The sequence below is a fragment of the Dietzia sp. Die43 genome, from assembly GCF_024519835.1.
In the GTDB taxonomy this organism is placed as follows: Bacteria; Actinomycetota; Actinomycetes; order Mycobacteriales; family Mycobacteriaceae; genus Dietzia; species Dietzia kunjamensis.
Genome location: NZ_JALJRF010000003.1, coordinates 57,539 through 114,307, shown reverse-complemented (window position 1 = coordinate 114,307; position 56,769 = coordinate 57,539). Strand labels below are relative to the sequence as shown.

The 56,769-nt window shown below is 71.2% G+C and carries 55 protein-coding genes and 1 riboswitch (2 of these 56 only partly in view); of the genes, 24 read left to right on the top strand and 31 right to left on the bottom strand.

Translation table 11 applies throughout. The features are described from left to right. The 6 genes from trpS to NR111_RS03380 all read right to left on the bottom strand — a co-directional run. A protein-coding gene (trpS, locus tag NR111_RS03405) for a tryptophan--tRNA ligase (RefSeq protein WP_182608798.1) crosses the window boundary here: on the bottom strand, positions 1 to 973 show its 5' portion. It extends 107 nt beyond the left edge of the window; only the first 973 of its 1,080 coding nucleotides appear in the window; the start codon lies at positions 971 to 973; its stop codon lies beyond the left edge, outside the window. A gap of 67 nt (positions 974 to 1,040) precedes the next feature. Next, positions 1,041 to 1,514, bottom strand: a complete 474-nt coding sequence (locus tag NR111_RS03400; RefSeq protein ID WP_256819881.1) for a PPOX class F420-dependent oxidoreductase — start codon at positions 1,512 to 1,514, stop codon at positions 1,041 to 1,043. Between the two features lie 96 nt (positions 1,515 to 1,610). After that, entirely contained in the window at positions 1,611 to 2,456 is an 846-nt protein-coding gene (locus tag NR111_RS03395; RefSeq protein WP_067712513.1) for an exodeoxyribonuclease III, read from the bottom strand. Positions 2,457 to 2,496: 40 nt separating this feature from the next. Further along, complete coding sequence (locus tag NR111_RS03390) at positions 2,497 to 3,717, bottom strand: MFS transporter (protein ID WP_067712515.1); 1,221 nt, start codon at positions 3,715 to 3,717, stop codon at positions 2,497 to 2,499. Positions 3,718 to 3,767: 50 nt separating this feature from the next. Then, a complete protein-coding gene (locus tag NR111_RS03385) occupies positions 3,768 to 4,640 on the bottom strand; it encodes a bile acid:sodium symporter family protein (RefSeq protein WP_067712517.1) in 873 nt (290 codons plus the stop codon). Positions 4,641 to 4,780: 140 nt separating this feature from the next. Next, the gene (locus tag NR111_RS03380; RefSeq protein WP_067712520.1) at positions 4,781 to 6,004 is read right to left on the bottom strand and encodes an NADP-dependent isocitrate dehydrogenase; all 1,224 of its coding nucleotides are present in this window, start codon (positions 6,002 to 6,004) and stop codon (positions 4,781 to 4,783) included. Positions 6,005 to 6,133: 129 nt separating this feature from the next. Then, positions 6,134 to 6,249: riboswitch (SAM riboswitch) on the top strand. A gap of 52 nt (positions 6,250 to 6,301) precedes the next feature. On the opposite strand from NR111_RS03380, the gene NR111_RS03375 reads away from it, so the two are divergent. From NR111_RS03375 to NR111_RS03365, 3 genes are read left to right on the top strand one after another with little or no spacing between them, the layout of a single operon-like run. Beyond that, positions 6,302 to 7,636: an O-acetylhomoserine aminocarboxypropyltransferase/cysteine synthase family protein gene (locus NR111_RS03375; RefSeq protein WP_067712522.1), complete on the top strand. Its 1,335-nt coding sequence runs from the start codon at positions 6,302 to 6,304 to the stop codon at positions 7,634 to 7,636. 12 nt (positions 7,637 to 7,648) lie between these two features. Continuing rightward, positions 7,649 to 8,818, top strand: a complete 1,170-nt coding sequence (locus NR111_RS03370) for a homoserine O-acetyltransferase (protein WP_067712524.1) — start codon at positions 7,649 to 7,651, stop codon at positions 8,816 to 8,818. Continuing rightward, the gene (locus NR111_RS03365; RefSeq protein WP_067712526.1) at positions 8,815 to 9,252 is read left to right on the top strand and encodes a hypothetical protein; all 438 of its coding nucleotides are present in this window, start codon (positions 8,815 to 8,817) and stop codon (positions 9,250 to 9,252) included. The genes NR111_RS03370 and NR111_RS03365 overlap by 4 nt, the downstream gene beginning before the upstream one ends. A gap of 47 nt (positions 9,253 to 9,299) precedes the next feature. On the opposite strand, the gene NR111_RS18665 is transcribed toward NR111_RS03365, so the two are convergent. Next, a complete protein-coding gene (locus NR111_RS18665) occupies positions 9,300 to 9,692 on the bottom strand; it encodes a DUF3017 domain-containing protein (protein WP_082923698.1) in 393 nt (130 codons plus the stop codon). Positions 9,693 to 9,699: 7 nt separating this feature from the next. Next, the gene (locus NR111_RS03355) at positions 9,700 to 10,557 is read right to left on the bottom strand and encodes a bifunctional methylenetetrahydrofolate dehydrogenase/methenyltetrahydrofolate cyclohydrolase (RefSeq protein ID WP_067712529.1); all 858 of its coding nucleotides are present in this window, start codon (positions 10,555 to 10,557) and stop codon (positions 9,700 to 9,702) included. A 59-nt stretch (positions 10,558 to 10,616) separates the two neighbouring features. On the opposite strand from NR111_RS03355, the gene NR111_RS03350 reads away from it, so the two are divergent. From NR111_RS03350 to NR111_RS03330, 5 genes are all read left to right on the top strand, one after another. Further along, positions 10,617 to 11,108 (top strand): tRNA (cytidine(34)-2'-O)-methyltransferase, encoded by a 492-nt coding sequence (locus NR111_RS03350; protein ID WP_067712531.1) that lies wholly within the window; start codon positions 10,617 to 10,619, stop codon positions 11,106 to 11,108. Between the two features lie 161 nt (positions 11,109 to 11,269). Further along, a complete protein-coding gene (locus tag NR111_RS03345) occupies positions 11,270 to 12,127 on the top strand; it encodes a metal ABC transporter solute-binding protein, Zn/Mn family (protein WP_253695953.1) in 858 nt (285 codons plus the stop codon). Then, positions 12,124 to 12,924: a metal ABC transporter ATP-binding protein gene (locus NR111_RS03340; protein ID WP_067712533.1), complete on the top strand. Its 801-nt coding sequence runs from the start codon at positions 12,124 to 12,126 to the stop codon at positions 12,922 to 12,924. Before NR111_RS03345 ends, NR111_RS03340 begins: the two co-directional genes overlap by 4 nt. Beyond that, a complete protein-coding gene (locus NR111_RS03335) occupies positions 12,921 to 13,790 on the top strand; it encodes a metal ABC transporter permease (protein WP_067712535.1) in 870 nt (289 codons plus the stop codon). Before NR111_RS03340 ends, NR111_RS03335 begins: the two co-directional genes overlap by 4 nt. Beyond that, positions 13,787 to 14,506 (top strand): metal-dependent transcriptional regulator, encoded by a 720-nt coding sequence (locus tag NR111_RS03330; RefSeq protein WP_067712537.1) that lies wholly within the window; start codon positions 13,787 to 13,789, stop codon positions 14,504 to 14,506. Before NR111_RS03335 ends, NR111_RS03330 begins: the two co-directional genes overlap by 4 nt. 40 nt (positions 14,507 to 14,546) lie before the next feature. On the opposite strand, the gene NR111_RS03325 is transcribed toward NR111_RS03330, so the two are convergent. Then, positions 14,547 to 15,905, bottom strand: a complete 1,359-nt coding sequence (locus NR111_RS03325; RefSeq protein WP_067712544.1) for an FAD-binding oxidoreductase — start codon at positions 15,903 to 15,905, stop codon at positions 14,547 to 14,549. Between the two features lie 40 nt (positions 15,906 to 15,945). Further along, positions 15,946 to 18,069 (bottom strand): MMPL family transporter, encoded by a 2,124-nt coding sequence (locus NR111_RS03320; RefSeq protein WP_096905911.1) that lies wholly within the window; start codon positions 18,067 to 18,069, stop codon positions 15,946 to 15,948. 157 nt (positions 18,070 to 18,226) lie between these two features. Here NR111_RS03320 and NR111_RS03315 point away from each other — a divergent pair, with 157 nt between their 5' ends. The 5 genes from NR111_RS03315 (at position 18,227) to NR111_RS03295 (ending at position 22,681) form a co-directional block, all read left to right on the top strand. After that, positions 18,227 to 18,751: an aminotransferase class I/II-fold pyridoxal phosphate-dependent enzyme gene (locus NR111_RS03315; protein WP_254050503.1), complete on the top strand. Its 525-nt coding sequence runs from the start codon at positions 18,227 to 18,229 to the stop codon at positions 18,749 to 18,751. Continuing rightward, the gene (locus NR111_RS03310) at positions 18,672 to 19,460 is read left to right on the top strand and encodes a pyridoxal phosphate-dependent aminotransferase family protein (protein ID WP_254050504.1); all 789 of its coding nucleotides are present in this window, start codon (positions 18,672 to 18,674) and stop codon (positions 19,458 to 19,460) included. The genes NR111_RS03315 and NR111_RS03310 overlap by 80 nt, the downstream gene beginning before the upstream one ends. Further along, entirely contained in the window at positions 19,457 to 20,383 is a 927-nt protein-coding gene (locus NR111_RS03305; RefSeq protein ID WP_159981087.1) for an NAD-dependent epimerase/dehydratase family protein, read from the top strand. Before NR111_RS03310 ends, NR111_RS03305 begins: the two co-directional genes overlap by 4 nt. A 73-nt stretch (positions 20,384 to 20,456) precedes the next feature. Continuing rightward, positions 20,457 to 21,566, top strand: a complete 1,110-nt coding sequence (locus NR111_RS03300; RefSeq protein WP_067712556.1) for an acyl-CoA dehydrogenase family protein — start codon at positions 20,457 to 20,459, stop codon at positions 21,564 to 21,566. 83 nt (positions 21,567 to 21,649) lie between these two features. Beyond that, positions 21,650 to 22,681 (top strand): C4-dicarboxylate ABC transporter, encoded by a 1,032-nt coding sequence (locus NR111_RS03295; RefSeq protein ID WP_205475868.1) that lies wholly within the window; start codon positions 21,650 to 21,652, stop codon positions 22,679 to 22,681. A 5-nt stretch (positions 22,682 to 22,686) separates the two neighbouring features. Here NR111_RS03295 and NR111_RS03290 read toward each other — a convergent pair whose 3' ends face one another. Further along, on the bottom strand, positions 22,687 to 26,010 hold the full coding sequence (locus tag NR111_RS03290; RefSeq protein WP_173674778.1) for an error-prone DNA polymerase: 3,324 nt from the start codon (positions 26,008 to 26,010) through the stop codon (positions 22,687 to 22,689). Positions 26,011 to 26,043: 33 nt separating this feature from the next. Then, positions 26,044 to 26,967 (bottom strand): sucrase ferredoxin, encoded by a 924-nt coding sequence (locus NR111_RS03285; RefSeq protein ID WP_256819880.1) that lies wholly within the window; start codon positions 26,965 to 26,967, stop codon positions 26,044 to 26,046. 86 nt (positions 26,968 to 27,053) lie between these two features. On the opposite strand from NR111_RS03285, the gene NR111_RS03280 reads away from it, so the two are divergent. Continuing rightward, positions 27,054 to 27,695 carry a hypothetical protein gene (locus tag NR111_RS03280; RefSeq protein WP_067712563.1) on the top strand — a complete coding sequence of 214 codons (642 nt, stop codon included), beginning with the start codon at positions 27,054 to 27,056 and terminating at the stop codon, positions 27,693 to 27,695. A 32-nt stretch (positions 27,696 to 27,727) separates the two neighbouring features. Here NR111_RS03280 and NR111_RS03275 read toward each other — a convergent pair whose 3' ends face one another. Together NR111_RS03275 and NR111_RS03270 are read right to left on the bottom strand one after the other, a co-directional pair. Then, positions 27,728 to 29,380, bottom strand: coding sequence for a DNA polymerase Y family protein (locus NR111_RS03275; protein ID WP_067712735.1), 1,653 nt, complete (start codon positions 29,378 to 29,380; stop codon positions 27,728 to 27,730). Further along, positions 29,377 to 29,916: a hypothetical protein gene (locus NR111_RS03270; RefSeq protein ID WP_253701770.1), complete on the bottom strand. Its 540-nt coding sequence runs from the start codon at positions 29,914 to 29,916 to the stop codon at positions 29,377 to 29,379. Before NR111_RS03270 ends, NR111_RS03275 begins: the two co-directional genes overlap by 4 nt. 403 nt (positions 29,917 to 30,319) lie before the next feature. Between NR111_RS03270 and NR111_RS03265 the strand changes: the two genes are divergently transcribed. Continuing rightward, the gene (locus NR111_RS03265) at positions 30,320 to 31,600 is read left to right on the top strand and encodes a DUF2254 domain-containing protein (RefSeq protein ID WP_096905914.1); all 1,281 of its coding nucleotides are present in this window, start codon (positions 30,320 to 30,322) and stop codon (positions 31,598 to 31,600) included. An 83-nt stretch (positions 31,601 to 31,683) separates the two neighbouring features. After that, positions 31,684 to 32,637 carry an L-lactate dehydrogenase gene (locus NR111_RS03260; protein WP_096905915.1) on the top strand — a complete coding sequence of 318 codons (954 nt, stop codon included), beginning with the start codon at positions 31,684 to 31,686 and terminating at the stop codon, positions 32,635 to 32,637. Position 32,638: 1 nt separating this feature from the next. Here NR111_RS03260 and NR111_RS03255 read toward each other — a convergent pair whose 3' ends face one another. Continuing rightward, positions 32,639 to 32,782 (bottom strand): hypothetical protein, encoded by a 144-nt coding sequence (locus tag NR111_RS03255; protein ID WP_167457923.1) that lies wholly within the window; start codon positions 32,780 to 32,782, stop codon positions 32,639 to 32,641. Between the two features lie 116 nt (positions 32,783 to 32,898). On the opposite strand from NR111_RS03255, the gene NR111_RS03250 reads away from it, so the two are divergent. Then, a complete protein-coding gene (locus NR111_RS03250; RefSeq protein ID WP_096905916.1) occupies positions 32,899 to 33,300 on the top strand; it encodes a DUF6157 family protein in 402 nt (133 codons plus the stop codon). On the opposite strand, the gene NR111_RS03245 is transcribed toward NR111_RS03250, so the two are convergent. From NR111_RS03245 to NR111_RS03230, 4 genes are all read right to left on the bottom strand, one after another. Further along, on the bottom strand, positions 33,297 to 33,917 hold the full coding sequence (locus tag NR111_RS03245) for a GDSL-type esterase/lipase family protein (RefSeq protein ID WP_096907330.1): 621 nt from the start codon (positions 33,915 to 33,917) through the stop codon (positions 33,297 to 33,299). The genes NR111_RS03250 and NR111_RS03245 overlap by 4 nt on opposite strands. A gap of 79 nt (positions 33,918 to 33,996) precedes the next feature. Further along, a complete protein-coding gene (locus tag NR111_RS03240; RefSeq protein WP_096905917.1) occupies positions 33,997 to 34,722 on the bottom strand; it encodes a response regulator transcription factor in 726 nt (241 codons plus the stop codon). Then, a complete protein-coding gene (locus tag NR111_RS03235) occupies positions 34,719 to 35,987 on the bottom strand; it encodes an ATP-binding protein (RefSeq protein WP_082923711.1) in 1,269 nt (422 codons plus the stop codon). Before NR111_RS03235 ends, NR111_RS03240 begins: the two co-directional genes overlap by 4 nt. 11 nt (positions 35,988 to 35,998) lie before the next feature. Continuing rightward, the gene (locus NR111_RS03230; protein WP_096905918.1) at positions 35,999 to 36,979 is read right to left on the bottom strand and encodes a mechanosensitive ion channel family protein; all 981 of its coding nucleotides are present in this window, start codon (positions 36,977 to 36,979) and stop codon (positions 35,999 to 36,001) included. Between the two features lie 90 nt (positions 36,980 to 37,069). Between NR111_RS03230 and NR111_RS03225 the strand changes: the two genes are divergently transcribed. Then, positions 37,070 to 38,314 carry a PspC domain-containing protein gene (locus NR111_RS03225; RefSeq protein WP_256819878.1) on the top strand — a complete coding sequence of 415 codons (1,245 nt, stop codon included), beginning with the start codon at positions 37,070 to 37,072 and terminating at the stop codon, positions 38,312 to 38,314. Next, positions 38,311 to 38,670, top strand: a complete 360-nt coding sequence (locus tag NR111_RS03220) for a hypothetical protein (RefSeq protein WP_256819877.1) — start codon at positions 38,311 to 38,313, stop codon at positions 38,668 to 38,670. The genes NR111_RS03225 and NR111_RS03220 overlap by 4 nt, the downstream gene beginning before the upstream one ends. A 12-nt stretch (positions 38,671 to 38,682) precedes the next feature. Here NR111_RS03220 and guaA read toward each other — a convergent pair whose 3' ends face one another. Next, positions 38,683 to 40,296 (bottom strand): glutamine-hydrolyzing GMP synthase, encoded by a 1,614-nt coding sequence (guaA, locus tag NR111_RS03215; RefSeq protein ID WP_279630214.1) that lies wholly within the window; start codon positions 40,294 to 40,296, stop codon positions 38,683 to 38,685. 122 nt (positions 40,297 to 40,418) lie between these two features. Between guaA and NR111_RS03210 the strand changes: the two genes are divergently transcribed. Continuing rightward, positions 40,419 to 41,912 (top strand): wax ester/triacylglycerol synthase family O-acyltransferase, encoded by a 1,494-nt coding sequence (locus NR111_RS03210; protein WP_256819876.1) that lies wholly within the window; start codon positions 40,419 to 40,421, stop codon positions 41,910 to 41,912. A gap of 12 nt (positions 41,913 to 41,924) precedes the next feature. Next, positions 41,925 to 43,319 (top strand): wax ester/triacylglycerol synthase family O-acyltransferase, encoded by a 1,395-nt coding sequence (locus tag NR111_RS03205; RefSeq protein ID WP_256819979.1) that lies wholly within the window; start codon positions 41,925 to 41,927, stop codon positions 43,317 to 43,319. Between the two features lie 29 nt (positions 43,320 to 43,348). Here NR111_RS03205 and NR111_RS03200 read toward each other — a convergent pair whose 3' ends face one another. The 3 genes from NR111_RS03200 to guaB all read right to left on the bottom strand — a co-directional run bounded on the left by NR111_RS03200 (position 43,349) and on the right by guaB (position 47,914). Beyond that, positions 43,349 to 45,112, bottom strand: a complete 1,764-nt coding sequence (locus tag NR111_RS03200; RefSeq protein WP_154830342.1) for an FAD-dependent oxidoreductase — start codon at positions 45,110 to 45,112, stop codon at positions 43,349 to 43,351. Between the two features lie 120 nt (positions 45,113 to 45,232). Beyond that, entirely contained in the window at positions 45,233 to 46,372 is a 1,140-nt protein-coding gene (locus tag NR111_RS03195) for a GuaB3 family IMP dehydrogenase-related protein (protein WP_067712592.1), read from the bottom strand. Between the two features lie 6 nt (positions 46,373 to 46,378). Continuing rightward, positions 46,379 to 47,914: an IMP dehydrogenase gene (gene guaB, locus NR111_RS03190; protein ID WP_256819875.1), complete on the bottom strand. Its 1,536-nt coding sequence runs from the start codon at positions 47,912 to 47,914 to the stop codon at positions 46,379 to 46,381. A 112-nt stretch (positions 47,915 to 48,026) separates the two neighbouring features. On the opposite strand from guaB, the gene NR111_RS03185 reads away from it, so the two are divergent. Further along, positions 48,027 to 48,449 (top strand): DUF5319 domain-containing protein, encoded by a 423-nt coding sequence (locus NR111_RS03185; protein WP_067712753.1) that lies wholly within the window; start codon positions 48,027 to 48,029, stop codon positions 48,447 to 48,449. Between the two features lie 110 nt (positions 48,450 to 48,559). Here the strand turns inward: NR111_RS03185 and NR111_RS03180 are convergent, their stop codons facing one another. The 4 genes from NR111_RS03180 to groES all read right to left on the bottom strand — a co-directional run bounded on the left by NR111_RS03180 (position 48,560) and on the right by groES (position 52,473). Next, the gene (locus NR111_RS03180) at positions 48,560 to 49,582 is read right to left on the bottom strand and encodes a hypothetical protein (protein ID WP_241729158.1); all 1,023 of its coding nucleotides are present in this window, start codon (positions 49,580 to 49,582) and stop codon (positions 48,560 to 48,562) included. Next, positions 49,579 to 50,160: a sigma-70 family RNA polymerase sigma factor gene (locus tag NR111_RS03175; protein ID WP_132063545.1), complete on the bottom strand. Its 582-nt coding sequence runs from the start codon at positions 50,158 to 50,160 to the stop codon at positions 49,579 to 49,581. The genes NR111_RS03180 and NR111_RS03175 overlap by 4 nt, the downstream gene beginning before the upstream one ends. Before the next feature lie 274 nt (positions 50,161 to 50,434). Then, positions 50,435 to 52,057: a chaperonin GroEL gene (gene groL / locus NR111_RS03170; protein WP_256819874.1), complete on the bottom strand. Its 1,623-nt coding sequence runs from the start codon at positions 52,055 to 52,057 to the stop codon at positions 50,435 to 50,437. Between the two features lie 122 nt (positions 52,058 to 52,179). After that, entirely contained in the window at positions 52,180 to 52,473 is a 294-nt protein-coding gene (gene groES, locus NR111_RS03165) for a co-chaperone GroES (protein ID WP_181694306.1), read from the bottom strand. A gap of 343 nt (positions 52,474 to 52,816) precedes the next feature. Between groES and NR111_RS03160 the strand changes: the two genes are divergently transcribed. After that, entirely contained in the window at positions 52,817 to 53,656 is an 840-nt protein-coding gene (locus NR111_RS03160) for a formate/nitrite transporter family protein (RefSeq protein WP_256819873.1), read from the top strand. Between the two features lie 9 nt (positions 53,657 to 53,665). Next, a complete protein-coding gene (locus NR111_RS03155; RefSeq protein WP_256819872.1) occupies positions 53,666 to 54,040 on the top strand; it encodes a DUF4190 domain-containing protein in 375 nt (124 codons plus the stop codon). A gap of 48 nt (positions 54,041 to 54,088) precedes the next feature. Here NR111_RS03155 and tsaD read toward each other — a convergent pair whose 3' ends face one another. The 4 genes in view from tsaD to NR111_RS03135 are tightly spaced (at most 53 nt apart) and all read right to left on the bottom strand, a layout consistent with a single transcriptional unit that may run on beyond the window. Further along, complete coding sequence (gene tsaD, locus NR111_RS03150) at positions 54,089 to 55,114, bottom strand: tRNA (adenosine(37)-N6)-threonylcarbamoyltransferase complex transferase subunit TsaD (RefSeq protein ID WP_256819976.1); 1,026 nt, start codon at positions 55,112 to 55,114, stop codon at positions 54,089 to 54,091. 8 nt (positions 55,115 to 55,122) lie between these two features. Then, positions 55,123 to 55,581 (bottom strand): ribosomal protein S18-alanine N-acetyltransferase, encoded by a 459-nt coding sequence (gene rimI, locus NR111_RS03145; RefSeq protein WP_185951475.1) that lies wholly within the window; start codon positions 55,579 to 55,581, stop codon positions 55,123 to 55,125. Positions 55,582 to 55,634: 53 nt separating this feature from the next. After that, a complete protein-coding gene (gene tsaB, locus NR111_RS03140) occupies positions 55,635 to 56,351 on the bottom strand; it encodes a tRNA (adenosine(37)-N6)-threonylcarbamoyltransferase complex dimerization subunit type 1 TsaB (RefSeq protein WP_256819871.1) in 717 nt (238 codons plus the stop codon). Positions 56,352 to 56,355: 4 nt separating this feature from the next. Continuing rightward, positions 56,356 to 56,769 carry the 3' portion of a tRNA (adenosine(37)-N6)-threonylcarbamoyltransferase complex ATPase subunit type 1 TsaE gene (locus NR111_RS03135; protein WP_256819870.1) on the bottom strand. It continues 108 nt past the right edge of the window, so the window shows 414 of its 522 coding nt (coding positions 109-522); its start codon lies off the right edge, out of view; the stop codon is at positions 56,356 to 56,358.

The following is a 56,769-nucleotide window of genomic DNA, read 5'->3' as shown; positions in this document are numbered from 1 at the left end:
GCTCGGCACGGTCGGACATGTACTCGTCGAACCGGCCCCGCAGTGGGGTCACGAACGCCTCGAGCGCGTCGGCCGTGTCGGTTTTCAGGGCCCCGTAGCCGGCGCCGGCACTCTGGTAATCGGCCACGATGTCGGCGATCGGTCGCCCGGAGAACGCCGACTGGATCGCCAACAGGTTGGACACCCCCGGCTTCATCTCACGGTCGTAGCGGATGGTGCCGTCGGAGTCGGTGACCGCGCTGCGGATGCGCTTGGCGGAGACCTTGGGGTCGTCGAGCAGGTTGACGATGCCCTTCGGGTTCTCACCGGACTTGCTCATCTTGGCGGTGGGATCCTGGAGGTCGTAGATCTTGGCGGACCCCTCGAGGATCTTGCCCTCCGGCACCACGAAGGTCTTCTTGTAGCGGGAGTTGAACCGCATCGCCAGGTCGCGGGTCAACTCGAGGTGCTGACGCTGATCCTCCCCCACCGGCACCAGGTGCGGGCGGTAGAGCAGGATGTCGGCGGCCATGAGCACCGGGTAGGTGAACAGGCCCACCGTTGTGCCGTCGGTGCCCTGCTTGGCGGCCTTGTCCTTGAACTGCGTCATCCGGGCGGCCTCGCCGTAACCAGTGATGCAGCCCAGCACCCACGCCAGCTCGGCGTGCTCGGGCACGTGCGACTGCACGAACAGCACCGACCGGGCGGGGTCCACCCCCAGCGCGAGCAGCTGCGCACAGCCGCGGAAGACACGCTCGCGCAGCTCCTTGGGGTCCTGCTTGACGGTGATCGCGTGCAGATCGGGGATGAAGTAGTACGCGTCGTAGTCGTCCTGCAGCTCGACCCACTGCCGCACCGCGCCCAGGTAGTTGCCGAGGTGGTACGAGTCGGCGGTCGGCTGGATGCCGGACAGGACGCGCTGGCGCTTCGCGGGCGCCTGCGACCCGGTCGGCTCTGCGGGCGTGGGAGCTGCGGAGGAGGACTGCTCAGACATGGCGTTCATCTTCCCACGTCCCCGACAACCCACCGCCCACGCCCTCGCGCGGGCGGTCGCCGCACTGTCAGCGGTCGGCGGGCGGCGCCATCTCCGGCGGGAAGCCGCCCGTGGCTATCGGGCCCCAGTCATCGATGGCCACCCGGATGAGGCACTTGCCCTGCCGCACCATCGCCGCCCGGTACTCGTCCCAGTCGTCGTGCTCCCCGGCGATGCTGCGGAAGTACTCCACCAGCGGCTCCACCGCCTCGGGCAGGTCGACGATCTCCGCGGTGCCGTCGAGGTGGACGTACGGGCCGCTGAAGTCGTCGGACAGTACGCACACGCTCACGGCCGGGTCGCGGCGGATGTTGGTCACCTTCGCCCGCTGCGGATAGGTGGCCACGACGAGCCTGCCCTCGGAGTCGACGCCGCAGGTCACCGGCGAGGTCTGCAGCCCGCCGGACGACCGACGGGTGATGAGGACGGCGCGGTGTCGGGGGCGGACGAAATCGTCGAGGCCGGCTCGATCGGGGCGTTCGGCGGTCGCATACTTCGGCATGGTGCCGAGGTTACGGACCCGTCCCCCGCGTGACATCCGCGACCGCGGGCCCGATCTCAGAAGTCGCCTTCGTCGTCGTCACCACTCGTCTCGGACCTACTCGTAGACGACGGTGACCGGCGCATGGTCGGACCACCGCATGTCGTACGCGCTCGCCCGGTCCACTCGATCAGACACCGCCCGGTCGACCAGTCCGTCGGACACCACGTGGTAGTCGATCCGCCAGCCCGCGTCGTTGTCGAAGGCCTTACCGCGCTGGCTCCACCACGAGTACGGGCCGATCTGGTCGGGGCGGCGATACCGCACGATGTCGGTCCAGCCGCTGCCGTCGGCGAAGACGTCGGTCATCCACTCCCGCTCGTGCGGCAGGAAACCGGAGCTCTTGTGGTTGCCCTTGTGATTCTTCAGGTCGGCCTCACGGTGGGCGATATTCCAATCGCCACAGATGACCATCTCGTGACCCTCACGGGTCTTCAGATGCCCGGCCCGCTCGGCGAGGTACTCGCGGAAGGTCCCCAGGAAACGGTCCTTCTCGTCCTGCTTGGGGGTGTCGGCAGACCCCGAGGGCAGGTAGAGACTGGCGACGGTGACGGTCTCACCGTCGACAGCCCCGGGGTAGACGGCCTCGATGTACCGGCCGGACTCCTCGAACTCCTCGTCGCCGTACCCGACGCGCACGTCGGTCGGCTCGGCGCGGGACAGGATCGCCACACCGGCTCGACCCTTGAGCGAGGACGGAGCGCCCACCAGATGCCACCCGGCGTCGAGGGCGGGCGCGAGCGCCTTACGGGTCTGGTCCTCATCGGCGCGCACCTCCTGGAGGGCGACGACGTCCGCCCCGCTGCCCTCCAGCCAGGGCAGGAATCCGAGGTTGGTCTCCGACCGCTGCTTGACGGCGGCGCGGATCCCGTTGACGTTGACGGTGCTCACGGTGAGGCTCACGGCCCACAGGCTACCGATCGCCGGGAACGTGACGGTTCGGCTACCCCGTCGCCGTCCGCCGCGCCGCCCAGACCGCGCCCACCAGGATCGCGAGACCCGCCGCCGCCAGGGCCGCCCCGGCGAGCGCCGGGGACGTGTAGCCGAAGCCCAGCGCGATCACGGCCCCGCCGAGCCACGCGCCCAGCGCGTTGGCGGCGTTGAGGGCCGAGTGGTTGAGCGAGGCGGCGAGCGTCTGTCCCCTGCCCGCGTATGTCATCAGTCGGGACTGCAGCCCCGGCACCAACGCGGATCCGGTCGTGCCCACCAGGAACAGACCCACCAGCGCCGTGACGGGATGGTGCGCGGCGACGGCGAACAGCGCCAGCACCACGGTCATCACCGCGGCGATCGCGACCAGCCCGCGGTCGAGGTCCCGGTCCGCAACCACACCGCCGAGCAGGTTGCCGGCCACCATGCCGAGTCCGTAGACGGCGAGCACCGCGGGCATCCAGCCGGGATCGATCCCGGCGACGTCGACCATCGTCCACTGGATGTAGGTGTAGACGGCGAACATGCCGCCGAACCCGACGGACCCCACGGCGAGCGTCGCCAGGATCTGTGGCCTCGCCAACGCGGCGAGCTCCTCGCGCGCCCTGACGACCACCGTCCCCGTGGGTTCGGGGACGACGACGAAGATGGCCGCCACGGTCAGCGCGCCGATCACCCCGACCGCGAGGAAGGCGGACTGCCACCCGATCGTCTCCCCGAGCCAGGTCGCCGCCGGGACACCGATCACGTTCGCGACCGACAGTCCGAGCAGCACCTGGGACACCGCCCGCGCCTGCCGTCCGGGACCCGCGAGGGAGGCCGCCACCAGGGAGGCGACCCCGAAGTACGCCCCGTGCGGGATTCCGGCGACGAACCGGGCCGCCACCAGGATCTCGGCGGTCGGGGCGAAGGCCGCCGCGACGTTGCCCGCGGTGAACATCGCCATGAGGACGAGCAGCAGGGTGCGGCGCCGCCACCGTGAGGTCCACACGGTCAGCAGCGGGGCACCCACGACCACGCCGAGCGCGTAGGCGCTGATGACGTTGCCGGCCTGTGGTTCGGTGAGCCCGAAGCCCTCGGCGATCGACCGCAGCAGTCCCATCGCCGCGAACTCGGTGACGCCGATGCCGAACCCGCCCAGCGCGAGCGCGAGGATCGCCAGCGCCACACGGCGAGGGGTGGGTGCGGCGGGCTCGGTGTCCGGCGCCGGGGCGGCTGCGGGGCTCGTGGTCACCGACGAAGGCTACGCCCACCACCCCGGCCGGGCCTGCCACGTCAGCCCGATCAGGGGGCGGTGCGCATGAGGCGTCGGCCACCGTAGACCAGCGCGAACGCCGTGACGTACATGACGATGCTGTAGACGGCGGCCGCGAGCCCGACCTCCTCGTCACCGATCACGGTGAAGGCGATCAACAGCGTCAGGGTGGTGTTCTTGATGCCGAACTCCACGGCGATCGCGATCTGCTCCGCCCGCCTCAGCCTGCTCACCCATGCCAGGAGGCCGCCGAGAACGATCAGTGCGAGGTTGAGGACGATCACGGCGGGGCCGACGGTCACGACGAGGTCGACGATCCGGTCCCGTTCGCCGAGGACGATCCCCACGATGAGCAGGACCAGCACGACGAGGCCCACGATCCCGACGTAGCGCTCGATGCGGGAGGCGAGCGCGGGCCTCCTGGCACGGAGGATCATCCCGATCGCGACCGGGATGAGGATGACGCCCAGCAGGAGCCCGAAGGTCTGGCCGAGAGGGACGGTCACCTCCTCGTCCGCGGCTCCGGGGATGAGGCGCGCGCCGATGCCGAACCACATCGGCAGGGTGAGGATGACGGCGACGGAGGTGAGGGCGGTGAGGATGACCGAGAGGGCGACGTTGCCGCGGGAGAGATAAGTGATGAGGTTCGACGTCGCCCCGCCCGGCGTCGCGGCCACGAGCACCACCCCGAGCGCCAGCATCGGCGTGAGGCCGAAGAGCAGGGCCACACCGACACCGACCAGCGGAACCAGGACCAGTTGGCCGAACAGTCCGACGATCGTGGCCCTGGGCGATCTGGCCTGGACCGCGAAGTCCTCCCTGGTCAGACTCAACCCGATGCCGACCATGATGATGGCCAGGGCGATCGGCAGGCCGATATCGACCAAGGGGCTCTGATCCACGGACGTCTCCTGGGCTCACGACGGAACGGCTGGCCACGCCTGTGACGTGGACCACTGTCCGACTACGGTAACCGATCGGGCGCCGCCGCGACCCCACACCGGCGGGCGCGGGGTCGTCGCCGAACGGTGGGCGCGCGGGATCAGGCCTCTGCTCGGGTGCGCTTGAGATTCTCATCCAGCGCCGCGAGGAACTCCTCCGTCGTGAGGTGTTCCTGGCCATCGCCGACGAGCAGCGCGAGGTCCTTGGTCATCTGCCCCTCCTCGACGGTCTTGATGACCACGTCCTCGAGTTGGTGGGCGAACTCGATGACCTCCGGGGTGCCGTCGAGCTTGCCGCGGTGCTCGAGACCCCGGGTCCACGCGAAGATCGAGGCTATCGGGTTGGTGGAGGTCGCCTTGCCCTCCTGGTGCTGCCGGAAATGTCGCGTGACGGTGCCGTGGGCGGCCTCCGCCTCGCAGGTCTTCCCGTCCGGGGTGAGCAGCACGGAGGTCATGAGGCCGAGCGAGCCGAAGCCCTGGGCCACGGTGTCGGACTGCACGTCGCCGTCGTAGTTCTTACAGGCCCACACGTACCCGCCCTCCCACTTGAGCGCGGAGGCCACCATGTCGTCGATGAGCCGGTGCTCGTAGGTCAGGCCGGCCTTGTCGAACTCGGCCTTGAACTCGCGCTCGAACACGTCCTGGAAGATGTCCTTGAAGGCGCCGTCGTAGGCCTTGAGGATCGTGTTCTTGGTGGACAGGTACACCGGGTACTCGTGCTGCAGCCCGTAGTTGAAGGAGGCGCGCGCGAAGTCCTCGATGGACGTGGTGAAGTTGTACATGCCCATCACCACGCCGCCGTCTTCCGGGAACGTCACCATCTCGTGTTCGATCGGCTCCGAGCCGTCGTCCGGCGTGAAGGTGATGGTGACCGTGCCGGCTCCGGGAACCGTGAAGTCGGTGGCCCGGTACTGATCGCCGAAGGCGTGGCGGCCGACGATGATCGGCTTGGTCCAGCCCGGAACCAGGCGCGGCACGTTGGAGATAATGATCGGGGCGCGGAAGATCGTCCCGCCGAGGATGTTGCGGATCGTGCCGTTGGGCGAGCGGTACATCCGCTTGAGGCCGAACTCCTCCACCCGCGCCTCGTCCGGGGTGATGGTCGCGCACTTGACGCCGACGCCGTGCTTCTTGATGGCGTTGGCGGCGTCGACGGTGATCTGGTCGTCCGTGGCGTCCCGACTCTCGATGCCCAGGTCGTAGTACTCGAGGTCCACGTCGAGGTAGGGGTGGATCAGCTCGTCCTTGATGAACTTCCAGATGATGCGGGTCATCTCGTCGCCGTCGAGCTCGACGACCGTCCCCTCGACCTTGATCTTGGACATCGGGCCCTCTTTCTCCGGTACCGATCGTGACGTGGGCCTCATCTTACCGGCGTGGCCTGCTCAGAGGCGGCCTGTCCAGCCGTTTCCGCTCGTTGCAGGCGAGCGGCGGCTTAGGCTAGCCTGTCCCCAGGTCATGAGTCCCAGCATCGAGCCCCGGCTTGCTGGGCGGCAACCCTCCACCGCGGTGGGGTGCCCCGGGAGACGACCTGGCCCTCACCCGTTCGGGTGGCAGGCAAGCGCGGGTCCGCTGTCGTCAAGCGGTCGGACCCTTCTGACGAGAGGAGGGGCTCCGCCCCTATGACCTACGACAACACCAACCCCGACTGGGCCTTCGAGACCCGCCAGGTCCACGCCGGTCAGCCCGTGGACTCCGACACCGGGGCACGCAACCTGCCGATCTACCAGACCACCTCGTTCGTCTTCGCCGACGCCAAGCAGGCCGCCGACCGGTTCGCCCTCGCCGAGATGGGTCCCATCTACACCCGGATCACCAACCCGACGGTCGCCGCGGCCGAGGACCGGATCGCCTCCCTCGAGGGTGGCGTCGCCGGGCTGCTGTTCGCCTCCGGCCAGGCGGCCGAGACCGCCGCCATCCAGGCGATCGCCCAGTCGGGCGGGCACGTGGTGGCCTCCCCCCGCCTCTACGGCGGCACCGACACGCTGCTCCGGCACACGCTGCCCAAGTACGGCATCGAGACCACGTTCGTGGAGAACCCGGACGACCCCGCCTCCTGGCAGGCGGCGGTCCGGCCCAACACCAAGCTGTTCTACGGCGAGTCCATCTCCAACCCGCTCAACGACATCCTGGACATCCCGGCCATCGCCGAGGTCGCGCACCGCAACCAGGTGCCGCTCGTTATCGACAACACCGTGGCCACCCCGTACCTCATCCGCCCGCTCGAGCTGGGTGCGGACGTCGTGGTCTCCTCCGCCACCAAGTACCTCGGCGGCCACGGGTCCTCGCTCGGCGGCGTCCTGGTCGACGGCGGCAAGTTCGACTGGCGCGTCCAGCGCGACGGTCAGGACGTCTTCCCGTCCTTCACGACGCCCGACCCGGCCTACCACGGCCTGGTCTACGCCGACCTCGGTGCACCCGCCCTCGCGCTCAAGGCCCGCGTCACGCTCCTGCGCGACACCGGCGCCGCGGCCTCGCCGTTCAACGCGTGGACCCTGGTCCAGGGCATCGACACCCTCAGCCTCCGGGTCGAGCGGCACGTGTCCAACGCGCAGCGGATCGCCGAGTGGCTCGAGGCTCGCCAGGACGTGTCCAAGGTGCAGTACGCGGGCCTGGCCTCGTCACCGTACAAGGAGCTGCAGAAGAAGCTGTCGCCCAAGGGTGCCGGCGCGATCGTCACCTTCGACCTCGCGGTCCCGGAGGGCGCGTCCGACGAGGACGTCAAGGCGCAGTCGTGGAAGTTCATCGACGCGCTCAAGCTGCACTCCTGCCTGGTCAACATCGGCGACGTCCGCTCGCTGGTCTCCCACCCCGCCACCACCACCCACTCCCAGGGCACCGCAGAGGGCAACGCGATCGCCGGGGTCACCCTGGCGACCGTCCGCCTGTCGGTGGGCATCGAGGCCGTCGAGGACATCCTCGCCGACCTCGTGCTCGGTTTCGCCGCGCTCGACTGAGGGACCGTCCGCATGATCCGGTCCTCCGATCCACTCGCGCTGCTGCCCCCGGGCGACGGCACCCTCGGCCACCTCGCCATCGGCGATCTGACCCTGGTCACGGGTGTCGTCATCCCGGGGGTGACGCTCGCCGTGCAGCGGTGGGGCAGGATCGCGGACGACCTGTCCAACATCGTCCTGGTCGAGCACGCGCTCACCGGGGACTCCCACCTCGTGGGTTCGGTCGACTCCCTGCACCCCACCCCAGGGTGGTGGAACGGGCTCGTCGGGCCCGGGTTGCCGCTGGACACCGACCGCTACTGCGTCCTGTCCGTCAACGTGCTGGGCGGCTGCCGCGGCTCGACGGGCCCGAGCTCGCTCCACCCCGACGGTCACTACTGGGGTGCCCGGTTCCCGGCCGTCTCCGTACGCGACATGGTCGAGGCGGAGCGGGTGATGGCCGACCTGCTGGGCGTCGAACGGTGGGCCGCCGTGATCGGCGGGTCCATGGGCGGCGCCCGGACCCTGGAGTGGATGGTCTCCTACCCTGACCGCGTGCGCGCGGCGTGCGTGCTGGCCGTCGGCGCCCGCGCCTCCGCGGACCAGATCGGGGTGCAGACCGCGCAGATCATGGCCGTCACCTCCGACCCGCACTGGCAGCAGGGCGGCTATCACGGCACCGGCCGCACCCCGGTCACCGGGCTGGGCATCGCCCGGCGCATCGCTCACCTGTCCTACCGGGGCGAGCAGGAACTGGACGAGCGGTTCTCCAACCGCCCGCAGCCCGGGGAGGATCCCCGCGGTGAGGACCTGTCGATGTCCGGAAGGTTCGCCGTCCAGTCCTACCTCGACCATCAGGCCGGCAAGCTCGTCTCACGGTTCGACGCCTGCTCGTACGTCCTGCTCACCGACGCCCTGAACCGGCACGACGTGGGCCTGGGCCGCGGTGGCGTCGAGGAAGCGCTGCGGTCGTGCCCGGTCCCGTGCGTGATCGGCGGGGTCACCACCGACCGGCTCTACCCCCTACGGCAGCAGCGAGAGTTGGCGGCGCTGCTCCCGGCTGCCGACCCACTCGTGGTGATCGACAGCCCGGCCGGCCACGACGGGTTCCTCACCGAATCCGACGTGGTGGGACCGATGCTTCAGCGGACCCTGGAACTCGCCGAGCAGGGATCCACGGACCGGACACGAGGACACGTATGACCGAATTCGATCGCACCCCCCGGCCTGCCGCCCTCGGACTTGCGGGTCTCGCCGTGGGATTCGGGGCCATCGGGGTGGCCGTCGGGTTCGCCACCCTCCTGGGTATCACCGCAACCGCCAGCGGCGGCAACGACATCACCCGGTACCGGCCGATGGCTGTGACCGCCGTGTCCTCATCTGCCCTGGGCATACTGCTGATCGTCGGCGGCGTGCTCCTGTGGCGGGCCCACCGTTGGTCCCGGGTGGTCCTCGGGGCGGCGGTGGCGCTCCTGGCTGCGAACTCACTGGCACGAGTCGTGCTGGACAGCCTCACGTTCATCTCCGTGGTGGGAAGCATCTTCTCCCTGCTGGTCCTGGTGACGATGGGCTATCTGCTCGCGTCGGACAGCATTCGGGAGCACGTCCGCGAGGGCGTTCCTCTGGGGCTTCGCTGACCCAGCGGGGCCCCGCGCGACGAGCCCGATCGAGCGCGGATTCGCCCTCAGCCAGTCCCGAGGGCGTCGATCGAGATCGACAGCCACAGCACGACCACGCCGATCGCCGAGTAGAACGCCACGTCGAAGCCCTTCCCACGGACCCCGAGCAAGCGGGCGCGGTGCTCCGGGACCACGCCGCGCAGGACCGCCGCGGCCAGCGCCACAAGCCCCAGCAGGAAGGCCCCGCGGCGCCACCGCTCGAACATCACGAACCCCAGCGCCACCGCGAGCCCGACCACGACCAGGGCGAGTGGCCACTGGGCCCGGAGCTGCGACCACCTCAGGCGCGCCGGGCGGGCCCGGCGCGGACGGGCGTCGGTCGCTTGGGTGTCGGTGGCCTCGTTGCCGGCGGGCTGGCTACCGGAGGGCCGGGACCAGCCGGGGGCGGGATGGGTCACGGGCGTCTCAGGCGTCGGCGGCGAGCCGCTCGCAGCGCTCGACCACGTTGGTCAGAAGAAACGCTCTGGTCAGCGGGCCGACTCCGCCCGGGTTCGGCGACACGGCACCCGCCACGTCCCACACGTCGGGGTGGACGTCGCCGGCGAGTTTGCCGTCGAGCCGGGACACGCCCACGTCAAGGATCGCCGAACCGGGCTTGACCATGTCGGCGGTGAGCATGTGCGCCACGCCGGCGGCGGCCACGATCACGTCGGCGCGCCGGGTCTCGGCGGCCAGGTCGCGGGTGCCGGTGTGGCACAGGGTGACGGTGGCGTTCTCGCTGCGCCGGGTGAGCATGAGCCCGATCGGCCGACCGACGGTGACGCCGCGGCCGATCACCACGACGTGCGCACCGTTCAACTCGACCCCGAACCGGCGGAGCAGGGCGATGCACCCGTTGGGGGTACACGGCAGCGGCGCCGGCTCGCCCAGGACCAGCCGGCCGAGGTTGACCGGGTGGAGTCCGTCCGCGTCCTTGGCCGGGTCGATCCGCTCGAGGACCGCGTTCTCGTCCAGGTGCTCGGGAAGCGGCAGCTGCACGATGTAGCCGGTGCACGCGGGGTCGGCATTGAGTTCGTCGATCACGGCCTCGAGTTCCGCCTGCGTGGTCTCTACGGGCAGATCACGCCGGATGGAGGAGATGCCCACCTGTTCGCAGTCGCGGTGCTTCATCTTGACGTAGGAGCGGCTGCCCGGGTCGTCGCCGACGAGGACGGTACCCAGTCCTGGGGTGACACCCTTGTCCCGCAGCGCAGCAACGCGGGTGGTGAGGTCGGCGACGATCTCGTCGCGGGTGAGCTTGCCGTCCAGCTTGATCGCGGTCACGGGTGCCAGTATCCCACTCGGCGTCGCCGCGGCCGCAGCGCACTGCGAGAATGTCCGCTATGACCGGAGCGGGCGTACGCGTGTTGTTCGACCGGCCCCGCATCCCGCCCAACACCGGAAACGCGATCCGGATGGCGGCGGGCGCGGGCTGTGAACTGCATCTGGCCGGCCCCCTGGGCTTCGACCTGTCCGAGCCGCAACTGCGCCGAGCGGGTCTCGACTACCACGACCTCGCCCACGTGGAGGTCCACGAGGACCTGGAGGCCGCATATGCGCGACTCCTCCCCGCCCGGGTGTGGGCGTTCACCGCTCATGCCGAACTCTCGCTGTCCGAGGTGCGGTTCACGCCCGGTGACGTGGTGCTCTTCGGTCCCGAGCCCACCGGCTTGGCCGACGACGTCCTGGCCGACGCGCGGGTGACGGCGAGGGTGCGCATCCCCATGCTGGCGGGCCGGCGCTCGATGAATCTCTCCAACGCGGCCGCGGTGGTGGTCTACGAGGCGTGGCGGCAACAGGATTACGTCGACAGTGTGGTATTTCCGGCGCCATGATTTAAGATTTCGCCATGCTTAACTTTTGTCCAGCAGTGAACCGTAAAGAGGGCGGCCCGCGCACATGCCGCACCGCCGTCGTTCCCGTCTTCACTCTCGCCCTGCTGGTCGTCCTCGCGACGTCCGCGTGTACGTCCGTGAGGACCGACACCAGTGACGAAGTGGCATTCACGGACGACGGCCGACGGTCCGCAGGTCCGGGGGACCGGGTGGTCGTGGCCACGACCTTCACGATCCTCGCCGACATGGCGCGCCGTATCGGAGGCGATCGGGTCCGCGTGGAGTCCGTGACGACCGCCGGTGCGAACGTGCACTTGTACGAGCCGGGAGTCAACGACCTCAAGCGGGTCGAGGACGCCGACCTCATCGTGAGCAACGGGCTTGGCATGGACGACTGGCTGTTGCGGTTCATCGACGGGACCGACGCCCGGCACGTGATCACCTCGAGCGAAGTCGATCCCCTGCCCGTCCGCTCCGGCAAGTACACCGGACGCCCCAATCCCCACGCGTGGATGTCGCCCGTCGAGGGCGCGAAATACATCCGGGCGATCGCCCGGGCACTCGCTGACCTCGACCCGGACGGTGCCGCCGCCTACACGGCCCGCGCCGAGGACTACGTGGCCGACCTCGTCGACCTGGCCAGCCGCGCCCGGACGGCCGTGGTTTCCGTGCCCGAGCAACGCCGGGTGTTGACGACCTGTGAGGGCGCGTTCTCGTATCTGACCAGAGACATAGGCCTGGACGAGCTATATCTGTGGTCGGTCAACAGCGAGAACCAGGGGCTGCCGCGGCAGGTCACGAGCATGATCGAGGAGGTGCGCGGGCGTGATATCCCCGCCGTCTTCTGCGAGTCGACGGTCTCCGGCGCAGCCATGGAACAGGTTGCGGCAGAGACCGGCAGCCGACTAGCCGGGATGCTCTACGTCGATTCCCTCTCCACCCCCTCCGGTCCGGTGCCCACCTACCTGGACCTGCTCGACCACAACCTCGAGACGATCACCCGGGAGTTGGCGTCGTGACCGTACAGCCGCAGCCCTCGGCCACGTCCGCGGGCCCGCCGGCCATCGAGGTCACGGACCTCACCGTCGATCGCGGCCAGGTCCGCGCACTCGACTCGGTCTCGTTGTCCGTCCCCCGCGGGGAGATCACCGTGTTGCTCGGCCCGAACGGGTCGGGAAAATCAACCCTGATCCAGGCGATCCTGGGCCTGGTCACTCCGAGCAGCGGGACGGTCCGCATCCTGGACGCCCCCGTGGCGCTCGCCCTGCGCACGGGGCGGGTGGCGGCCGTCCCCCAGTCCGACGGCATCGACGAGCGTTTCCCCGTGACCGGGGCAGAAGTGGTCATGCAGGGCCGCCGACGCTTCACCGGTCCGTGGCGCCGCCCGTCCACCGTCGACCGCCTGGCCGTCGACGACGCGCTGGACCGGGTCGGACTGTCCGCGATCGCCGGTCGGCGAATCGGCGAACTCTCGGGCGGCCAGAGACGCAGGGTGCTGCTCGCGCGCTGCCTGGCCCAGGAGGCCGAACTCCTCCTGCTCGACGAGCCGTTCAACGGCATGGACGCCGGCAGCGAGTCGGTGTACATCGACGTGCTGCGCCAACTCGCCGCCTCAGGGCGGGCAGCACTGGTCTCCACGCACCACCTGGGTACCATCGCACAACTCGCCGACTCGGTCGCACTGCTCAACGTCCGGCTCGTGGCGCACGGCCCGGTCGACGAGACCACCACTCCGCAGATACTGACCACCCTGCTCGGCGCCCGCGTGCCGGATCCCACCGAGCGCGTCGCGACCACTGAGGGGGCCCTACCGTGATCGACCTGATCGTCGAACCAATGACGTACGAGTTCATGCGCCGCGCGCTCCTGGTGGTGACGGCGTCAGGGATCGCCGGGGCGTTGCTGAGCTGCTGGCTGGTGCACATGGGCTGGTCTCTCATGGGCGACGCGGTCTCACACGCCGTTCTCCCGGGTGTGGTGATCGCCGGCATGACGGGCATCCCGTTCGCCGCCGGAGCGCTCATCGCGGCGCTGGTGGCGGTCACGCTCATCGGAGCGGTGCGCGGGAGCGGGACGGTCCGGGAGGACGCCGCGATGGGCATCGTCTTCACGGCCCTGTTCTCCCTCGGCCTGGTCCTGATCGCCCGCTTCCCCAGTCAGCGTGATCTCCACTCGATCCTGTTCGGCAGCGTGCTCGGAGTCCGTGACTCCGACCTCTACCAGGTGCTGGCGGTGTCGGTGTTCACCGTGATCGTGCTGCTGGCATTCCGTCGCGACCTCATCATGGTGGCGTTCGACCGCCTCCACGCCCACACCCTGGGACTGCGGACCGGCGCGCTCACCGCACTCCTCCTGGCCACCCTCGCCACGGCTACCGTGGCGGGAGTCCAGTCGGTCGGTGTGATCCTGGTGGTGGCGACCCTCATCATCCCGGGCGCGACCGCACAATTGCTGGCCGACACCATGCGGGGGACCATGATCCTCTCCGTCGTCGTCGCACTTCTCGGTGGCGTGGTCGGCCTGTACGTCGGTTACTACGCCGACCTCCCGCCCGGTCCCGTCGTGGTCCTCACCCAGGCGGTGATCTTCGCGGCAGCACAGTTGTTCGCGCCCGGTCGCGGGGTGATCCCCCGGGCCGCGGCGAGCGCGCGGTCACGACGATCAGGGATGATGCCCGCATGACCGTCGATCCCCCCCGAGACCTCGCAGATCTCACCCCGACAACCCAGTCCTACCTCATGGCCGCGCACGCACTGGGAGCCGGCGGCGACCCCGTGACCTCCGGGGCGTTGGCCGAGCGCCTCGGAGCGTCTCCCTCCTCGGTCACAGAGGGCGTCCGTAGACTCGTCGCGCTGGGCCTGGCCGAGCACCGCCCGTACGCACCTGTAGAGCTCACCGACACCGGGCGGGACTTCGCAGTGGCGATGATCCGGCGGCACCGGATCCTGGAGACGTTCCTCGCCCGGTGCCTGGACTACCCGTGGGACGAGGTGCACGCGGAGGCCGACGCGCTCGAGCACGTGGTGTCCGACCGGTTCGTCGACGCCCTCGACGCCTTCCTCGACCACCCGCGGCGCGACCCGCACGGCGACCCCATCCCCACCCGGGACGGCCACCTCGACAAGCTGGGCGACATCCCCCTGGACCGGGTCCCCGAGGGCGCCGCCGGCGTGGTGACGCGGGTGTCCGACCGGGACAACACCGTGTTGCGCCACCTGGCCGAGATCGGCCTGTGGCCCGACTCACCGGTCGAGGTGGTCTCCCGTCAGGTCGAGCTGGGGATCATCACCGTGTCCCTGGACGGGCGGGTGGTGCCGGTCGGCACGCCGGTCGCCGCGGCGGTGCGGGTCCGGGTCCTGACGGGCGACGACGACGAGGTCGGGCCCGACCAGCGGTGAGCACACCTCACGGCCCGCTCACCACACCGCCTCGCGCCCCTCACAACATCGCGCCCGGGTTGAGGAGCCCCTGCGGGTCCAGGGCGTCCTTGATGCGGCGGGTGAGCGCCATGACGTCCTCACCGAGTTGATCAGGCAGCCAGTCCTTCTTCAGCCTGCCCACCCCGTGCTCGCCGGTGATGGTGCCGTCCAGGTCGATGGCCAGGTCCATCACCTCACCGAACGCGAGCTGGGCGCGGGCGGCCCGGTCCGGGTCGTCGTCTTCCAGCACGATGATCGGGTGGGTGTTGCCGTCCCCGGCGTGGGCGACCAGCGCGATGGGCACGTCCCGCCGGGCGGAGATCTCCTCGATCCCCGCCACCAGGGCAGGCAGCGCGGGCAGCGGGACACCCACGTCCTCCAACAGCAGCGTGCCGGTCCTGCCCAGGCTCGTGAACGCGGCCCGGCGGGCGATGGTGAACTGCTCGCCCTCGTCGGGGTCGTCGGTGGCGAACACCTCGGTGGCGCCGTGGGTGCGGAACGCCTCGGCCATGAACTCTGCCTCGGCCGCCCGGTCGGGACCGGTCAGGTCGGACTGGGCCAGCAGCATCGCCCCGGCCGAGGTGTCCAGCCCCATCCGCAGGTCCGCCTCCACCGCCCGGATCGAGGTGTTGTCCATGAACTCGAGCATCGCGGGGCGGATCCGGCGGGTGATGGCCAGGACCGCCTCGCTGCACGCCACGACGTCGGGGAACACGCCCACGACGGTTGAGCGGGGAGGTTGCTCGGGGAGCAGTCTGACGATGATCTCGGTGACGATTCCCAGCGTGCCCTCGCTGCCCACGAAGAGCTTGGTCAGGCTGAGCCCGGCGGTGTCCTTGAGCCGCGGGCCGCCCAGCCGGACCGCGGTGCCGTCGGCCAGGACCACCGTGAGCCCCAGCACGTAGTCCGTGGTCACGCCGTACTTGACGCAACACAGCCCACCGGCGTTGGTCGCGACGTTGCCGCCGATCGAGCAGATCTCGTACGACGACGGATCCGGCGGGTACCAGAGCCCGTGCTCGGCGGCGGCCCGCTTGACCTCCGCGTTGAGCAGGCCGGGCTGGACCGTCGCGGTGCGGGTGACGGGGTCCACGTGGATCTCCCGCATGAGCTCGCTGGTCAACACGATCCCGCCCTCCACCGCCGTGGCCCCGCCGGACAGGCCCGAGCCGGCCCCGCGGGGGACCACCGGCACGTCGAACTCGGCGGCCCAGCGCATCACCTGTTGTACGTCCTCGGTCGACCGCGCCCGCACCACCGCCAGCGGCATCCCCGGGTCGGGGGCCTGGGCCCAGTCCTGGCGGTAGGACTGCACGACGTCGGGGTCGGTGAGGATCGTGGCGCCGGAGAGGCGGCTGCGGAGGGCGTCGATCGACATGCCCCGAACCTACGGCCGTATTGCCGCGGGCGTATCGCGATCAGCTCTCCCGGATCCGCAGTCGGTCGAAGACCACCCGGAGGGGCCGGGGCGCCCACCAGTTGGCGTCCCCGAGGATGAGCATCGCGCTCGGTACGAGCAACAGTCTGATGACGAACGCGTCCACCAGCACGGCGAGCGCCATCCCGAACCCGAGCATCCGGACCACGCTGATCCCCGATGTTCCGATGGCCAGGAACACCACGGCGACGAGCACCGCCGCGGCACCCACCACAGGGGCGGTCCGCCCGACACCGTCGACCACGGCCCGGGTGGTGTCTCCGTGGCGGTCGTACTCCTCACGGACTCGCGAGAGCAGGAACAACTGGTAGTCCATCGACAGGCCAAAGGCCAGGCACGCCATGAGCAGGGGCGAGGAGGAATCCACCACCCCGGTGGCCGTGACCCCCACCAGGTCGGCGAGGTGCCCCTCCTGAAAGACCAGGACCATCACACCGAACGTCGCGGTGAGGCTCAGCGCCGCCATGAGCAGCGTCTTGAGGGTGACCACCACGCCACCGGTCAGCAGGAAGACCAGGGGCAGGACCACCGCCATGACGAGCAGGGCGACCGGAACCGCACGGTCGGTGACCGCCTGCCGGGTGTCGACATCGTCGGAGTAGGTTCCCGCCACCGGGGCGGGGGCCACCGAGTCGCGGACCCGCTCGGCGAGGTCCTGTTGCTCCGGCTGCGAGAGCCCCGGGTCCGTCACCACCTCCACCGCGGCCACGGCGCGCTGTCTCAGGGCGGGTTCCCCGGGCCCCACCGCCAGCCCGTCGGACACCCTGCCGTCAGGGCCCCGTGCCGCCGTCACTCCGTCGATGCGCGACACCCGCTCCGCCAACGCGCCGGGGTCGACCCGGTCCGCCAGGATGATCAGGGGATCGGACCCGAGGTCCGGACGCTCGTCACGCAGACGCTCGGCCGCCACCCTGGACGGGGCATCCGGCGGCAGGACCCTGTCGTCGAGAGTGCCCAGCCGGAGGCCGAAGGCGGGCGTCAACAGGATCAACAACAGTGCCGACACTCCCAGCGCCACCGCGACCGGGTGCCGACGCGACACCCCGAGCAGTGCGGTGACCGAGCGCCCTGGCCGGGTCGGGTCGACCCGCCGCACGGACCACGCGTCGATCCTCCGACCGAGGACCCGCAGGACCGGGGGCAGCACCACCAGGGTGAGGGTGGCGACGAGCGCGACCACAGCGACACCGGTGATCGCCATGGACCTCAGGAAGGGCATGTCGACCGCCGTGAGCGCGGCCAGACACAATCCGACCGTCACCGCCGAGACGACGATGGTCCTTCGGCAGCGCCTCATCGTGCGGTCGACTGCCTCGGGCGGGTCCGCCCCGGCCGCCAACTCCTCGCGGAACCGGGTCACCACGAGGAGGCTGTAGTCGATCGCCAGCCCCAGTGCGAGACCGATCACCAGGTTGAGGGCGAAGACGGAGACGTCGATCAGGTGGACCAGTCCGGACAGGACGACAAAGGTCGAGAGCATGGCGAGCACGCCGATCGCGACCGGGACCGCGGCGGCCACCACGGATCCGAAGAACAGCACCAGCAGGACGAGGGTGACGGGGACGGCGATGAGTTCGGCGCGGGCCAGATCCTCTCGCCCGAGTAGGTCGTCCTCGCGGAGCACCTCGGCCCGGCCCGTCAGCTGCCTCTCGACACCCTCTCCGGGCGGGGGCAGGGTCTCGCGGACCGTGTCCAGGGTGCGCCTCGACTCGGACTCGTCGCCGGACAGCACCGCGGTCACCACCGTGGGCCCGTCCCCCGGCGCCGGCGAGACGGCCACGCCGCCCACTCCCCCGGCGCCGGTGAGGAAGGACGCGACCGCCTCGCTGTCTCGGGCGACCGCGGCGGGCTCCGAGCCCGAGACCAGGACGATCAGGTCGGGGGTGCCCACCCCCAGCTCCGCGTTGAGCCGACTCTCGGCGACGGCGGACGGTGTGGAATCGGCGCGGAACCCCCCGGGAGTCAGCGCTTCCTCCACTCCCCCGGCGGAGAGCGCCCCGAGCACCGCGAGGACCAGGGCCGCGGCGAGCGGCCACCCTCTCGCCAGGACCGACCGCCATCGGTGCGCCCGCCGCCGCGTCCGGACGTCGCTTCTATGGCTCATAGGTCTCCCTGCGGTCGGTGTGCCCCACTCATTCGTCGCCCGCCCGTGCGCGGATGGCCGACCCGGACATCGGCGCGTTCAGGAAAGGTCGACGTCGGACCCATCCGACCGCACCCACGACACGAATACCCGGGGTAGCCCACCGGAAGGACCACCCGTGAACCATCCCCTCATCGACCGCCTCGCCGCTGACGACCGGGTCCGGCTGTTCTCGTCCCTCCAGGACGCCGGCCAGAGCCCCTACTACCGGACAATGCACTCCAGCTCCGGTGCCACGAGCAACGTCCAGGGCGTCGACCGGATCATGCTCGGCTCCAACAACTACCTCGGCCTGGCCAACCACCCCCAGGTCATCGAGGCCACCACGGAGGCGGTCCGCCGGTTCGGGTCGGCCAGCACCGGGAGCCGGCTGCTGAACGGCACGATGTCGCTGCACGAGGAGCTGGAGGCGGAGATCGCCGACTGGTTCGGCACCGAGGACGCGCTGTGCTTCTCGACCGGGTACCAGACCAATCTCGGCACCCTGGCGGCCCTGGTCGGCGGGCGGGACGCGGTCGTCATCGACGAGTTCGCACAACGCCTCGCTCCGGGACGGGCTCCGCATGGCGCGGACCTCCGTCCACCCGTTCCGCCACAACGACCTGAGTGCGCTCGAGGAAGCCCTGGTAGCGGCCCGCGGTGAGTCGCCGGACCAGATCCTCGTCGTCGTCGACTCTCTCTACTCGATGGAGGGCAGCCTCGCGCCCCTGACCGGGGTCGCCGACCTGGCCCGCGAGTTCGGGGCCGCGCTCATGGTCGACGAGGCCCACGCGATGGGCCTCTACGGACCGACCCGGCGGGGGCGGGTCGACGAGACCGGGACCGTCGACGCCGTGGACGTGACCATGGCGTCGTTCTCCAAGTCCTCGGCCTCCTGCGGCGGGTTCATCACCGGCAGCGCCGAGCTGGTGACCGGACTCAGGGTCACCGCACGGCCAATGATCTTCAGCACCTCCTCGGTGCCCGCCGCGACCGCGTCCTCCCTCGCCTCGATCCGGCTGATGCGCACCGACGAGGGCGCCCGGCGCACCGACGCGGTCCGCCGGAACTCAATCCTCCTGCGCACCGAACTGCGCGGGAAGGGGATCGAGTGCGACTCCGGGCTGCCCGACGACTCCTGGTCGCCCATCGTGCCCGTCCCCGTCGGGGACGACCTCCGCGCCGTCCACACGTGGAACCTGCTGCTCGAGGCCGGCGTGTACACGGGTGTCGCGGTCCACCCGGCCGTCCCGGCGGCCGGCGCGATCCTGCGCCTGTGCGTGACCGCGGACCACACCGAGGAACAGCTGGTCGGGGCGGCGGTGTCCATCGCCCACGCCCTCGCCGCCACCCGCCTGGACGCGGCGTCGTGAGGGTGGTCCTCACCGGGGCGTCCGGCGACGTCGGCACAGCTCTCCTGCGCGGACTGGTCGGCCGCGACCACGTCGAGCGCGTGGTCGCACTGGCCCGGTCGCCGCTACGGGTCCTGGACCCGAAGATCGAACAGCATCAGATCGACCTCGCCACCGACGACCTCGACGAGGTCTTCGCCGGCGCCGACGCGGTGATCCACTGCGCCTTCATGGTCGAGGAGCCGCGCGACAAGGACTCGGCGCGCATCGTCAACGTCGACGGGTCGCGGCGGGTGCTCCTCGCGGCCGACGCCGCCGGCGCCCGGGTGTGCGTGATGACCTCGAGCATCAACGCCTACGGCCCCCGCGGCGGCGCCGAGGTCATCGACGAGATGGCCGCCATCGGCGCCGGCGAGGAGCACTACTACTTCCACCACAAGGCGCTCATGGAGGAGGATGTGCGCCGGTGGCGACGGGAATCCGGCGGCCGGATGGCGGTGGCGGTCCTGCGCCCCACCTACGTGGTGGGGCCGGACATGGCCAACTCCGGGCTGGAGACCATGCGCTCGCGCGTCGTCCTCTACCCGAGCCCCGGGCGGTCCTACTTCCAGTTCCTGCACCAGGACGACCTCGTCGACGCCTACCTGCGGGTGGTCCTGGCCGGGGTCGAAGGTCGGGTCGACGGCGAGTTCAACCTCGGCCCCGAGGGCGCGGTGACCGTCGCCGACCTGTGCCGGATGAACCGCTCGATCTGCGTCCCCGTGCCGCTCGGTCCCGCCCGACTCCTGGCCGACCTCGGCTTCCGACTGCGCCTTCTCCCCTACTCCTCCCACTGGGTGACCCGCGGGGAACCGGTCACCACCTCGCGCCGACTCCGGGACGCCACCGGGTGGCAGCCGCGGTACGACTGCACCGAGGCCGCCCGCCTCATGCTCGCCGGCTGAACCGCCCCCGCCGACTCTGCCCGCCATCCCTGCCCGCTGACCCCCTCCGCCGACCCCTCACCGAAAGGGCCCCATGCTCCTCACCACCGAGAACCAGACCCTCGACCACTACGCCCCCCGGCTGCGTGAGCGCTTGTACCAGAACGGGCTCCTCGCCAACGAGAGCTCCGCGAGCACCGCCGTGTCCGACTGGTCCGCCACCGGCGGGACCGGACTCATCGTCCCCACCTCTCTGGGGGGCGCGGGGGCGAGCGCGGTGGACGCTGTGCGCTTCCAGACCGCGATCGGGGCCGTCGCCCCCTCGCTGGCCGCCGCCACCACGATGCACCACTTGTCGTGCGCGACCCTGTTCGAGGCGGCCGAGGACGCCTCCCAGGACGAGCGCGACCTCATCAAGGCGCTGGTCGAGGACGGCACTGTGATGGCCTCCGGCTTCTCCGAGGGCTCCCCCGGGGGCTCTGTGTTCCGCCCGACCATGACCGCTCGCCGCGACGGCGACGGCTACCTGCTCTCCGGCCGCAAGGCCCCCTGCAGCCTCGCCCGGTCCATGACCCTCCTGGTGGCGAGCGCCCTGGTGGACGACTCGGAGCGGGCCGTCGTCCTGGTCTTCGACGGGGCCGAGGGTCTGCGTCGGGAGCCGTTCTGGAACAGCCCCGTCCTCGCGGCGGCCGAGAGCGACGCCCTGGTCCTCGACGACGTCCGGGTCGGCGCCGACATGGTCTTTCTCACCTCCGAGAACGACCCCGACGACGTCCACGAGATGACCGGCTACCTGTGGTTCGGGCTGCTGATCAGCGGCTGCTACCTCGGGGTGGCGACGCGACTGGTCGAGCGGCTGGCCGACCGGCACCGGCTCGACCCCAAGGTGTTCTCCTCCGCGCTCGCCGAGGTCGAGACCATGCGGACAGCCCTGCACGCCGTGGCCCGCGAGTTCGACGAGGGCGCCCGCGGCGGCGACGTCTCCGCGCGACTCGCGCTGGTCCGGTGGTCGATGCGCGACGCCCTGGTCCGGGTGCAGTCCCTGGTCCGCGAGGCAGTAGGGGGCTTCGCGTACATGCAGGACCCGGAGCTCGCGTACGCCTTCGAGGCCGTCCAGGTGTTCGGCTACCACCCCCCGTCGCGCCGGGACACCGCCGACCGGTTGGTGCAGTGGGCGCGCGGCGAGGACTTCCGCTACGTCTGAGCCCTCTGTGGCGCCCGAGCCCCTTCCGGGCGCCGTGAGGGGCCGGGGATCCGACGACGACGAGGCCCCGGCATAGTGTCCTGGTGACTTCGGCCCCAGCGACAGGACCCGGCCCCGGGGCGCCCGCCGTACCCGGCCCCGGACCTGCCTGGTTCGGGGCCGTCATGGGGACGGGCGGCCTCTCCGCCCTCCTGCAGATCCACGCCGAGCGCGTGCCCGGCTTCGGGCCGCTCGCGCTCGTCATGCTGGCCCTGGGCTGGCTGCTGCTGGTCGGTCTGGGCGCCGGGTTCGCGCGGTCGATCGTCCGGGACCCTGACGTCTGGACCCGGTCGGTGCGGGACGCGGCGATGCTGCCGTTGTGGGGCATGGTCTCGATGGGTCTGTTGGCGGTGGGGTCGGCGAGCTTCGTCGTGGTCGACGCGCGTGCCCCGTCCCTGTCCACGGTCGCGTTCGGCGTGGACGCGGCGCTGTGGGGGGCGGGCACCGTCCTGGGCCTGGCCACCGCGACGGGGTTCGCCGTCTGGCTGTTCACCACCCGTCCCGCCCATCCGCTGCCCACGTGGGCGCTGCCGATGGTGCCGCCGATGGTCTCGGCGACCACCGGCGGTGTCCTGGCCGGGCAGATCGACTCCCCCACCGTGCGCACGGCGGTGGTGGCGGTGTGCACCTTCGGCTTCATCGCGGCCCTCGGGTTGGGCGGCGCCGTCATCACGATGGCCTATCACCACGCGTGGTTCCGCACCCCCGTTCCGGTGGCGTTGTCGCCCTCCACCTGGATCCCGCTGGGCATCGTCGGCCAGTCGGCGGCCGCCGCGCAGGTGCTGGCCGGGCCGGGTCAGGCGGGGATCGCCCGACTGTACGGCGCTGTCGTCCTGATCGCCGGTGCCGGCCTGGGGGCGTTCGCGGTGGTGTCGACCATCCGGGGTTTCCTCGCCCGGATGCCGTTCAATCCGGGTTGGTGGGCGATGGCCTACCCGCTGGGCACCTGCGCGCTGGGCGCCCATCACCTCGGCTGGGCGGCCGCGAGCCTGGTGACCGTGGTCGCCCTGTGTGGCATCTGGCTGCTCTGTGCGGTCGCGAGCGTCCGCGCCGTGCTGTGGGCGCGGACATCGTAGGGCGGTCATCGGAAGTCCCGGCTGCGGCCGATCGCCATGCCCAGGTGCAGGCGTTCGATCTTGTCCGCCACCACGCTGACCGCGCCGGAGCGGTTCTCCACGGTGCCGCGGACGATGAGCGCCGGGGACGCGGAGACGATCGGCCGGTATCGCGCCCACAGGCCGACCGAGCACACGATGTTGGTCATGCCCGTCTCGTCCTCGAGGCTGAGGAAGGTCACGCCCTCCGCTGTGGCGGGGCGCTGCCGGTGGGTGACGGCTCCGGCGACCTCGACGCGGCTGCCGTCGGGGACGTGGGCGAGCCCGGCGGTGGTGCATACGCCGCGGGAGTCGAGCCACGGCCGGGCGTGGACGGTCGGGTATTCCTCGGGGCTGATCCCGGTGGCCGACAGGTCGGCGGAGGTGAGTTCGAGGACGCTCATGCCGGGCAGGGCCGGGGCGTCGACCTGGCTGAGCCCGGGCAGCATGCCGGGCTTCTCGCGGGCCGCGGTGGCCGCCGACCACAGGGCGGACCGACGGCCCCCGGTGCCGAGCGAGTCGAGCGCCCCGGCGGTGGCGAGTGCCTCCATCTGCCGGACGGACAGGCCGGTGCGGCCGGCGACGTCGGCGGCGGAGGTGTACGGGCCGTGGGTGTCGCGTTCATCGGCGATCGCGGTGGCCAGGTCCTCACCGATCGCCCGGACCGACTCCAGTCCGAGGCGCACCTCGGCACCATCGTTCTCGCAGGTGGCCCCACCGAGTGAGCGGTTGACGCACGGGCGGTGCACGGTGACACCGTGCCGGCGGGCGTCGGCGACGAGCGACTGCGGCGAGTAGAAGCCCATGGGCTGGCTGCGCAGCAGCGCCGCGCAGAAGATCGCCGGGTGGTGGCACTTGAACCATGCGGAGTAGTAGACGATGGCGGCGAAGGACTGGGAGTGGCTCTCGGGGAAGCCGTAGTTGGCGAAGGCGCACATCTTCTCCCAGATCCGCTCCCCCACCTCCGGCCCGGTGACCGGGGTCCCGGGCGGGCTGGTGCCGATCCCGTGCAGGTCGCGCATCCCGTCGAAGAACCGTTCCTTCAGTCGGGCCATCCGTTCGGGTGACCGCTTGGACCCCATCGCGCGGCGCAACTGGTCGGCTTCCGCTCCGGTGAAGCCCGCGATGACGGTGGCGATCTGCATGAGCTGCTCCTGGAACAGCGGGATCCCCAGCGTGCGTCCCAGCACCTCCTCCAGCGCGGGGTGGTCGAACACCACCTTCTCCCGGCCGTTGCGGCGACGGATGTAGGGGTGCACGGACCCGCCCTGGATGGGGCCGGGACGGATGAGCGCCACCTCGACCACCAGGTCGTAGAACGTCCGCGGTCGGAGCCGGGGCAGGGTGGCCATCTGTGCGCGGGACTCCACCTGGAACACACCCACCGAGTCGCCCAGGCACAGCATCTCGTAGACCTTCGGGTCCGCGAGGTCCAACCGGGCCAGGTCCACGTCGAGATCCTTGTGTTCCGCCGCGAGGTCGATGGCGTGATGCAGTGCGGTGAGCATGCCCAGGCCCAGCATGTCGAACTTGACCAGCCCGACCGCCGCGCAGTCGTCCTTGTCCCACTGCAGGACCGTCCGTCCCGGCATGCGTGCCCACTCGACGGGTACCACGTCCGCCACCGGGCGGTCGCAGATCACCATGCCTCCCGAGTGGATCCCCAGGTGGCGGGGCAGTCCGACGAGCCGCCGTGCCAGCGCGAGCACATCGGGCGGGACGGTGTGCTCGGTGGCCTCCCTCTCGTGGTTCTTCAACCCCGACCACCGGTCGACGCTCTTCGACCACGCGTCCTGTTGCCCCGGGGAGTAGCCCAGGGCCCGGGCCACGTCCCGCACGGCCGATCGTCCGCGGTAGGTGATGACGTTGGCGACCTGGGCGGCGTGGTTCCGGCCGTACCGGGAGTAGACGTACTGGATGGCCTCCTCCCGACGGCCCGACTCGATGTCCACGTCGATGTCCGGCGGACCGTCTCGCTCCGGCGCCAGGAACCGCTCGAACAACAGCTGGGCGCCCACCGGGTCGACGTTGGTGATCCCCAGCGAGTAGCAGACCGCCGAGTTGGCGGCCGAGCCGCGGCCCTGGCAGAGGATGCCCTCGCGGTGGCAGAACTCGACGATGTCGTGGACGACGAGGAAGTACCCGGGAAAGCCCAGTTCGGCGATCACCTGTAGTTCGCGGTCGATCTGCGCATACGCCTCCGGGGCCTCTTCGCGTGTCCCGTAGCGACGGGCGGCGCCGGCGTAGGCGAGCTCGGCGAGCATCGTGTCCTCGGTGTAACCCTCGGGGACGTCGAACGGAGGTAGCTGCGGGGCGATGAGCCGGAGGTCGAACGCGCACTCCCGGCCCAGCCTGTCCGCCCCGGCCACGGCATCGGGCCAGCGGTCGAACAGTTCCGTCATCTCCTCGCCCGAGCGCAGGTGCGCCCCGCCCGCGGCGGGCAGGTGCGCTGCGTGGGTCTCCAGTGCGTCGCGCGCACCGAGCGCCGCCATGACCGAGGCCAGTCGCGCGTCCTCCGGCCCGGCGCAGTGGGCAGCGGTGGTCGCGACGACGGGCAGGCCCGCCTGCGCGGCGAGACCCGCCAACGCGTCGCATCGTTCCGTGTCCTCGGGAACCCCGTGACAGGTCAGCTCCACGACCACCCTGTCCTGACCGAACAGCTCGACGAGCTGGTCCAGGGCCGCACCGGCAGCGGGGATGTCGAAGTCGGACGCCCCCGTCCCGCCGCGCTCCAGGGACCGACGGACCCGGCCTCGACGACAGCCGGTGAGCACATACCAGTGACCGCCGGCCGCCTCCGCGAGCTCGGTCATCTCGTACCGCGGTTCGCCCTTTGCCCCACCCCGCAGGTGGGCGTGGGCGATCGAGCGCGACAACCGCCGGTAGCCCTCCTCACCCCTGGCCAGGACCAGCAGGTGCTCGCCGCCCGGTAGCGAGAGTTCCGCCCCGAACACCGTGGCCAGTCCCAGCTCGGAGGCGGCCTCGGCGAAGCGCACGACCCCGTACAACCCGTCGTGGTCGGTGATCGCGAGCGCCGTGAGCCCCAGTTCCGCCGCCGCCTCGGCCATGGCCTCGGGAGAGGAGGCCCCGTCGAGGAAGCTGAACGCGGTGTGGGCGTGCAGCTCCGCGTACGGCACTCGCCCCCGGGCGCGGGCCCGCGGAGGGGCCGTGTACCCACCACGCTTGCGTGACCAGGCGGGGGCGTCGCTGCCGTCGCCGGGGTGCGGGTTCTCGGCCCCTCGCGGGCCCGGTCGTCCGGAGAGCACCCGTTCGAGTTCCGACCACGTCCTGGGTCCGTGGTACCAGTTCACCGGTGCTCACCCGCCCGGTGTCGGTGGGTCGATTCAGAGCAGGGTGAGGGACTCCACGACCCACGCCGAGGCCTCGCCGGCGGGCTTGCGGCAACTCTGCTGGCGTGGCGGGGGCGGTCGCTTCCCTGCCTCGACCCGCCAGGCGCGTCCGTCGGTGTGCCGGACGACGACCACGAGCGGGTCATCCGGGTCGACGTCGACGATGAGATCGTCGATCCCCGCCTCCACGCCGGACTCCCGGACGGCGACCTCTGCCACCTGCCCGGCCGGCGCCCACGTGCTGCGACCCCGCAGGTGCTCGGTGACGACCCGACCGTCCAGTTCGGCCTCGACGATGCGGGCCGCGAGATCCGCCTCCGCGGGTCCGTAGGTGTAGCCGGTGCCGGGGAGCAGCAGGACCGGGGCGAAGCGGTGCCCGCCGGTGTGGGAGCACTCCCACACCGCGGCGTCCGGATCGAGCGCGGACAGGCGGGCTCCGACCAGCTCATCCAGTTCGGCCACGACCGGACGCCCCCGGACCGCACAGCACTGGTCACGCTTGGCGTGGGTGCACACCAGCGGCACCGGGGCCGAGATCTCGCGGGTACCCGCCACGTGCCCACCGGGCGAGAGGTCCAGGTCGAGCATGTCCGCGGGACGGTCGACACGGCCGACCCGGATACTCCGCCGGCCGGGCCTGGTGTCGCACAGGTAGAAACGGTGACGGTCGATGCGTTGGCCCTCGCGGCCCGGGCGCCGGATGAAGAGCATCCGGGATCCGCAGGCCGAGACATGTTCCTTGAGTCGCTCGGACAGCTCCTCGCCCAGGGCTTCGCCGTCGAAGATATCGCGTCCCCAGCGCGCGGGAACCTCCAACAGGACCCACGATTCCTCGTGGGCCGCGGTACCGGCGGGCGGCTCATCGGCCGACTGGAGGGAACACCAGGCAGTGAGTGGGGTGGGATCGATGACTGACACGCCCCCATGGTGCCCCACCGCGCGACGTGGTGTAACTGTAGCCACCTCGTGGGACAAAAGTGATGAGAGGGACTTAAGCTGGGGCCATGCGTACCCGACATCGCCGCCTCGCAGCGGCCGCCGCCCTGACCGCCGCCGCGTCCCTGGCCATGGCGGGCTGCGGGGCCGACACCTCGACCGACGCCCCCGCCACCAGCCAGACGACCACTGCGGGATCCTCCCCGGCCGCCCTGGCGCAGGCTCTGGCGCCGGAGGAGACCGAGGCCGCCGACCCCACCGCCGGCCCGACGGACTCCGCCCCCAAGCGCGAGGAGGCGGACGCTGCCGCCGGACGCGCAGAACTGGTGGTATCCGAGATCCGCATGGGCAATTTCCAGGGCAAGGACCGTGTGGTCTTCGAACTCGACGGCCGCGGGACCCCGAGCTATTCCGTGGACTATGTGGACAGCCCGGCCCAGCAGGGCAGCGGCTTTCCGGTGGAAGTGCCGGGCGACTCCTTCCTGCAGGTGACGATCGGCGGCCAGGTCCTGCCCACCCAGACCGGCATGGAGGAGGTCCCCGTGGGCACCGTGGCCGGCGACGACGCGACCGGGGTGGCGGGCGTGGCGTTCACGGGACAGTTCGAGGGGCAGGCGCAGTCCGTGATCGGCCTCGAGGGCTCGGACCGGGCATTCTCCGCCTTCCTGCTGCAGAACCCGACCCGCCTGGTGGTCGACATCGAGCGCTGAGCCGCGCCGGGGGCGCCTCATCCGCGAACGGCTCATTCGTAGACTCCTTCCACGATCCAGTTCCCCTGTTCGTCCCCGAGCACGCCGCAGAGCAGCAATGCCGCCGCACGCTCGGGGACGACCTGCATGCGGGCCCGAGGGCGGCGAGGCTCGCCGTCGGGCGTCGGCTCCCACCAGGCCTCGTCGATCGGCCACGGCCGTGACCAGCCGAGCAGCGCGCAACGGCGACCGCCCACCTCGACCGCGGCAGGCCTGCCGCTGAGCAGACCCCGCGGGGTCACCCCCACGACATCTCCGGCTGCACTGCGCAGCACGACTCCCCTGACGAGGGCCACCCGCGCCGCGACGGCGGCTCCCGGGTCGCCGCTCTCGCGGATCTCCAACCGGTAGCCCGGCCCCGGCCACACCACCGACGGCGAGGGGGCGGGCAGCGCCCCCGGCCACGGCCCCTGAGCGGCGGGCTCGGCCGGGGCGTCACCGTACGGCAGTGACCGCACCCGCTCGGCCGGCCCGCGGCCACCCACTTCCACGGGCACACGGACCGCCTCGGGCCCGAGCAGACCCTGGACCCGCACCAGTGCGCGGTGGACGCGGGCCTCCGCGAGCCCGGCCTCGCCCCAGAGCCCCTCCTGTACGCGGCCGGCGGGGACCACCTCCACCGGTTCCAGGACGAGGGCGGTGACCGCGCCCCCGGCCCCACCGGCGATCGCGGTCCCGGTGAGCCAACCCTCGAGTTGCCAGCGGAGCCGATCGGCGGTGCCCTCCGGGGTGAGGGGCGATGAGCACCGCCACACCCGGTTGACCTCCGTACCGCCCTCCACCCGGGCGGTGATGGACAGACGCAGGCACGAGACGCCGGACGCGGCGAGCACGGCGTGCAACTCCCCCGCCAGCCGCCGGCCGAGGAACGCGGCCTCGTCGACACGCTCCAGTGGCGGGTCGCACCGGTGCTCGACCGCCGACCCCGTGGGCACCGCGGACACCGAGGGCGGACGCCACGGGACGGCGCGGGCGATACGGTGCGCCACCGCACCCCCCTCCCCGAAGCGGGTGGCCACATCACGCGGCGGTAGCGCGGCGAAGTCGCCGAGCGTCCGCACGCCGAGGCAGTGCAGCAACCCGACCAACTCGGACAGCACCTCGGGGTCCCCCAACGCGGGTTCCACCACGAGTGCGTCCACAGGCAATCCGGCCAGGTAGTCAGCGTCCCCACCTGGTTCCAGCAGTGCCGAACCGCGGGCCCCGAGCACGGCCGTGGGCAATTCGTCCGCGAGGCCCACCTGACACTCCGCGCCGGCGGCCGCCACCGCGTCGACGACGCGGGTGACGACCTGTTCGACCCCACCGTGGAAGCGCAGGGCACCCGCTGCGGAGAACACGAACAGTCCGGGGCGCAGCACCTCGATACCCGGGACGACGGCATCGAGCGCCTGCACCACGGGCTCGAACCACGCGGCGTCCCGGGCCGGGTCGGCCGCGACCACCACGAGTTCGGGACAGCGGAACTGCGCCTCACGCCGGCGCAGACCACGACGCACCCCCACCGCGCGGGCGACGGCGTTGCACGCGAGCACCCCCCGGGGCCCGACGACCGCCAACGGAAGATGCAGCCCGTGCCCCTCGGCCCGTGCCGCCGCGACCGTCGGCCAGTCCGGGCACCACACCGCCATGACCCGGGCGCTCATCCCGCCGCCACCCATTCCGCGGTCCGGGCGGGTGCCGCCCGGCCGGAACAGCGCACCACCGTGGAGACCGAGGCCAGCCGACCCGCGCCCACACCCAGTCCGCCGTAGCGGCAGTGCCGCCCCGCCAGTGTCAGCTCCGCCCCGGGCCACCCGGCGCCCACGAGCAACACCGCGCCAGCGGCTCGGACCCGCCCCGCCAGCACCCGCGCACGGGACGGGGCGACCGGGGCCACACCAGGCCCCAGCAAGACCAGGTCCAGCCCGTCGAGCAGGACGGACACCACCGCTGCGGGATCCGGGCCGGGATCCGGGACCAGCGCCAGACAGTCCAGTCGACCTCCCTGCTCGGCCACCGCGGCCACGCCGAGCTCCGGCCATCCGACCACCGCACACCTGGCACCGGCGGCCGTGGCCGCGGCGAGCAACCCCACCCGTAGGGTGGCGCTGCCGGACACCGCCGTGACGCGGCCCGCGGGCAGCACCCCACCCGGCAACAGGGGCGCCACCGACCCCGGAACCGCGACTCCGGGAACCACGATCTCCGCCGCTTCCGCGGGGGCAACGGGGGCAACGGGGGCAGCCGGGGCAGCCGGAGCAGAGGGCGCAGAGACGACCGAAGCCGGCCCTGCCGGGGCCTGGGCGCGAACCGCGGCGGGTGCACCGCCGCCGGGCATCGCGGCCAGGCGGCGACGCAGCTCCGTGACACGCTCCTCCCGGCCGAGGCCGGACAGGTCGACAGGTGACGTCGCCACTACCATCATCCCCACCTCCCACCGGGTCCGACACGCCGGACAGACCATTGATCGAATGGCTTTTCGAGTACGCGATCAGTGAACACCACGGGTACGACATCGCGCAAGAACACCTGTTCGACAGGCCGGAACGCGCTTCACCGTCGGACCCACCGGCTACGCTGTGTCCACCACAGAGAGGACAGCCATGGCCGGACTACGCTTCCGACTCCGACAGATCAGCCGGCGCTTCTGGTTTCTCCCCGCCGTGATGACCCTCGTCGCGTTGGGCCTCGCCCACCTGGGGGCGTGGTTGTCCACCAACCCGGGCACGAGTGACGAGGCGGCCTCCTGGATCTACGGCGGCGGCGTGGAGGGCTCCCGGAGCATCCTCGCCGCCGTGGCGAGCAGCTCGATCGGCGTCGGCGGCACCGTCTTCTCCATCACCATCGCCGCCCTCTCCTACGCCGCCGGCACCATGGGGCCGCGCCTGCTCCAGAACTTCACCGAGGACCGCGGCAACCAGATCACACTGGGCGTCTTCATCTCCACCTTCGCCTTCAGCCTCTACAGCCTCCGCACGGTCACCGGTGGCGACGAGGGGACCCCGTTCGTCCCCCAGTACAACGTCACCCTCGCCCTCATCCTGGCGCTCGGGTGCATCAGCGCACTCGTGTACTTCATCGGCCACGTCACCGGGTCGATCAACACCACCCGCGTCGTGAACCTCCTCACCACGGATCTACGTTCCTCCCTGCTCACCGCCACCGAACTGACGGATCCGGACCGCGATGTGCTGCCCCCACCAGAGGAGGAGTTCTGGGCGGACGCGGAGACTCTCCTCGTGGAGAAGGGCGGCTACCTGCAGCTCGTCGACCACGGGCGGCTCGTCGAACTCGCCGTCGAGACCGGGACGACGATCCGGCTCCTCGTGCGACCCGGGGACTATCTCTATCCGAACTCCCCCGTGGCCGAGGCCGTCCCCACCCTGCCCGAGGGCATCATGCCCGCCCTCACGGTCGGTGAATCCCGTACCCGCGACCAGGATGTCGAGCACGCCGTCCGTCTACTCGCCGAGGTGGGCACGCGTGCCCTGAGCCCCGGGACCAACGACCCGTTCACCGCCGTCGACGTCGTGGACCGCTTCGGGGACGCCCTGTGCACCCTCGAGGACAGGGAATGGCCGACCGGGGTGCACGCCAGGGACGGGGAGGTCCGCCTCGTCGTGGCGACCTCCGACTTCGCCGGCCTCGTCGCCACGATGTTCGACCAGATGCGGCAGTACGGTGCGGGTGCGCCAGCGGTCAGCATCAGGATTCTCGACGTCCTCGCCGTCGCGACGCAGGTCCTCGATGACCCCGACCGTCGTGCGGTCCTCACCCACCACGCCACGAAGCTCCGTGACGACGCCCTCGAAGCCACCCGCAACGCCGACGACCGGATCACCATCGAGCGTCGTCACCGCGCCGTACTGGACGCCGCCGGATAGCGGGGCCGAGCCGGACGGCAGGGCCCACCGACGTTCCTCCGATACCCTCCGGGCGGCGACCCCACGCCTCTACCCTTGCGGGCATGAAGGCCTCCGTCGGGAATCGCATCGTGCTCATCGGCGCCGGGGACGTGGGTATCGCCTACGCCTACGCGCTCGTCAACCAGGGGCTGGCCGACCATCTGACCATCATCGACATCGACCACGACAAACTCCTCGGAGAGGTCATGGACCTCAACCACGGGGTCGTGTGGGCGCCCTCCCCCACCCTCGTCACCGAGGGCACCTATGCCGACTGCACCGACGCCACCATGGTGGTCATCTGCGCCGGCGCAGCCCAGAAACCCGGCGAGACCCGCATCGACCTCGTGGGCAAGAACATGACGCTGTTCGAGAACATCGTCGGTGACGTCATGGCGACCGGGTTCGACGGCATCCTGCTGGTGGCCACCAATCCCGTCGACATCCTCACCCAGGCGTCGTGGCGCTACTCCGGGCTCCCCGCCGCGCAGGTCATCGGCTCCGGCACGATCCTCGACTCGGCGCGCTTCCGGTTCATGCTGGGCCAGTACTACGACGTGGCACCGATGAGCGTGCACGCCTCGATCATCGGGGAACACGGCGACACCGAGCTGCCGGTCTTCTCCTCCGCCAACGTCTCCGGGGTGCCGCTGCGCCGCGACCTGGCGGGCGACCCGGCCAAGCGGGAACGTCTGACGCAGATCTTCGACGAGACCCGGGACGCCGCCTACCGGATCATCGACTCGAAGGGGTCCACCAGCTACGGCATCGGGATGGGGCTGGCCCGCATCACCCGGGCGGTGCTGCGCAACGAGCAGGTCTCGCTACCGGTCTCCACCCTGCTGCGGGGCGAGTACGACCAGGACGGGATCTTCATCGGGGTGCCCGCGGTGATCGGGCGGACCGGCGTCCAGCGGGTGGTGGAGCTGGAGCTCGACACCACCGAACGCGAACAGTTCGCCCGCAGCGCGAGTGCACTGCGGGCGGTGTCCGAACAGTTCGAGATCCTGCGCTGACTCAGAGCGCGCCGGGGGGATCACTGGCCGGGAAGGACTCGTCACCCCACTCGTCGGCGACCGCGTCGTCGTGGTCATACCGGGCCTTGTCCGCGGGCTCCTCGGAATGCTCGCCGACACGGTCAGGGTTCTGCGGACTCGTCATGATTCATCCTCCTGCCGCCGTACGGGGCGTACGACGACAATCAGGTTACCGGAGACCATCACCTCACCGCCGGGACGACCGGACACCCAGAACCGCTACAGGAACAGAGGCGCACAATGCACACCACCCACTACACCGACACCCTGATCCTGCCCGCCCCGGACACCAGGGCCGTGGCGGCGACCGCCCCGCCCTCCGGGAAGGGGTCGGTGGCCGAGCTGCAGTACGAACGACTCTCGGGCGAGGACTACAGGTGGACGAGCGATGACCTGATCTTCGACGTGTACTGCCAGCGCAAGGATATAGCCGAGGTCGACCGCGCAGCCGAACGCGAACGGTTCTTCTCCACGGGCCAACCGTGCCTGCGCACCTCCCCGCTGGCCAAGACCTACGGCTGGGCGCTGCACTTCGACTCCGACGGGCGCATCGCGCTGCTGCCCATGGACTCGACGCGCGTGGCCGAGCTCGAGGCGGACCCGACGGTGACGGTCAGGGCCGCCATGAAGAGTTCCCGCTAGTAGCCCGGCTCGACATCCGGCAGGAGACGCAACCACTCGAGCACAGGACCGGAGATCACCTGGCCGAACTGCTCGTACCCGCCGGGCCCGGGGTGGGCGCCGTCGCCGGCGGCGACCTCGCGCATCCACTGACCACCCGCCAGCAACACGTCGAAGGTCGGCACGAACGGCACCCCGGCCTCGTCGCACACCTGCGCCATGGTCTCGGCCCGGGCCGCGATCCGCTCGTTGACCTCGTCCCACACCACCGGCGGCGGCCCCACCACGAGGAACCGCCCCTCGGGCGCCCGGTCGATCATTCCGCGCAGCGCCGCGACGGTACCCGCCTCGTCGACGCGCAACGCACCCTCGTGCTCCATGACGTCGTTGACGCCGAACTCCGCGATCACCGCGGTCGTGGGGAACGCGGCCCGCCGACGATCGACCTCGTCCCAGCGGGCCAGGATCATCTCGGAGGTGTCCCCGCCGATCCCGGCGACCGCGGCGTGGATGTGCACACCGGCCGCGGGGCCGGCCTCGATCAGGTGCGCGGTCCACCCGCGGCCCGTGTCATCGCCGTATCCGGCCACGAACGAGTCACCGATGATGCACACGGGCAGGTCGCGCGGTTCGCTCATCCCGGTCACGCTATCGGTCCGGGTGGGTGCGCGGAGCCGACCCGGGCGAGAAACCACTCCGGCCGGCCGGCCGCGGGGATCAGTCCAGGTGCCGGGACTGCGCCCAGCGGGTCAGCGCGTGCCGGTTGGACTGCTGGGTCTTGCGGAGGACGTTGGAGGCGTGGGTCTCCACCGTCTTGACCGAGATGAACAACTCCTCGGCGATCTCCTTGTAGGTGTAGCCGCGGGCCAGCAGCCGCAGCACCTCCTTCTCACGCGGGGTGAGCGAGTCGACCTCGGGGTCGTGGACGGGCTCGCCACGATCGGCGGGGCCCGGGGAGGCGCGGGCGAACGCGTCCAGCACGAACCCGGCCAGTCGCGGGGAGAAGACGGCGTCCCCGTCGGCGACGCGGCGCACGGCGTCTGCCAGGTCCTCGCCGGTGATGGTCTTGGTGACGTAGCCGCGCGCGCCGGCCCGGATCACGGCGATCACGTCCTCGGCGGCGTCGGAGACGCTCAGCGCGAGGAAGGTCGGTTCCGGGGCGCGGGCGGGATCGGCCACGCCGCCCGGGTCGGCCCCCAGCACCGACCGCAGCACGGCCACGCCACCGCCGTCGGGCATGTGCACGTCGAGCAGCACCACGTCGGGACGCACCCGGTCGATGCCGGTCACGGCCTCGGCGACGGAACCCGCCTCGCCGACGACCTCGATGGTCGACTGCCCGGCGAGTTCGGCACGGACCCCGCTGCGGAACACCGCGTGGTCGTCCACGAGGAAGACCCGGCACATCGACTCCCCCGACCCGTCCTGCGGCCCGTCCGTCATTCGTCCTCCAGCGGCATCTCGATCCCGATCTCCGTCCCGCGCCCGAGCGTACTGCGCACGCGCACGGTCCCACCGCGGCTCTCCACGCGGTGTCGGATGGACTGCGCGAGCCCGTGGCGGTCGCCGCCCACGGCATCGGGATCGAAGCCGCGTCCGCGGTCGCGGACGAACGCGCTGAGCGTGCGTCCGTCGTTCTCCACGAACACGTCGGCGGTGTCGACGCCGGCGTGCTTGGCGACGTTGACCAGGGCCTCGCGGACGGCGCCCAGGACCGCCTCCCCGGCGTCGCCGACCGGGCCGTCGCCACCCACCACGACCTGGTCCACCCGCAGTCCGTAGACGTCCTCGACGTCGCCGACCATCACCTCGACCGCCCCCGCGAAGGTCGCCGCGCCCGAGGACATCCGGGAGCCGGCGCCGAACAGCCACTGTCGGAGCTCCCGTTCCTGCCGGCGGGCGAGCCGCGCCACCTGGCCCGGGTCATCGGACCTCTTCTGGATGAGTGCCAGGGTCTGCAGGACGGAATCGTGCAGGTGGGAGGCGATGTCGCTGCGTTCGGACTCGCGGATCCGCGCCGCGCGCTCCTCCTCGAGGGACCGCCACAGTCGCAGTCCGACCGGCACGCTGAGCAGTCCCACGCCGACGAGGGTGGCCACGACCGCGAGGAGGGACGACCGCAGCGCGGCGAACTCGACCTGACCGAGGACCACGACGGCGAGCCCGACGACGACGAGGGTGGCCCCTGCGGTGACCCTGGCCCAGTCGAAGACCGACCGCGGCGCGACTCGTCCCCCACCGTCGTACTGCTGCCAGACCAGCCCGGCACCCAGGGCCACGACGAGGACGGGGACGATGACGCTCAGTCCCGTGGCGGTGGTCACCATGAACGAGAGCACCGCGCCCGCCACCGCCACGACGGCCAGTGCCATGCCGCGTCTGCGCTCGCGCTCGTCGCCCCGGCCCGCGCCCGCCGGCGCGGGCCCCGTCGGGGTGAGCGCCCACAGCGCCGAGTACAGGGCGACGCCGGCGCCCGAGAGCGTGGCCAGCAGGACCATGACCAGGCGTACGTGGACGACCCGCACCCCGAGGTGGTCGGCCAGGCCCACGCACACGCCCGCGACCACGGATCCGTCGCTGCCCCGGGTCAACCGCGGATACCAGCGGAAGTCGGTCGTCGCCACGGGGGGCCGCGCCGGTGGTCCGGCGACCGGGGACGCCGACCGGACCGCGGTGGCCGGCGCGGGATCGGTCGCGTTCTCACTCATGGACGCCATCGTCACAGATCATCGCCCCGAGGGGAATCGGGAAGTACCCGGATATCCACGGCCACGCTCGCCGGCGAGACACCCCCCTCCCGCAATCCGGCGACCAGGTCGCGGGAGATGGCGTCCTTGACCGCCCGCGCACCGTGACTGCCCACGACGAAGCGGACGGTGGCGAGGATCCCGTCCTCCTGCAGCGAGATGAACACCTGCGGCCCGAACTCCCGGACATCGACCGCGTACATGCGGCTCATCTGCTGCATGCTCGCCATCGCCTCGTCGCTCAGCTCCCTCGTGTGCCGGTCGGCGCAGGCGTGGAACACGGTGTCGACACGTCGGAGATCCACGTCGAACGGCAGCGTGAGCGACAGTTCCTCCCAGAGGAAGGGGAACCCGCGGGTGTAGTTGTAGACCGCCTCGTCGAAGATGACGCCGTTCGACACCGTGACCACCCGGCCGGTGAACTGACGGCTCGGTACCCAGTTGCCGGTCTCCGCGCCGGCCATCGACGACGGGGATCCCATCTCCATGACGGTCGTGCGCAGGAAACCGAGCGACATCACATCGCCCCGGACCCCACCCACGGCGATCCGGTCGCCGACCGCGAACACCCGCCCCCGGAGGATGACGAAGTATCCCGCCAGACTCGCGATCACCTTCTGCAACGCGAACGCCAGGCCCGCGGTGACGAGTCCGACCCCCACGGTCAGGTCGGTTCCCGGGGTCACCCAGATGGAGAAGAGCGCCAGCACGGCCACGACGGCGGTGAACAGCTGCAGACTCTGCTTCGTCCAGAACCTCGACGCGGACCCGGCGGGCCCGGTGATCGCCTGCATCACCGCCCGCGAGATCGACGTGAACAGCGACAGCAGCACGAACAGCAGGATGCTGAGGAGCACCTTGAGAACGGTCCGCCCGCTGACCCCGACCAGCGTCACCCCGAAGAGCCGCAGCTGTTCGTCGGAGCCCAGGAAACCCATGACGGTGTCGACCATCCCGCCATCCTCCCTCCCCGGCGGCCTCGGGGTCGGAAATCAGGGTCGGACCCCGATGTGCCGCGGACTCCCGCCGAGCACGATGGGGTCATGTCCAGAACGAGCACCCCCGACCTCCCGTCAGAGCTCCGCTCCCTGTGGCGGACCCGTCCCGTCCGGACCCCGGACGATTCCAGGATCGCCGGCGTCTGCGGCGGCTTCGGTCGGCGCTACGGCGTCGACCCGGTCCTCTTCCGCGTCGCGTTCGTCGTCGCCGCACTGTGGGGTGGGGCGGGCGTGTTCCTGTACGCCCTGATGTGGCTGCTCCTGCGCTCCGCCGGCGACGAGGTCTCCTCCGGGGAGGCGCTCCTGGGGAAGGGCCGGGCGTCGGGCTCCAAGGTCACCGCGGTGATCCTCGTCGTCGTCGTCCTCCTCTCCGCCCCCACCTTCGGCGGTTCCGGGGAGACCCTCCTCGTCGGCGCCGGGTTCCTCATGGTCGCGGCGATGCTCGCCGGCTGGTACGGCCTGCACCGGCGCACCCCCGAACCACCCGCCGGGTGGGCGGAGGTCTCCGCGGTGCGGCCCCCCACCACGCACGGCTCCGACGCGTCGAGGGGCGCGGCCACAGACGCCGGGCCGTGGCGCGCGCCCGGGGCCTCCCAGGCGCCCGGCTCCGGCCCCGACGCCCCCTTCGGGCCCCCGGTGCCGCCGTCGTGGGATCCGCTCGGCGCCGCCCCGTTCGCGTGGGACCTGCCCGAACCCGGCGTCGCCCCCGCCCCGGTCGAACCGACCCGGCCCCGGTCGCGGCTGACCAAGGTCACGATCGGCCTGGCACTCATCGCGGCGGCGGTCGCCACGGGCCTGTCCACCCTGGCCGGTCTCACCTGGCTCGACGCCCCGCGCATCGCCGCGATCGCCCTGGCGGTGGTGGCCGGCGGGCTGCTCGTCGGCGCCGTCACCCGCCGCGGGTACGGGCTGCTCGTGGTGGCCGGACCACTCGTCGGATTCGTGCTGCTAGCGCTGTCGGTCCAGGTCCCCACGGGCGGCTGGGAGACCATCGGCGACGAGCGGGTGGAGATCACCTCCCCCGCCCAGCTGGGCACGCCGGTCACCCACGAGGTCGGCACCGTCACGGTCGACATGCGCGAGCTCGAACTGGACCGCGACCGCAGCTACAGCATCACCAACGAGGTCGGTGAGGTGCGGGTGCTGCTGCCCGACGGACTCGCCGTGCAGGCCGACTGCCGGACCGAGATCGGCTCCGTCGACTGCCCCGACCCGCCCGCCGACACCGACGGGCCGGTCCTGACCCTGGACATCACCAACGAGATGGGAAGCGTGAAGGTCACCCGATGAGTACGAACACGCCCGCAGACGACCGCCACCACTCCACCGCGGGAGCCCCGCCCGACCAGTCGCCGCGGTTCGACCCGCAACTGTACGACCCGCTGCCCTACGGGATCGGACACCCGACACCCGAACCGCTCGGATTCGGGGTCTCCCCCGAGCCCGCGACCGCCCCGTCGGGCGCCGTCGAGGTGGTGGAGCACCGGCGGTTCGGGTCCCCGGTTCTCGCCCTGGCCGGCGTGACCTCGCTGGGAGTGGCGGTGTGGGCGATCCTGGGAGCGCCCGCGATCGCCCCGACGGCGTTGCTGGCCGCGGGACTCGTCCTGGCGGTGCTCGTGGGACTGCTGATGGTCATCCGCCGCTGAGGCCCGGCCTGCTCACTCCCACTCGATGGTGCCCGGCGGCTTGCTCGTCACGTCCAGCACGACCCGGTTGACGTCCGGGACCTCGTTGGTGATGCGGTTGGAGATCAGCGCCAGCGTCTCGTACGGCACGCGCGTCCAGTCGGCGGTCATGGCGTCCTCGGAACTCACCGGCCGCAGCACGATCGGATGACCGTACGTCCGGCCGTCGCCCTGCACGCCCACCGACCGGACATCGGCCAGCAGGACCACCGGGCACTGCCACACCGTGGAGTCCAGGCCCGCCGCGGTCATCTCCTCGCGCACGATCGCGTCCGCCGCGCGCAGGGTCTCCAGTCGGTCGCGGTCCACGGCGCCGACGATGCGGATCGCCAGGCCCGGACCGGGGAACGGGTGGCGGCCGACGATCGCCTCGGGCAGACCGAGCTCACGGCCCACGGCGCGGACCTCGTCCTTGAACAGCAACCGCAGTGGCTCGACGAGCGTGAACTCCACATCGTCCGGCAGGCCGCCGACATTGTGGTGGCTCTTGATGTTGGCCGTACCCGCTCCGCCACCGGACTCGACGACGTCCGGGTAGAGGGTGCCCTGGACGAGGAAGTCGACGGAAGAGGCGGCGGCCTCACCGGAACCCTGGAGTTCGAGCGCCTGCGTCACCGCCCGCTCGAAGGACCGGATGAACTCGCGGCCGATGATCTTGCGCTTGGTCTCCGGGTCGGTGACATCGGCGAGGTGCCCGAGGAAGACGTCGGAGTCGTCCAGCGTGATGAGGCGGGCACCGGTGGCGGCCACGAAGTCGTTCTCGACCTGCTCACGCTCGCCCGCACGCAACAGTCCGTGGTCGACGAACACACACGTGAGGCGGTCCCCGATCGCACGCTGGACCAGGGCGGCCGCGACGGCCGAGTCGACGCCGCCCGACAGGCCGCAGATCGCGTGGCCGTCGCCGATCTGCTCGCGGACGGCCTCCACCAGCTGGTCGGCGATGTTCGACGCGGTCCACGTCGGCTCGAGCCCCGCCACCTCGGTGAGGAAGCGGCTCAGCACCTGCTGGCCGTGCGGCGAATGCAGGACCTCCGGGTGGTACTGGACTCCGGCCATGCGCCGCTCGGTGCACTCGAACGCGGCGACCGGGGCACCGGACGACGACGCGGTGACGGTGAACCCCTCGGGCGCGGCCGTGACCGCGTCCCCGTGGCTCATCCACACCGGGTGGTGCTCCGGCAGGCCGGCGTGCAGGAGGCCGCCGGACACGCTCACGTCGGTACGTCCGTACTCGCGGCTACCCGTGTGAGCGACCTCACCGCCGAGGGCACCGGCCATCGCCTGGAAGCCGTAACAGATGCCGAACACCGGCAGACCCAGCTCGAACACCGCCGGGTCGAGCGAGGGCGCGTCCTCGGCGTACACGCTCGCGGGTCCGCCGGACAGCACCAGGGCGACGGGATCCTTGGCGCGGATCTCCTCGATCGTCGCGGTGTGCGGGATCACCTCGGAGTAGATGCGCGCCTCGCGCACGCGGCGCGCGATGAGCTGCGCGTACTGGGCGCCGAAGTCCACCACGAGTACCGGGCGGGGCGCCACCGCCTCGGCGGCGATCTGGGAGTCGGTCTGTGCGTTCTCGGCCACGGGGTCGAGTCTAGGCCCCGCGGCCCATCCGCCGAACTCGGCCACATCCCCCGTGCCGGGGTTCACAATGAACCCCACCACGACCCCGGCCGGCCCGGGACCGAGAGAGCTGGAGCGCATCGATGGAGCGAATGACCGGTTTCGACGCGAGCCTGCTGTACATGGAAACCGCCCAGCAACCCCTCGTGGTGGGCGGAGTCCTCTTCGTCGACGTCTCCGGCCTCGAGGTCGGGTACTCCTTCGAATGGCTCCGGACCGAGCTCGGCCGCCGGATCAAGGAACTGCCCGAACTCCGCCGCAAGATCTACGACTCCCCGCTCAACCTCGGCCACCCCGCCTGGGTCGAGGAATACGACCTCGACATCACCGCACACGTCCGCCGCGTCGACGTGGACCACCCCGGTGACGACCGCGCGGTGTTCGAGATGTGCGGCACCCTCGGCAGCCGCCCGCTGGACAGGTCACGCCCCCTGTGGGAGATGTGGGTCCTCGAGCGGCTCGCCGAACCGGACACCATCGTCGTGTACTTCCGGGCCCACCACGCCATCCTCGACGGGGCCAACGGCGCGAACATCCTGCGCAAGTTCGCCTCCGCCGGAGAGCAGCCCTCCGCCCGCGACCTCGACATGGTCCGCGTCGAGGCGGGCAACGCCAACCCCATCCGGCTCCTCGCCGGCGGGTGGTGGGATTTCTCCGTACGTCGCCCGCTGACCCTGGCCCGGCTGGTACCCGAGGTCGCCGCGCTCCCCTTCGCACTGCGCAGGGCCACGGCGGCCAAGAAGAAGTCGGACGATCCGGCCCCGGAGGAGACGGGCACGGCCGACGCCACGGACGACCTCGTCGTCGTCCCCAGGGCGGCACCGTTCACCGCGCCCCGCACCCGCTTCAACGCCACCATCACCCCCCACCGGGCGGTCTGGGGTGCCTCACTCGACCTCGGCGAGATCAGCGAGATCAAAGACGCCTTCGACGTGACCGTCAACGACGTGTTCCTGGCGGTGATGGGCGGCGCGCTGCGGCGATACCTGCGCTCCCACGACGACCTGCCCGACAAGTCGCTCGTCGCCGTGGTCCCCGTCTCCACCCGCGACGCCGAGGGCTCCCGGGGCAACAACCGCGTGACGGTCCTGTTCGCGTCACTGGGGACCGACATCGCGGACCCACTCGAGCGCCTTCGCGCCATCTCCGCCCGCACCAACCGGGGCAAGAAGCAGTCGAAGAACGGCATGCGGCCGGACCTCATCCAGGACGTCGCCACGCTCGCCCCCGCCAGGACCCTGCAGATGTTGATGCGGATCTACGGCGACTTCCACCTGGCGGACCTGCACCCGGTCGTGCACAACCTCGTCGTATCGAACATCCCCGGGCCCCGTCAGGGACTGGACTTCCTCGGATGCCGGGTGACCCACGTCTACCCGCTCGGGCCCCTCATGCACGGTTCCGGACTCTCGGTCACCGCCATGTCCATGGGCGGTCGACTCGACGTGGGGATCAACGCCTGCGAGCATCTGGCCCCCGACCCTGATCTACTGGCCACCGGGATCCGGGAGGCGATGGCCCGGCTGCTGGAACTCACCCGGGAGGCGGCGCGGTCGGCGGCCGCCGGGGAGGGCTGACACGTGGAACGGATGACCGGGCTCGACGCGAGCTTCCTCTACCTCGAGACCCCCGAGCAGATGATGGTGATCAACGGCCTCGTCCACCTCGACGTGACCACCATCGAGGAGCGCTACTCGTTCGAACGCCTCCGATCCGGGCTCGCCCGCCGGGTCAAGGCCGTCCCCCCGTTCCGCCGCAAGGTCCACGACTCACCGTGGAATCCCGGCCACCCGGCGTGGGTCGAGGACTTCGACTTCGACATCACCCACCACCTACGCCGGATCGAACTCGGGCCGGCCGGCACCGAGGACGAGCTGCTGGAGACGTGCGGTCGGCTCGCCTCCACCCCGCTGGACCGCGCCCACCCGCTGTGGCAGGTCTGGATCATCGAGCGGGGTGACCCGCACGCGCCGACCGTCAGCGCGTTCTGCCGGGTACATCACTCGGTGATCGACGGGATGCTGGGCGCCGAGTTGCTCTCCGCTCTCGCCGCGACGGACGCCACCACGCCCGACCAGGATCCCGCGCTCGTGCGCACGCACGTCGGACGGGCCAACACCCTGCAACTGATCGCCGGTGGCGCCCGCGACGTGCTGGGCCGGCCCCTGGCCCTCCTCCGTCTGCTCCCCGAGACGCTGTCGGTCCCCGCGGCCATGAGACGCGCGCGCGGCCGGGCGGGCGACGGGGAATCCATGCCGGCCCCGTTCACGGCGCCGCGGACCCTCTTCAACCACTCGCTCACCCCGCACCGCGCCGTGGCCACCGCATCACTCGACCTGGCGTCCGTCAAGCTCGTCACCGCCCGCCTCGGCGGCACCGTCAACGACGTCCTCCTCACCGTGGTCGGCGGCGCTGTCATGTCCTACCTCGAGGCCCACGGAGACGCCCCCGCCTCGGCCATGGTGGCGATCGTCCCCATGTCCACCCGAGACGATCTGGCCACCGGTGGCGCCAACCAGGTGTCGGCCATGTTCGCCTCCCTGGCCACGGATGTGGCCGACCCGGTCGAACGGTACGAGCGGATCTCCGCCGCAGCGGAGACCACGAAGCGCCAGGCCGCGAGCATCCGACCGGCGCTCCTGGACAACTGGGCCCGCATGGGCCCCCGTCGGCTACTCGACATGGGCATGCGGGCGTACGAGGCGCTGAGACTCGCCGACGTCCACCCGGTGATCTACAACCTCATCATCTCCAACGTGCCCGGGCCCCGCCACGCCCTCTACTTCCTCGGCGCGCGGATCACCCACATGCACCCCTTCGGCCCGCTGCTCCACGGTGCGGGACTGTCCGTGACCAGCCTGTCGACCGACGGGCGGCTCGACCTGGGGGTGATCTCGTGCGAACACCTGGTGCCGGACCCGGACGCGGTGGCCCGCGGGATCGCCGCGGCGCTCGACGAGTTGCTCGAGCTCACCGCGCCCTGAACACCGCGTGCCGAACAGGGGGCCGACCGTCAGCTGACCTCGACGATCGGCAGCCGCAGCGCTCCCGGCGCGGCCTCCGGGACCATCGGCGACACGGGCGGGACCGGCGACAGGCGACGGTAGCCCTCGCCCTGGGCCGGGCGCTGGTCGGCCTCACCCTTGTTGGGCCACAACGACATCGCCCGCTCGGCCTGAGCGGTGATGCTCAGCGCCGGGTTGACACCCAGGTTGGCGGAGATCGCCGAGCCGTCCACGATGTGCATCGTGGGGTAGTTCCACACGCGGTGGTACGGGTCCACGACCCCGGTCTCGGCCGAATCCGAGATGACGCAGCCGCCGAGGAAGTGAGCCGTGAGCGGGATGTTGGCGATCTCGCCCCACGTGCCCCCGGGCAGGCCGCCGATCTCCTCGGCGATCTTCCGGGTGGCCTCGTTGCCGGCGGGGATCCAGGTGGGGTTGGGCTCGCCGTGACCCTGCTTGCTGGTGACGTACTTGAACGGGCCGACGCGCTTGACGTAGGTCTGCAGCGAGTTGTCCAGGTTCTGCATCACGAGCGCGATCACCGAACGCTGGCTCCAGCGGCGCAGGTAGAACAGCTGCATGAACATGGCCGGCTCGCGCCGGACCTCGTTCAGCAGAGTGCGCCACCGCGGGAGCGGCCCGTCGCCGTCCGTCAGCAGGGTCTGCAGGATGGCGATGGCGTTGGAGCCCTTGCCGTACCGGACCGGTTCGATGTGGGTGTCGGGGCGGGGATGGAACGACGACGTGATGGCCACACCCTCGGAGAAGTCCTGCTCCGGCTTGTAGTTCGGGCGCATCGCCCCGAGGATCGCCTCGGAATTGGTGCGAGTGAGCCGACCGATCGCATCCGACAGCTTGGGAAGGGACCCGGAGTCCTTGGCGTAGTGGAGCAGGTGCTGGGTTCCCCAGGTGCCGGCCGCCACGACGACCTGACCGGCGGTCACCGTGGTGGTGCGCTTGCCGCGACGCGTCCAGGCGCCCGTCCGCTCGAGGGTGATCTCCCACGTGCCGTCGCCGCGCTCGCGCAGGTCGCTGACCGTGGTCCGGTCCAGGATGCGGGCGCCCGCGCGCTCGGCCAGGGCGAGGTAGTTCTTCATCAGCGTGTTCTTGGCGTTGTGCCGGCAGCCGGTCATGCACTCGCCGCACTCGATGCACGCGTTGCGGTCCGGCCCCACCCCGCCGAAGTACGGATCCGGGACCAACTCGCCGGGCTTGCCCCTCCCGCCGGTCTTCTCGCCGAAGAACACGCCGACCGGGGTGTAGACGAAGGTGTCCTCCACGCCCATGTCTCGGGCGACCTTCTTCATGACCTCATCCGAGTGGGTGTGCGTGGGGTTGGTGACCACGCCCAGCATGCGGCGGCCCTGGTCGTAGAACGGGGAGAGCTCTTCCTCCCAGTCCGTGATGTGGCCCCACTGCCGGTCCCTGAAGAACTGGCTCGTGGGCTTGTACAGCGTGTTGGCGTAGTTGAGCGATCCCCCGCCGACGCCCGCGCCGGCGAGGATCATCACGTCGCGCATCATGTGGACGCGCTGGATCCCGAACAGTTTGAGCTTGGGCGCCCATACGTAGCGGTGGAGTCGCCAGGACGTCTTGGGCAGGTCGGCGTCCTCGAAGCGGCGACCCGCCTCGATCACCGTGACGCGGTACCCCTTCTCCGACAGTCGCAGGGCCGTCACGCTGCCGCCGAAACCGGAGCCGATGACGACGACATCCGTGTCCGTCGGCGTGGTGGGGGCGTCGGTCGGGGTCGACGGTGCGTGCGGCGTCATGGTGCAACTCCCAGGGGTGGTCGATGGTGGGCATCACAGTACCCGAGCACCCTCGAACTTACCCGACAGTAGCCCTCGCTTTGTCCAGAGTGTGAGTCCGTTCGATCCGGGGCGGGCCGGTCAGGGCCGGACGGACAGGTCCACCTTCTGGAAACCCTTGACATCGGAGTAGCCACACTTGGCCATCGCCCGACGCAGTCCGCCCATGAGGTTGCGGGTGCCGTCGGGGACGCTGGTGGGCCCCTCGAGGACCTCCTCCAGTGGCGCCAGGGCCGTCTCGTCCTCCACCTCGGACACATGCCCGCGCGGCACCTTGGGGTGGGCGGACACCGCGTCCCAGTAGACACCGCGGCCCGGGGACTCGAGCGAGCCCGCGAGCAGCGGACCCAGGACCACTGCATCGGCGCCGCACGCCACGGCCCGGGCGATATCACCGGAGGTGTAGATGTCGCCGTCGGCCAGCACGTGCACGTAGCGGCCTCCGGTCTCGTCGAGGTAGTCCCGCCGGGCCGCGGCCGCGTCGGCGATCGCGGTGGCCATGTGGACCTCCATACCCAGCACCTGGCCGGTGGTGGTGATGCCGTCGACCCCGCCGTATCCCACGATCACACCGGCGGCGCCCGTGCGCATGAGGTGCAGGGCGGTCTTGTAGTCGACGACGCCGCCGGCGATCACCGGGACATCGAGGCCACCGATGAACTCCTTGAGGTCGAGCGGGGCGTCCTCACCGCTGACGTGCTCCGCCGAGATGATCGTGCCCTGCACCACCAGCAGGTCGATCCCCGCCGCGACGAGCCCCGGGGTGAGTTCGCGCGCGTGCTGCGGGGAGACCCGCACCGCCACGGTCGCGCCCTCGTCGCGGATGCGGTGAACCGCAGCGGCGAGGAGCTCGCGGTCGATCGGGGCACGGTGCAGCTCCTGCAGTCGCGCCACGGCCCGGTGTCCGGTCACGTCCTCCAGCGCGAGCTCCCGCAGCTCGGCGATCACGGCACCGGGATCGGCGTGACGGGCCCACAGTCCCTCCCCGTTGAGCACGGCCAGACCACCGAGCTTGGAGAACTCCACCGCCGAGGCCGGGGAGACCACCGCGTCGGTCGGGTGGGTCATCACCGGGATGTCCATCTGGTAGGCGTCGATCTGCCAGGAGGTGGACACCTCCTTGGAGCTGCGGGTCCGGCGGGAGGGGACGATGTCGACCTCGCCCAGCCCGAACATCCGACGGGCCTCGCGACCCAGGCCGATCTCCACGACATTGCGCACGCGACTTCAGTCCTTGACGTTGTAGTTGGGGGCCTCGACCGTCATCTGGATCGCGTGCGGATGGCTCTCCCTGAGCCCCGCGGCCGTGATCTGGACGAACTGGGCACGGTGCATCTCCGGGATGGTGGCGGCTCCGGTGTAGCCCATGCCCGCACGCAGCCCGCCGGCGAGCTGGTGGAGTACCTGACCGACGTCTCCCCGATACGGGACCCGCCCCTCGATGCCCTCGGGCACCAGCTTCTCCTCGGACAGCACGTCGTCCTGGAAGTACCGGTCCTTGGAGAACGACTTCTCCTGCCCGGGCTTGCCGCGCCCGCGCATCGCGCCCAGCGAACCCATGCCGCGGTAGACCTTGTACTGCTTGCCGTCCACGAAGATCAGCTCACCCGGCGATTCGGTGCACCCCGCGAGCAGGGACCCGAACATGCAGGCCGAGGCGCCGGCGGCGATCGCCTTGGCCACGTCACCGGAGTACTGCATACCGCCGTCGGCGATGACGGGGATGCCCGCGGCATGCGCGGCGACCGAGGCCTCGAGGATCGCGGTGATCTGGGGAGCACCCACGCCCGCGACCACCCGGGTGGTGCAGATGGACCCTGGGCCGATGCCCACCTTGATGGCGTCCGCACCCGCGTCGATCATCGCCTGGGCGGCACCGCGGGTGGCGAGGTTGCCCCCGATCACCTGCACGCGGTCGCCGAGCTCCCGCTTGACCCGGGCGACCATGTCGAGGGCCTTGCGGTTGTGGGCGTGGGCGGTGTCGACCACCAGGGCGTCCACCCCGGCGTCGGTGAGGGCCCCGGCACGCTGCCAGGCATCCTCCCCGGTGCCGATGGCTGCGGCCACGCGCAGCCGGCCGTCCGAGTCCTTGGTGGCGTCGGGGTGCTTCTCCGTCTTGACGAAGTCCTTCACCGTGATGAGTCCGGTCAGTCGCCCGTCACCGTCGACGATCGGCAGCTTCTCGATCTTGTGCCGGCGCAGCAGGCCGAGCGCCGCCTCCGCGGTGACACCCTCCCGGGCGACCACCAGGGGCGCCCGGGTCATGACCTCGTCGACCCGTCGGGACTTGTCCATCTCGAACCGCATGTCGCGGTTGGTGATGATGCCGACCAGCTCACCGCGCTCGTCGGTCACCGGCAATCCGGAGATGCGGTAGCGGGCGCACTTCTCGTCGACCTCTGCCAACGTGTCACTGGGCGCGCAGGTGACCGGGTCGGTCACCATCCCGGCCTCGGACCGCTTGACCGTCTCGACCTGGGCGGCCTGGTCCCCCACGGAGAGGTTGCGGTGCAGGACGCCGATCCCGCCCTGCCGCGCCATGGCGATGGCCATGCGGGCCTCCGTCACGGTGTCCATCGCCGACGAGATCAGCGGCACCCGGAGGGTGATGTCCCGCGTCAGCCGGGTGCTGGTGTCGACCTCGCTGGGGACCACTTCCGACGCGGCCGGGAGGAGGAGCACGTCGTCGAACGTCAGGCCCACCATCGCGACCTTGGTCGGGTCGTCGCCGCCGGTACGCACGGGGCCATTCGACTCGCTCATCTGCCGTCCTCCTGGGGGTCGTCTAGGTGCTGTCTTTCGAGGATAGTGGTTCCGGGGGCCGCGGCTCGAACCGTGACCACGTGAGACCGTGGTCACGGGTACGGTGGAGGTCGTGGACGATCCCCTACGGCACGGAATGCCGCCCGACCCGTTCGCCGGTGATCCGGATGATCCGGCCGCGGAACTGGCCGAGCTCGACCCGGTCGACGACGACATGCCCGCCGGCCCCCTCGACGCCGACGAGCGGCACGCGATCGAGGAGGACCTCGCGGACCTCGCGGAGTTCCGTCGGTTGCTGGCCCCGATCGGGGTGAAGGGCGTCGCGGTGCAGTGTGACGACTGCGCCGAGGAGCACTACCACGAGTGGGACATGCTCCGCGCCAACCTCATGCAGTTGCTCGAGGACGGCTCGCTGTTGCCCCACGAGCCCGCCTTCGACCCGATCCCGGACGACTACGTCACCTGGGAGTACTGCCGCGGCTACGCGGACGCGACCCGCGCCCTACGCCCCCGTCGGCTCAACTGGCGCCGCTGACCACCGGCGACCGCCCGGCGCGACGGCGCCGACCCGTTCGGCCGGGAAGAACAGAGACGAGTCGATCCCCGTCCCTCCGAGAGGGGCGGGGATCGACTCGTGTCCCGGGATCAGTTCGTCGGTCGGACCGACTGCGAGGTCTGTTGAGGACTGGTCGCCGGCGGCGTGGGCGTGGGTACCTGCGTCACCGTGGTGCGGCTCGGTGTCGGCGCCGTCACCGCCCGGTCGTCGTCCACATCGCCCTGACGTCCTGTGGTCGGTGACAGGAAGTCCTGGATCCGCTGGGTGTCGATCGGGATCTGCAGCGTGGTCGAGATCCGCAGCCCGTCGAGAGGGAGCGGGATGACCGGCATCCCCGCGGGTGGCGGAGGGATCAGGTTGGACGGCACCGGAACGGGCAGGCCGGGCACGAGCGTCGCCGCGCCCGGTGCGGGTGCGGGTGCCGGGTTAGGTGCGGGCGCCGGCGCCGGCGCGGGCGACGGGACGACGCTCGGGGTCACCCGACTGAGATCGCGCTTGATGGCGTCGCGGCGCTTCATCAACTCGACACGTTCGGACGCGTCGGAGACCTCGTCGAGCCGCTCGCTCACCTCGTCGAGCAGACGCTCGGCCTCGTTGCGGTCCCCCTCGCGGGCGGCGAGGTCCGCGGCGGCGAGGTACTCACTGAGATCACTGACCAGTTCGACGTTCCCGGCACGGTCGGAGAACATCGTCTTGGACACGCCCCAGAGCGGGTCGCCCGGCATCGCGCTGTGCGCGGCCACGGACAGGCCGCCGACTATCACGGCCGCCACTGCGGCAGCGCCGGTCACCGCCTGCCACAGGGCCGGCCTCTGGCCGTGATGGTGCTCGTTCGACCGCACCCGGCCGCGGCGGGGCCACAGTCGGGAGACGTTCGGAGCGAGGGCCACCTCGATCTGCTCGTCGCCGGGCAGCTCCGGCAGCTCGGCGGAGTCCAGATCGGCGCGCCAGTCCGCGAGCAGTGCGAGGAGAGGCTCATCCCCCTCGGGGCGGTCGCCTCGTCCGAGCGTGTCGAGGAGGGCGTCGTCGCGATCCACCTCGGCCTGATCCGCGTCGGGCCCGTAGAGCGAGGCGTCGTCGTCCCGGGTGCCGGGTTCGACTTCGTCGTTCATCGCCATCGCTCCTCTCCGTCCTGCTCGATCCTCGCCCGGAGCTGCTTCATCGCCCGGTGTTGGGCGACGCGCACGGCCCCGGCCGTACTGTCGACGATCTCCGCGGTCTCCTCCGCGGAGAGTCCGACCACCACACGTAGCCGGATGATCTCCCTCTGCTTCTCGGGCAGGGTCTCGAGGAGGCGGCTCACCGCTCTCGACACCTCGCCGTCGAGGACGTGGTCCTCCGGCCCCGTGTCGGTCGAGAGCACCTCGGGGAGGTACTCCACGGGGTCGGACTTGTTCCGCGCGGCGCCACGATGGGCGTCCGCGACCTTGTGGGCCGCGATCCCGTACACGAAGGCCATGAAGGGACGTCCCTGGTCCCGGTACCCCGGCAGAGCCGAGAGAACCGCGATCAGAACCTCCTGGGCGACATCGTCAGCAGACAGGTTGACCCTCTCCGAGCCGCCGACGCGGGAACGGCAATACCGCACCACACCGGGCCGCACGAGCTCCAGCACCCGCGTGGCAGCGACACGGTCACCCTTGACCGCCTCGGCTACGGCGAGTTCCAACTCGTCTGCTGTACCTGTCATCGGATTTCGGGGGCCCCGTGTTACACGGATGTGTTACGGGGCACGGCCTTTCTCTCGGGTCGCGACGCACGTCACGACGGATCCCACGTCCCGGCCCGTCAACGGCCGAGGTGGCTCGGGCTCAGAATAGGCGTGTGACCCCTGGGTCGTGGGACCACTGCTGAGCGCCAAGCGTAACCGCTGGGGGGCGTGTGCGACCACGTGACCGGCCCGGAACGGGGCCGGGCCCCGTCCCCCGCAGCGCGGAGAGCGGGGCCCGGGGGGCCGGACGCGATCAGTGCGAGTGACCGGCGTGCGAGTGACCGCCGACGGCCTTCTCCTCGGGCTTCTCGACGATCGCCGTCTCGGTCGTGAGGACCATACGGGCGACCGAGCAGGCGTTGACCACGGCGGAGGAGGTGACCTTCACCGGGTCGATGATCCCGGCGGAGACCAGGTCACCGTACTCCCCCACGGCGGCGTTGAAGCCGTCGCGAGGGCCCATCTCGGCGACCTTGCTCACCACGACGGAGCCGTCCTCGCCGGCGTTGGCGGCGATCCAGAACAGCGGTGCCGACAGCGCCTTGCGGACCACGTTCACCCCGACGGCCTCGTCGGCGTCAGCGGTGTCGGCGGCGAGCCGCTCGAGGGCGGCGGCCGCCTGGACGAGCACGGAGCCACCGCCGGCGATGACACCCTCCTCCACGGCCGCCTTGGCCGAGTTGACGGCGTCCTCGACGCGGAGCTTGCGCTCGGTCAGCTCGGTCTCGGTGGCCGCACCGACGCGGATCACGGCGACACCGCCGGCGAGCTTCGCGACGCGCTCCTCGAGCTTCTCGCGGTCCCAGTCGGAGTCGGTGGCCTCGGCCTCTCGGCGGAGCTGCGCGACTCGGGCGTCGACGTCGGCCTGGTCGCCGGCGCCGTCGACGATGATCGTCTCGTCCTTGGACACGGTCACACGTCGGGCCTGACCGAGGACGTCGAGGCCGCACTCCGACAGCTTCATGCCCAGGTCGGGGCTGATGACCTGCCCCTTGGTGACGATCGCCAGGTCCTCCTGGAAGGCCTTGCGCCGGTCGCCGAAGAACGGGGCCTTGATCGCGACGACCTTGAGGGTCTTGCGGATCGAGTTGACCACGAGGGTCGACAGCGCCTCGCCGTCGACGTCCTCCGCGATGATGAGCAGCGGCTTGCCGGTCTCGGCGACCTTCTCCAGCAACGGCAGCAGATCCGGCAGGGAGCTGATCTTCTCCCGGTGGATCAGAATCAGCACATCCTCGTGGATGGCCTTCTGCTCGTCGGGGTCGGTGACGAAGTACGGCGAGAGGAAGCCCTTGTCGAAGGCGATGCCCTCGGTGACCGACACCTCGGTGTGCAGCCCCTGGGACTCCTCGACGGAGACGACGCCGTTGACTCCGACGGCGTCCATCGCCTCGGCGACCATGCGGCCGATCTCGGGGTCACGCGACGAGACGGTCGCCACCTGCGAGACGGCGTCCGAGCCGGAGACCGGTGTCGCTGCCGCGCGGAGGAACTCCACGACGGCGGCGGAGGCCTTCTCGATGCCCTTGCCCATCGCCATCGGGTTGGAGCCGGCCGCCACGTTGCGCAGCCCCTGGCGGATGAGCGCCTGGGCGAGCACGGTGGCGGTGGTGGTGCCGTCGCCGGCGACGTCGTTGGTCTTGGTGGCGACACTCTTGACCAGCTGGGCGCCGAGGTTCGCGAACGGCTCGGAGAGCTCGATCTCGCGGGCGATGGAGACACCGTCATTGGTGACGGTGGGCCCGCCGAAGGCCTTGGCGAGCACGACGTGGCGGCCCTTCGGGCCGAGCGTGACCTTGACTGTGTCGGCGAGCTCGTCGACACCGGCGAGCATGCCCTTGCGGGCCTCCTCGTCGAACGCGATCAATTTGGACATCGATGGAACTCCTGGAGGGAAGTGGGTGGTCGTGACGGGCGGGTACCGCGGGGTGAGACACCTCCGCCCCGGTGGTGCCTGGCTCTGGCCGGCGCCGCCGGGGCGGGGGTCAACAGCTCACGTCAGTCGATGACCGCGAGGACGTCACGCGAGGAGAGGATCAGGTACTCCTTACCCTCGTACTTGATCTCGGTGCCGCCGTACTTCGAGTAGATGACCTTGTCCCCCTCCTTGATGTCCATGGGGATGCGGTCGCCGTCCTCGTCGAAGCGGCCCTTGCCGACCGCGACGACGGTGCCCTCCTGGGGCTTCTCCTTGGCGGTGTCCGGGATGACGAGACCCGACGCCGTGGTGGTCTCGGCCTCGAGGGCCTGGACGAGAATCTTGTCCTCAAGCGGCTTGATCGCCACGATGATCCTCCCGTATGGGGTGTGGCCGCCCGGATGCCGGGCGACTCGGAGTGTGGTTGAACAGATCGGGACGCCGTTAGGCGGCCCGTGGTTTGTGTACGACCCGGGCTGCCGCGTGCACCGTCGCGGGTGGCGCCCTCGGAGCTCCGTGTCTATTGGCACTCTACACAGGCGAGTGCCAGCACTCAAGGAAACCGCGTGCGGGTTCGCCTCCACGGTGTCTGACGCAGATCGGAGAACGGGCGGCGGGGGTCGACGCCGCGGGTAGGCTCACCCGCACCGCACGGACATCAACCGGACCACCCCCTCTGCCCGACCCGATCCCGATCGAGTACAGCGAGGCCCAGAAATGACCGCAGTCGCGCCCCCGGACATCGTCACCGCCGCAGTCGAGGGCGGGGAGGCGAAAGCCGACGCCCCGGGGTGGCAACTGGCCCTCCGCGGCTTCCTCGCCGTCTACCTGCTCGGCGCGGCCACCCTTCTGGCCGTCGTGGCCACCGAGGCGACCGGAGTGGCGATCCTCGGCGCCGTGCTCTTCCCACTGGGCCTCACCATGGTCGTCCTGCTCGGCTGGGAACTCGTCACCGGCGCCTACGGGCTGGTCCCGCTGGCCGCGATGGAGGGCCGCATCCGGGCGCGCGACTGCCTACGGATCTTCGGCTGGATGATCCTCGGGCACACTGTCGGCGGGCTCGCGGCGGCGTGGATGCTGACCTCCGTGCTCACCGGGATGGGGACCGAACCCGACGCCACCGGGGCCCAGGGCCTGGTGGACCTCGCAGTGGAGAAGACGGTGGCCTACAAGGAAGCCGGCGTCGTCACCGGACTCGGTTGGGTGACGTTGAGCGCCGTGCTGTGCAACTGGCTGGTCGCGCTCGGCGTGATCATGTCGTTCTCCTCCACGAGCACCTCGGGCAAGATCCTCGCCATCTGGCTGCCGATCCTCACGTTCTTCGCGCTCGGTTACGAGCACGCGGTCGTCAACCACTTCACGATCCCCGCGGGCATGATGCTCGGGGCCGATGTGAGCATCACCGACTGGCTGCTGTGGAACCAGATCCCGGTGCATGTCGGTAACTTCATCGGCGGGATCACCCTCGCGGGGTTGGGACTTTACTTCGCGCAACGGACGCGGGTCGACCGCTCCCCCGGGGCACCGGCGGGCCACACCCACCCACCCCAGGAGTGACCTCCTCGTATGCACCCACCCGAGAAGCCAGGGGATCGGCCCGACGGGCCGCGCCGCCGAACCGGGTCCGACGGCACGCCGGGATCGTTCCACCCTCCCGGGACCAACACACTGGCCGTCGTCGCTCTCGTGATCGCCGTCGCGAACGTGGTGTTCGGCTCGTTCCTCGGCCTGTTCGTGCCGCTGGTCCCGGCCGCCGTCGCGGTCCTCGTGGTCGCGATCGGACACACGTCCCTCAGGCAGATCACCCGCAGCGGCGAGGCCGGAAGGGAGATGGCCGTGTCCGCCCTCGTGATCGGCTACCTTTGTCTGGCCGGGGTCGCCGCGTTCCTGCTGATGGCCTTCACGTTCACCACAGTGGGGATGGCGCTCCTCGGCTACTAGGCGATGGGGCCGGTCACGGCGACCGTGGTGATGAGGCGACCATGGTGATCAGGCGACCTGGGTGACCTCGACCGGCAGCCCGGGGTCGGCCGCCACGGTCAGGGGGCTGGGGTCCGCGTCCGCGGCGAGGAGCGCCGAGGCGATCCCCACCACCATGGCGCCGTTGTCGGTGCACAACCGCGGCCGCGGGACGCGCAGGGTCAGGCCCGCGTCGGCACACCTGCTCGCGGCGAGGTCACGCAACCTCGAGTTGGCGGCGACCCCGCCACCCACGAGCAGGGTGTCCACGCCCAGGTCGGTGCAGGCCCGGACAGCCTTCATGGTGAGCACGTCGGCCACCGCCTCCTGGAACGAGGCCGCGACGTCCGCCACGTCGAGCTGCTCGCCGTCGCGTTCGGCGGCCTCGATGCGTCGGGCGACCGAGGTCTTGAGCCCGGAGAAGGAGAAGTCGTGCCGGGCGTCGCGTGGTCCGGTCATCCCGCGCGGGAACGCGATCGCCGTGGGGTCACCGGTGCCCGCGAGCCGATCGATCACGGGCCCGCCCGGGTACCCCAGGCCGAGCAGCCGGGCCACCTTGTCGTAGGCCTCCCCGGCCGCGTCGTCGACGGTCGACCCGAGTTCGACGACCGGCTCGGTGAGCGAGCGGACGTGCAGCAGCTGGGTGTGCCCACCGGAGACCAGCAGGGCCACGCACTCGGGAAGCGGGTCACCGTCGAAGCCCGCGACGGCGACGTGGCCGACGAGGTGGTTGACGGCGTAGAACGGGGCCCCCCACGCGGCCGCATAGGCCTTGGCGGCGGACGACCCCACGAGCAGCGCCCCGGACAGGCCGGGTCCGATGGTGGCGGCGACGGCGTCCGGCCGCTGCAGCCCCGCCTCGGCGAGGGCGGCGCGAACGGTCGGCACGAGCGCCTCGAGGTGGGCGCGGGAGGCGATCTCCGGGACGACCCCGCCGAACCGGGCGTGCTCGGACATCGACGAGGCGACCACGTCGGACAGCAACTCCGCGCGGCCGTCGTCGTGCACGCGCGCGACGGCGACCCCCGTCTCGTCGCACGAGCTCTCGATCCCCATGACGGTTCTCACCGGTCGCTCACCTTCCCTCCGTCGTTCTGCCCTCGCGCTCCCGCCGGCCGCACCATGAGGTGCGCGTCGGCCCTGCTGGGCCGGTAGTACCGGGGACGCAGCCCCACCACCTCGAACCCGTGGGCCTCGTACAGGGTGCGGGCCGGGACGTTGTCGGTCCGCACGTCCAGCACCACCGGCGCCGCGTCCGCGTCCGCCACGTCGAGCATGCGGCGCAGCAGCGTGCGCCCGATCCCCCGCCCCTGGTGGGCCGGATCGACCCCGATGGTGTGCACCTCGTACTCACGATCCCCCTCGGGTCCGAGCACGGCCAGCACGGCGTAACCGACGAGGACCCCGTCCGCCCGCGCCGCGAAGCAGTGGGTGTGCCGGGAGCCGATCTCCGACAGGAACGCGGCGGCCGACCACGGACCGTCGGCGGGGAACAGCACCCTCTCGAGGTCGGCGCAGCGCATGGCGTCGTCGGCGACCAGATGGTCGTGCACGATCGCGTCCGGCGGCGTCCCGGTCACCGCCGGACCCCCCGCAGCGCGGTCGAGGGTGCGGCGCGCCGGGGCGGGACGGCGTCGGGCCGACGCAGGTAGAGCGGTTCCAGCGGCGCCGGGGCCGTGCCCGCGAGGAGGTCGGAGGCCGCGACGGTGACGAGGCCGGCGGGGTCGGGCGCGGTGACCGCCTCGAGGATCCCCGCGGCGGCGTGACCGGCGGCGGTGACCTCTCCCAGGCGTACGGGGTCGCCGACCAGGTGGTCGACGCCGTCCGCGTCGATCCCGGCGGCGGGGCCCACCGTGGGGCCCGAGGTCCGCGTGCCGTCCGCGGAGTAGCGGGCGTGGTAGGCCTCCCGGCGGCGGGCGTCGGTGACGACGACGAGGTCTCCGGTCGACCCGGCGGCGCGCGCGGTGGCCGCGAGCCCGTCCAGCGAACACACCCCGTGGACCGGCCTGGAGATGGCGTCGGCGAATGCGGCCGCGGTCGCCATCCCGACGCGCAGGCCGGTGAACGGTCCCGGACCGATGCCCACGACCACGGCGTCGAGCTCGCCCGGCGTGAGGCCCGCGGCGGTGAGGCACTCGAGGATGTGCGGGGTGAGCAGCTCCGCGTGGGCGCGGGCGTCCTCGGTGACCCGGGTGGCCAGTGCATCCACCTGCGGGTCCCGGTCGCCGGGCACGAGTCGGCACACCCCTGCGGTGACGAAGGGCGTGGAGGTGTCTACGGCGAGGACGAGCACGGGGTCAGGGTACCGCCGGGCCGGGTGCGGGACCGTCCGAGGCGTCCCGGCGCCAGCTCGCCGTCCGGACGTCGGTGCCGTCGGGCCGTCGCAGAGTGACGACCAGTGGCGCCTCGACGAGGGAGTCGACGAATCCGGCGCCCCACTCGACGACCACCACGTCGCTGTCGAGTGCCGTGTCGAGATCGAGCGATTCCAGTTCGTCGGCCAGGTCGCCCCTGGTCGGTTGCGGACCGTCCGGGTCCTGACCGCCGAGCAGTCGGTAGGCGTCGACGTGGACCAGCCCCGGACGGCCGGGCGTCGCCGGGGCGTGGCGACGGGCGATGACGAAGGTCGGCGAGGTGACGCGGCCGCGCACCCCAAGGCCGGCGGCGATCCCGGTGGTCAGGGCGGTCTTGCCGGCGCCGAGGGGCCCGTC

Bases quoted from the DNA above. Each gene is read 5' to 3' on its own strand.
- NR111_RS03245 (WP_096907330.1), bottom strand. From the start codon at position 33,917: ATGAGCGAACCGCGCGACCTGCCCGTGTGCATCATCGGTGACTCGTTC.
- NR111_RS03265 (WP_096905914.1), top strand. From the start codon at position 30,320: ATGGCCGGACTACGCTTCCGACTCCGACAGATCAGCCGGCGCTTCTGG.
- NR111_RS03350 (WP_067712531.1), top strand. From the start codon at position 10,617: ATGACCGGAGCGGGCGTACGCGTGTTGTTCGACCGGCCCCGCATCCCG.
- NR111_RS03330 (WP_067712537.1), top strand. From the start codon at position 13,787: ATGACCGTCGATCCCCCCCGAGACCTCGCAGATCTCACCCCGACAACC.
- NR111_RS03365 (WP_067712526.1), top strand. From the start codon at position 8,815: ATGACCGAATTCGATCGCACCCCCCGGCCTGCCGCCCTCGGACTTGCG.
- NR111_RS03160 (WP_256819873.1), top strand. From the start codon at position 52,817: ATGACCGCAGTCGCGCCCCCGGACATCGTCACCGCCGCAGTCGAGGGC.
- NR111_RS03250 (WP_096905916.1), top strand. From the start codon at position 32,899: ATGCACACCACCCACTACACCGACACCCTGATCCTGCCCGCCCCGGAC.
- NR111_RS03275 (WP_067712735.1), bottom strand. From the start codon at position 29,380: ATGAGCGCCCGGGTCATGGCGGTGTGGTGCCCGGACTGGCCGACGGTC.
- groL (WP_256819874.1), bottom strand. From the start codon at position 52,057: ATGTCCAAATTGATCGCGTTCGACGAGGAGGCCCGCAAGGGCATGCTC.
- NR111_RS03240 (WP_096905917.1), bottom strand. From the start codon at position 34,722: ATGACGGACGGGCCGCAGGACGGGTCGGGGGAGTCGATGTGCCGGGTC.
- NR111_RS03375 (WP_067712522.1), top strand. From the start codon at position 6,302: ATGACCTACGACAACACCAACCCCGACTGGGCCTTCGAGACCCGCCAG.
- NR111_RS03225 (WP_256819878.1), top strand. From the start codon at position 37,070: ATGTCCAGAACGAGCACCCCCGACCTCCCGTCAGAGCTCCGCTCCCTG.
- tsaD (WP_256819976.1), bottom strand. From the start codon at position 55,114: ATGGGGATCGAGAGCTCGTGCGACGAGACGGGGGTCGCCGTCGCGCGC.
- NR111_RS03220 (WP_256819877.1), top strand. From the start codon at position 38,311: ATGAGTACGAACACGCCCGCAGACGACCGCCACCACTCCACCGCGGGA.
- NR111_RS03280 (WP_067712563.1), top strand. From the start codon at position 27,054: ATGCGTACCCGACATCGCCGCCTCGCAGCGGCCGCCGCCCTGACCGCC.
- NR111_RS03320 (WP_096905911.1), bottom strand. From the start codon at position 18,069: ATGAGCCATAGAAGCGACGTCCGGACGCGGCGGCGGGCGCACCGATGG.
- NR111_RS03300 (WP_067712556.1), top strand. From the start codon at position 20,457: ATGCTCCTCACCACCGAGAACCAGACCCTCGACCACTACGCCCCCCGG.
- NR111_RS03235 (WP_082923711.1), bottom strand. From the start codon at position 35,987: ATGAGTGAGAACGCGACCGATCCCGCGCCGGCCACCGCGGTCCGGTCG.
- NR111_RS03255 (WP_167457923.1), bottom strand. From the start codon at position 32,782: ATGACGAGTCCGCAGAACCCTGACCGTGTCGGCGAGCATTCCGAGGAG.
- NR111_RS03175 (WP_132063545.1), bottom strand. From the start codon at position 50,160: ATGACAGGTACAGCAGACGAGTTGGAACTCGCCGTAGCCGAGGCGGTC.
- NR111_RS03205 (WP_256819979.1), top strand. From the start codon at position 41,925: ATGACCGGGCTCGACGCGAGCTTCCTCTACCTCGAGACCCCCGAGCAG.
- NR111_RS03380 (WP_067712520.1), bottom strand. From the start codon at position 6,004: ATGTCCAAGATCAAGGTCGAGGGGACGGTCGTCGAGCTCGACGGCGAC.
- NR111_RS03180 (WP_241729158.1), bottom strand. From the start codon at position 49,582: ATGAACGACGAAGTCGAACCCGGCACCCGGGACGACGACGCCTCGCTC.
- NR111_RS03400 (WP_256819881.1), bottom strand. From the start codon at position 1,514: ATGCCGAAGTATGCGACCGCCGAACGCCCCGATCGAGCCGGCCTCGAC.
- NR111_RS03325 (WP_067712544.1), bottom strand. From the start codon at position 15,905: ATGTCGATCGACGCCCTCCGCAGCCGCCTCTCCGGCGCCACGATCCTC.
- guaB (WP_256819875.1), bottom strand. From the start codon at position 47,914: ATGAGCGAGTCGAATGGCCCCGTGCGTACCGGCGGCGACGACCCGACC.
- NR111_RS03230 (WP_096905918.1), bottom strand. From the start codon at position 36,979: ATGGTCGACACCGTCATGGGTTTCCTGGGCTCCGACGAACAGCTGCGG.
- NR111_RS03155 (WP_256819872.1), top strand. From the start codon at position 53,666: ATGCACCCACCCGAGAAGCCAGGGGATCGGCCCGACGGGCCGCGCCGC.
- rimI (WP_185951475.1), bottom strand. From the start codon at position 55,581: ATGCGCTGCGCCGACCTCGAGAGGGTGCTGTTCCCCGCCGACGGTCCG.
- NR111_RS03200 (WP_154830342.1), bottom strand. From the start codon at position 45,112: ATGACGCCGCACGCACCGTCGACCCCGACCGACGCCCCCACCACGCCG.
- NR111_RS03260 (WP_096905915.1), top strand. From the start codon at position 31,684: ATGAAGGCCTCCGTCGGGAATCGCATCGTGCTCATCGGCGCCGGGGAC.
- NR111_RS03310 (WP_254050504.1), top strand. From the start codon at position 18,672: ATGGCGCGGACCTCCGTCCACCCGTTCCGCCACAACGACCTGAGTGCG.
- NR111_RS03210 (WP_256819876.1), top strand. From the start codon at position 40,419: ATGGAGCGAATGACCGGTTTCGACGCGAGCCTGCTGTACATGGAAACC.
- NR111_RS03370 (WP_067712524.1), top strand. From the start codon at position 7,649: ATGATCCGGTCCTCCGATCCACTCGCGCTGCTGCCCCCGGGCGACGGC.